At 44.2% G+C, this 57,671-nt stretch carries 37 protein-coding genes and 1 pseudogene (2 of these 38 only partly in view); 22 read left to right on the top strand and 16 right to left on the bottom strand.

Translation table 11 applies throughout. The features are described from left to right. The 19 genes from AB5443_RS11195 to AB5443_RS11105 all read left to right on the top strand — a co-directional run. Positions 1 to 1,239: the 3' portion of a RagB/SusD family nutrient uptake outer membrane protein gene (locus AB5443_RS11195; RefSeq protein WP_368113414.1), read on the top strand. The gene continues 534 nt to the left of window position 1, outside the view; 1,239 of the gene's 1,773 nt are visible here — the last part of the coding sequence; the start codon falls outside the window, past its left edge; the stop codon is at positions 1,237 to 1,239. Positions 1,240 to 1,258: 19 nt separating this feature from the next. Next, positions 1,259 to 2,689: a discoidin domain-containing protein gene (locus tag AB5443_RS11190; RefSeq protein ID WP_195661786.1), complete on the top strand. Its 1,431-nt coding sequence runs from the start codon at positions 1,259 to 1,261 to the stop codon at positions 2,687 to 2,689. Positions 2,690 to 2,880: 191 nt separating this feature from the next. Then, positions 2,881 to 6,759, top strand: coding sequence for a TIM-barrel domain-containing protein (locus AB5443_RS11185; RefSeq protein ID WP_368113415.1), 3,879 nt, complete (start codon positions 2,881 to 2,883; stop codon positions 6,757 to 6,759). Between the two features lie 138 nt (positions 6,760 to 6,897). Then, positions 6,898 to 9,846, top strand: a complete 2,949-nt coding sequence (locus AB5443_RS11180) for a glycoside hydrolase family 88 protein (protein WP_368113416.1) — start codon at positions 6,898 to 6,900, stop codon at positions 9,844 to 9,846. Positions 9,847 to 9,905: 59 nt separating this feature from the next. Further along, entirely contained in the window at positions 9,906 to 10,298 is a 393-nt protein-coding gene (locus AB5443_RS11175; RefSeq protein WP_022138441.1) for a hypothetical protein, read from the top strand. Positions 10,299 to 11,332: 1,034 nt separating this feature from the next. Next, positions 11,333 to 13,645, top strand: coding sequence for a TonB-dependent receptor (locus AB5443_RS11170; protein ID WP_307995559.1), 2,313 nt, complete (start codon positions 11,333 to 11,335; stop codon positions 13,643 to 13,645). A gap of 366 nt (positions 13,646 to 14,011) precedes the next feature. Then, entirely contained in the window at positions 14,012 to 15,184 is a 1,173-nt protein-coding gene (locus AB5443_RS11165; protein WP_307995560.1) for a DUF2264 domain-containing protein, read from the top strand. A 21-nt stretch (positions 15,185 to 15,205) separates the two neighbouring features. Next, on the top strand, positions 15,206 to 16,123 hold the full coding sequence (locus tag AB5443_RS11160; RefSeq protein WP_289621407.1) for a glycosyltransferase family 2 protein: 918 nt from the start codon (positions 15,206 to 15,208) through the stop codon (positions 16,121 to 16,123). A 195-nt stretch (positions 16,124 to 16,318) separates the two neighbouring features. Continuing rightward, a complete protein-coding gene (locus AB5443_RS11155; RefSeq protein WP_022139485.1) occupies positions 16,319 to 17,221 on the top strand; it encodes a glycosyltransferase family 10 in 903 nt (300 codons plus the stop codon). Positions 17,222 to 17,327: 106 nt separating this feature from the next. Next, on the top strand, positions 17,328 to 17,717 hold the full coding sequence (locus tag AB5443_RS11150; RefSeq protein WP_022139484.1) for a LytTR family DNA-binding domain-containing protein: 390 nt from the start codon (positions 17,328 to 17,330) through the stop codon (positions 17,715 to 17,717). 463 nt (positions 17,718 to 18,180) lie between these two features. Then, a complete protein-coding gene (locus tag AB5443_RS11145) occupies positions 18,181 to 18,381 on the top strand; it encodes a hypothetical protein (protein WP_289621409.1) in 201 nt (66 codons plus the stop codon). A 277-nt stretch (positions 18,382 to 18,658) separates the two neighbouring features. Beyond that, a complete protein-coding gene (locus AB5443_RS11140; RefSeq protein ID WP_368119606.1) occupies positions 18,659 to 19,831 on the top strand; it encodes a S41 family peptidase in 1,173 nt (390 codons plus the stop codon). Then, the gene (locus tag AB5443_RS11135; protein WP_022139481.1) at positions 19,818 to 21,101 is read left to right on the top strand and encodes a radical SAM protein; all 1,284 of its coding nucleotides are present in this window, start codon (positions 19,818 to 19,820) and stop codon (positions 21,099 to 21,101) included. The genes AB5443_RS11140 and AB5443_RS11135 overlap by 14 nt, the downstream gene beginning before the upstream one ends. An 85-nt stretch (positions 21,102 to 21,186) precedes the next feature. After that, a complete protein-coding gene (locus AB5443_RS11130; protein WP_289621410.1) occupies positions 21,187 to 21,780 on the top strand; it encodes a hypothetical protein in 594 nt (197 codons plus the stop codon). Next, entirely contained in the window at positions 21,777 to 23,015 is a 1,239-nt protein-coding gene (locus AB5443_RS11125; RefSeq protein ID WP_307995562.1) for a glycosyltransferase, read from the top strand. The genes AB5443_RS11130 and AB5443_RS11125 overlap by 4 nt, the downstream gene beginning before the upstream one ends. A 27-nt stretch (positions 23,016 to 23,042) precedes the next feature. Continuing rightward, a complete protein-coding gene (locus AB5443_RS11120) occupies positions 23,043 to 25,277 on the top strand; it encodes a peptidase domain-containing ABC transporter (protein ID WP_368113417.1) in 2,235 nt (744 codons plus the stop codon). A 3-nt stretch (positions 25,278 to 25,280) separates the two neighbouring features. Beyond that, positions 25,281 to 26,600 carry an HlyD family efflux transporter periplasmic adaptor subunit gene (locus AB5443_RS11115; RefSeq protein WP_307995564.1) on the top strand — a complete coding sequence of 440 codons (1,320 nt, stop codon included), beginning with the start codon at positions 25,281 to 25,283 and terminating at the stop codon, positions 26,598 to 26,600. Between the two features lie 82 nt (positions 26,601 to 26,682). Continuing rightward, positions 26,683 to 27,540 carry an SGNH/GDSL hydrolase family protein gene (locus AB5443_RS11110; protein WP_307995565.1) on the top strand — a complete coding sequence of 286 codons (858 nt, stop codon included), beginning with the start codon at positions 26,683 to 26,685 and terminating at the stop codon, positions 27,538 to 27,540. A gap of 93 nt (positions 27,541 to 27,633) precedes the next feature. Further along, positions 27,634 to 29,997: a glycosyl hydrolase 115 family protein gene (locus AB5443_RS11105; RefSeq protein WP_307995566.1), complete on the top strand. Its 2,364-nt coding sequence runs from the start codon at positions 27,634 to 27,636 to the stop codon at positions 29,995 to 29,997. Between the two features lie 8 nt (positions 29,998 to 30,005). Here AB5443_RS11105 and AB5443_RS11100 read toward each other — a convergent pair whose 3' ends face one another. The 16 genes from AB5443_RS11100 to metG all read right to left on the bottom strand — a co-directional run bounded on the left by AB5443_RS11100 (position 30,006) and on the right by metG (position 51,701). Further along, entirely contained in the window at positions 30,006 to 31,154 is a 1,149-nt protein-coding gene (locus AB5443_RS11100; protein ID WP_307995567.1) for a TlpA disulfide reductase family protein, read from the bottom strand. Between the two features lie 37 nt (positions 31,155 to 31,191). Further along, entirely contained in the window at positions 31,192 to 32,133 is a 942-nt protein-coding gene (locus AB5443_RS11095) for a hypothetical protein (protein WP_307995569.1), read from the bottom strand. 24 nt (positions 32,134 to 32,157) lie between these two features. Next, positions 32,158 to 33,771, bottom strand: a complete 1,614-nt coding sequence (locus AB5443_RS11090; protein WP_307995570.1) for a RagB/SusD family nutrient uptake outer membrane protein — start codon at positions 33,769 to 33,771, stop codon at positions 32,158 to 32,160. Positions 33,772 to 33,790: 19 nt separating this feature from the next. Then, positions 33,791 to 37,360, bottom strand: coding sequence for a SusC/RagA family TonB-linked outer membrane protein (locus AB5443_RS11085; RefSeq protein ID WP_307995571.1), 3,570 nt, complete (start codon positions 37,358 to 37,360; stop codon positions 33,791 to 33,793). Between the two features lie 337 nt (positions 37,361 to 37,697). Then, positions 37,698 to 38,834: a thioredoxin-like domain-containing protein gene (locus AB5443_RS11080; RefSeq protein WP_368113418.1), complete on the bottom strand. Its 1,137-nt coding sequence runs from the start codon at positions 38,832 to 38,834 to the stop codon at positions 37,698 to 37,700. 13 nt (positions 38,835 to 38,847) lie between these two features. Next, a complete protein-coding gene (locus tag AB5443_RS11075; protein WP_307995573.1) occupies positions 38,848 to 40,011 on the bottom strand; it encodes a FecR domain-containing protein in 1,164 nt (387 codons plus the stop codon). Between the two features lie 76 nt (positions 40,012 to 40,087). Continuing rightward, positions 40,088 to 40,597 carry an RNA polymerase sigma-70 factor gene (locus AB5443_RS11070; RefSeq protein WP_044654886.1) on the bottom strand — a complete coding sequence of 170 codons (510 nt, stop codon included), beginning with the start codon at positions 40,595 to 40,597 and terminating at the stop codon, positions 40,088 to 40,090. A gap of 2 nt (positions 40,598 to 40,599) precedes the next feature. Beyond that, a complete protein-coding gene (locus tag AB5443_RS11065; RefSeq protein WP_307995574.1) occupies positions 40,600 to 41,349 on the bottom strand; it encodes a glycosyltransferase family 2 protein in 750 nt (249 codons plus the stop codon). Next, complete coding sequence (locus AB5443_RS11060) at positions 41,342 to 42,607, bottom strand: glycosyltransferase family 4 protein (protein WP_195661775.1); 1,266 nt, start codon at positions 42,605 to 42,607, stop codon at positions 41,342 to 41,344. The genes AB5443_RS11065 and AB5443_RS11060 overlap by 8 nt, the downstream gene beginning before the upstream one ends. A gap of 48 nt (positions 42,608 to 42,655) precedes the next feature. Further along, positions 42,656 to 43,726: a glycosyltransferase family 4 protein gene (locus tag AB5443_RS11055; protein WP_307995575.1), complete on the bottom strand. Its 1,071-nt coding sequence runs from the start codon at positions 43,724 to 43,726 to the stop codon at positions 42,656 to 42,658. Continuing rightward, the gene (locus AB5443_RS11050; protein ID WP_368113419.1) at positions 43,723 to 44,640 is read right to left on the bottom strand and encodes a glycosyltransferase family 2 protein; all 918 of its coding nucleotides are present in this window, start codon (positions 44,638 to 44,640) and stop codon (positions 43,723 to 43,725) included. The genes AB5443_RS11055 and AB5443_RS11050 overlap by 4 nt, the downstream gene beginning before the upstream one ends. A gap of 4 nt (positions 44,641 to 44,644) precedes the next feature. After that, positions 44,645 to 45,670 carry an exopolysaccharide biosynthesis protein gene (locus AB5443_RS11045; RefSeq protein ID WP_307995576.1) on the bottom strand — a complete coding sequence of 342 codons (1,026 nt, stop codon included), beginning with the start codon at positions 45,668 to 45,670 and terminating at the stop codon, positions 44,645 to 44,647. A 10-nt stretch (positions 45,671 to 45,680) separates the two neighbouring features. Next, positions 45,681 to 46,643, bottom strand: coding sequence for a glycosyltransferase (locus AB5443_RS11040; RefSeq protein ID WP_195661771.1), 963 nt, complete (start codon positions 46,641 to 46,643; stop codon positions 45,681 to 45,683). Between the two features lie 31 nt (positions 46,644 to 46,674). Beyond that, a complete protein-coding gene (locus AB5443_RS11035) occupies positions 46,675 to 48,132 on the bottom strand; it encodes a lipopolysaccharide biosynthesis protein (RefSeq protein ID WP_368113420.1) in 1,458 nt (485 codons plus the stop codon). Then, complete coding sequence (locus tag AB5443_RS11030; protein WP_195406158.1) at positions 48,129 to 49,571, bottom strand: Fic family protein; 1,443 nt, start codon at positions 49,569 to 49,571, stop codon at positions 48,129 to 48,131. The genes AB5443_RS11035 and AB5443_RS11030 overlap by 4 nt, the downstream gene beginning before the upstream one ends. Positions 49,572 to 49,661: 90 nt before the next feature. Next, complete coding sequence (metG, locus tag AB5443_RS11025; RefSeq protein WP_288359928.1) at positions 49,662 to 51,701, bottom strand: methionine--tRNA ligase; 2,040 nt, start codon at positions 51,699 to 51,701, stop codon at positions 49,662 to 49,664. Positions 51,702 to 52,601: 900 nt separating this feature from the next. Between metG and AB5443_RS11020 the strand changes: the two are divergent. The 3 genes and pseudogenes from AB5443_RS11020 to AB5443_RS11010 form a co-directional block, all read left to right on the top strand. Further along, positions 52,602 to 52,784: pseudogene (locus tag AB5443_RS11020) on the top strand (DNA-binding protein); the annotation flags it as partial. A 214-nt stretch (positions 52,785 to 52,998) separates the two neighbouring features. Continuing rightward, complete coding sequence (locus AB5443_RS11015; RefSeq protein ID WP_368113421.1) at positions 52,999 to 55,059, top strand: acetate--CoA ligase family protein; 2,061 nt, start codon at positions 52,999 to 53,001, stop codon at positions 55,057 to 55,059. A gap of 96 nt (positions 55,060 to 55,155) precedes the next feature. Next, a protein-coding gene (locus AB5443_RS11010) for a two-component regulator propeller domain-containing protein (protein ID WP_368113422.1) crosses the window boundary here: on the top strand, positions 55,156 to 57,671 show its 5' portion. The gene runs 1,510 nt beyond the window's last position; the window shows 2,516 of its 4,026 coding nt (coding positions 1-2,516); it begins with the start codon at positions 55,156 to 55,158; its stop codon lies off the right edge, out of view.

The raw sequence follows: 57,671 nt of genomic DNA, 5'->3' as shown, positions 1-57,671 counted from the left end.
GTAATCGATCCATTTGAACCGACTCTTTTACCTCGTTCTACATTTGAAGAATGTGTCAACTATGTAGCACAGGAGTTGAGGACCGTAGCGGATGCATTACCTTTGGAACAGTCAGGCGCTGACTATGGCCGTCCTACCAAGGCTGCCGCTTTGGGTGTATTGACCGAATTGTATACATTGGCTGCCAGCCCATTATACAATGGCGGCAATATCGGAAGCGGAGATAATCGTTTGCTGGTAGGCTATGATGACTATGACAAGAACAGATGGCAGAATGTGGTGACTGCGGCCAGAGATCTGATGAACTTGGGAACTCATGAGTTGATGGTGGATAATACGACTCGCCCCGGATACGGTTTTTATCAAGCTACAACGAAGCGTGTGAACAGTGAACGGGTATGGTTTTGGTTAACGGTGTATACCACTTGTTATCCCTCTAGTGCGCTTTTGCCGAAAAGTGCCAAAGGAGGAGGACAGATTCAGCCTTATCATGAATTGGTGGAAGCCTTTCCGATGATTGACGGTACGCCGATTGATAAGGAAAGCAAAGCATACAAGGAGAATCCGTATAAAGACCGTGATCCCCGTCTGGATTATACGGTTATCTATAACGGGGCTAAATGGGTGAAGAAAAAACAAGGAGAACCGGAGGTAGTATATACCTACAAAGGAGCCGAACAAGATGGATATGGTGTGAGCGGCGGTACGGCTACCGGTTATTTCTTCAGGAAATGTTGTGATGAATCGAAACTGGGAGGTGATAGTGATTATGGTGACGGTACAGGTTTGTCGTTCATTCGTTATGCTGATATCATGTTACTGTATGCTGAGGCTTTGACTGAGCTGGATGTGGATAGGAATCGGGATGAAATAGAGAAGCAGTTGTTTGAACTCCGCAACCGGGCAGGCATTCAACCGGGAACTAATAAGAGATATGGTGTACCGGAAAATATGGATAAAGACGAAATGATTGATTTCATCATCAACGAAAGACGTATTGAGTTTGCTAATGAGTGTGGCAACCGTTTTTGGGATTTGAAACGTCGTAAATTGTACGAGAAACTAAATGGTGTATGGACCAATGCGGCAGTCTGGGAAAAGATGCCGGACGGTACTTTCACATGGAGCCTGATGCCTATTGAACAACACTTCTTCTCTCAGAAGATGTACTTTAGTGCTATTCCGCAAGATGAAATCAATGCTTCTCACGGAATGATAATTCAAAATCCGGGTTGGTAATCATTTAATAAAGTAATATATGAAATCTATATATAAATATCTGATAGCTCCGTTTGGCCTGATTGCTGCTTTGTGTCTGGCAATCGGTTGTTCGGAAGAATATAAGTATGATACGGATTACTCCTCTTACGACAATGTTAGTTTGAAAATAAATCTGGTGGATGAGAATGGCGTATTATCTGTGAAACTGGCAAATAAGACGCATGCTCTTACTATTGCTGTGACCCCTGAGGATGCATTTATTGATCCTAAGGCTTATATTTATGAACTTGGTGACAATACCGTAGCTTCGGTATCCGTGGATGGTACACTGACATTGTTGAAAGTAGGTGAAACTACTTTAACTGTGAAGTTCCGTGGAAATAAGGAGATTACTACAAGCTGTAAGCTAAAGGTAGAGCCGACATTGGTTAGTGATGTAATCATATCTGCAGGTGATGGAATTAAGGTGGAAGAAGAGAAAACTGTAGACTTGGCTGGTTATGTTGCGGTAATTCCGTCTTCTGCCGATAATCAATTACTTACCTATAGTGTAAAAGAAGGTTACGAAGATATGGTAGAAATAATAGAGGGAAGTGTTGTTAAGGGCTTGCAACAGGGGCCGGCTATTATTATGGTAAACACAACCGATGGTTCAAACATCTCGAAAGAGCTGAATCTGGAAGTAACAGGTAAGATTCCGGTATCGGAAATCAAGATGAACGGTGCGGAAAAGCTGAACGGCAAGAAGGTTGCTGTTGGTCAGGCATTTGATTTGGCTACGGTAATTACGACATATCCTGTCAATGCTTCCAATCCTGACTTGAGATATACACTTGTATCAGGAGCAGATGCGGTGTCTATGGATGAACATGGCTTGATTACGGCATTGGCTGCCGGTGAGGTTGAAATTAAGATTGAAGCGGCTGATGACATGGGAGTTGCTCCGGCTCAAACTATCAAATTCACAGTAGATGCTGCACAAAGTTGGTTTGAACGCGCCTTGTGGAAAATTGATTCGTCTATTAAATTTAGTAATGGTAATAATTATACTACAGATGGTTCTAATGGACCATTGGAACTTGCTTTAGATGGTAAGACCGGTACTTATTTGGCCTTGACTAAACCTGGTAAGGACTACAATGGGCATAAGACACCGAATGGTCATCAGTTGTTTGTGGTAGTAGACTTGACTGCAGAACAAGAATTTAATTATTTCCAGTATGTGCATCGCAATAACAACAAGAACTTCCAGGTATGGAATTTGACGATGTATGGAAGTAATGATAATGAGAATTTTACTCTGATAAAGAAAGATATTCCTGTCGGGCCTAACACCACGTCCCCTTTCAAGTATGAAGGAGCCATCCCCGATGCTAAGTGTAGGTATATTAAACTGGAATTCTCTACATTTGATCCGACTAATGGATATAATTTATGTATTGCTGAATTCAATGTATGCAAGAAGTAATAGGCACTGATTTGATTATTGCCCTTTAGAAATGAGGCTGTCTCATAAGAATGGGACAGCTTTTTTCTTCATAGATATACAAAAAATAGGGATAGAATCATATAAGACTTTGTATTTGTTTACATGAATCCGTGAAACTTATATATAAGATAATGAAATATATAAACTAATTAATAGTGAGCTATAAACGTATGAAGAATCAAACTGTAAACAGCAAACGAAGGAGTTCTCTTTGGCTTACTTTGGGGTTTTCCGCAATGCTTTGTGTTGTACCATTACAGGCATTCACTCCTGTCGAAATAAATATGGTTGAAGTTTCGGTGCCTACTTCTCCTATTGTTGGTGTCAAAAAAATAAACCCCACCACCATCGAAGTGTTATTCTCCGATAACCGGCGAATGACATTGGACTTCTACGGTGCAAATATCTTCCGTGTATTCCAAGACAACTCCGGAAGAATAATCAGAGATCCTCAGGCCAAACCGGAAGCGCAGATATTGGTAGACAATCCTCGAAAAGAACTCTCCCGATTGGAGTTGGAAGAGAATGACGATTTCGTCTTTCTGACTACTGAAAAGATAAAAGTCCGGTTGGATAAAAAGACCTCGTTACTCAAAGTAACTAACCTGGCGACTAACACCGTTGTGGTGGAAGAACTGGAAGCGCCTCTTTTTGAGAAAGGAAAAGTGACTTTGACCTTGAAAGAAACCCCGCAAGAATACTTTTACGGCGGAGGTGTCCAGAACGGACGTTTTTCCCATAAGGGCAAAGTCATCTCCATCGAAAACCAGAATAGCTGGACAGACGGGGGAGTGGCTTCACCCACACCTTACTACTGGTCTACGAATGGGTACGGCGTGATGTGGTACACCTTCAAAAAAGGAAAATACGACTTCGGAGCGTCCGAACAGGGAAAGGTTAAGTTGTATCACGAATCGGATTATCTGGACGTATTCTATATGATTAACGACGGAGCGGTAGCCTTGTTGAATGACTTCTACCAACTGACAGGAAACCCGGTTCTGTTGCCTAAATTCGGCTTCTATCAGGGACACCTGAATGCCTATAATCGCGACTACTGGGTGGAAAACGAGAAAGGCATCCTGTTTGAGGACGGCAAGCGGTATAAAGAAAGCCAGAAAGATAACGGCGGAATCAAAGAATCGCTGAACGGAGAAAAGAACAACTACCAATTTTCCGCACGTGCGGTAATCGACCGCTATAAGAAACATGACATGCCATTGGGCTGGCTGCTCCCGAACGACGGCTATGGAGCCGGATACGGACAGACAGAAACATTGGACGGTAACATACAAAACCTGAAAAGTCTGGGGGATTATGCCCGTCAGAACGGAGTGGAAATCGGACTATGGACACAGTCGGATCTGCATCCGAAAGAAGGAGTGAGCGCCTTGTTGCAAAGGGATATTGTGAAAGAAGTAAGGGATGCCGGAGTGCGTGTGCTGAAAACTGACGTTGCCTGGGTAGGGGCAGGTTATTCTTTCGGGTTGAACGGAGTGGCCGACGTCGGGCATATCATGCCTTACTACGGAAGTGATGCCCGACCGTTTATTATCTCCCTCGACGGTTGGGCGGGAACGCAGCGTTATGCCGGAATCTGGTCGGGCGACCAGACGGGTGGCGTATGGGAGTATATCCGTTTCCACATCCCTACCTATATCGGTTCAGGATTGTCCGGGCAACCGAATATCACTTCCGACATGGACGGTATATTCGGCGGAAAGAATCTGATAGTGAATACCCGTGATTTCCAGTGGAAAACCTTTACTCCCATGGAACTGAACATGGACGGTTGGGGTTCCAATGAAAAATATCCGCATGCCTTGGGAGAACCGGCTACATCTATCAACCGCTGGTATCTGAAGCTGAAATCCGAACTGATGCCTTATGCGTATAGTATCGCCAGAGAAGCCGTAGACGGCATGCCGATGATAAGGGCCATGTTTTTGGAATATCCGAATGCCTATACTCAAGGCACGGCTACACAATATCAATATCTCTACGGCCCTTATTTTCTGATTGCCCCTATTTATCAGGCAACTAAAGCGGATGAGAAAGGAAATGATATTCGCGACGGCATTTATCTGCCTGAAGGCACATGGATTGATTATTTCACAGGAGAAAAATATGAAGGGAACTGCATACTCAACAACTTTGCGTCTCCCCTTTGGAAACTTCCCGTATTCGTGAAGAACGGGGCGATTATTCCGCTTACGAATCCTAATAACAATACAAGTGAAATCAATAAGGGAATTCGTATCTATGAGCTTTACCCGTATGGCAGGAGCACCTTTACCGAGTATGACGACGACGGAGTGTCCGAAGAATATAAACGGGGCAAAGGAGTGACAACAGACATCGAATCCGAAGTTGACGGCAAGAATAATGTCACTGTAACCATCTACCCGGCAAAAGGGAACTTTGCAGGTTTCGTGAAAGAAAAGGCAACAGAGTTCAGAATCAATCTCATCGCCCTGCCGAAGAAAGTAACGGCACAACTGGGAAAGAAAAAAGTGAAACTGACAAAAGCCGCTTCGAAAGACGAATTTGAGAAAGGGGAAAATGTATTCTTCTATGATGAGGCTCCCAACCTGAACCGGTTTGCTACCAAAGGAAGTGAATTTGAGCAAATGATTATCACCAAGAATCCTCAACTACTGGTGAAACTGGCTGCCACTGATATTACGGCAGGCACAACGACATTGCGCGTTGAAGGATTCAGCTTTGCGTCCGAAGACCGCCACCGGATCACTACCGGAACTCTGACTGCTCCCATTGCCCGGATTACTGCCAGCAACACGGAAGCCTATACACTGAAACCGACATGGGACAAAGTAACCAACGCCGATTTCTATGAGATTGATTTCATGGATATGCGCTACACTACGATTAAGGATACGGAACTGCTGTTTAAAGACTTGGCACCCGAAACATCCTATTCATTCAAGATACGTGCTGTCAACAAGGACGGAGCTTCCGATTGGGCTGAGTTCGGTGCTACCACCAAATCCGATCCGTTGGAATTTGCCATCCGTGGTATCAAAGGCGAATGTACAGCCGCTTCGCAAGGAAGAGTGGGCGTGAAACGCTTGTTCGACTTTGTAGAGTCAGGTGACATCTGGCATACGAAATACGGAGCAAAAGCCGTTCCGTTCGAACTGGTTATGGACTTGGTGACTGTCAACCAACTGGATAAGTTCCACTACCTGCCACGCACCAACGCCGGCAACGGAACATTGCTGAAAGGAACCGTTTCTTATAGCATGAATAAAGAACAGTGGACAGAAGCCGGAACATTTGAATGGCAGCGTAACGATGATGTGAAGATATTCAATTTCACCAGTCATCCTACTGCCCGCTATATCAAACTATCCGTTACGGAAGCTGTCGGCAACTACGGTTCCGGCAAAGAAATCTACGTGTTCAAAGTGCCCGGAACGGAAAGCTATCTTCAGGGAGATATCAACCTTGACGGTAAGATTGACGGCAATGACCTGACATCTTATACCAACTATACAGGGTTGAGAAAGGGCGACTCCGACTTTGAAGGATACATCAGCAATGGCGATATCAACAAGAACGGGCTGATTGACGCTTATGATATTTCGGTGGTTGCCACACAGCTTGAAGGCGGTGCTGATAACCGTGGTACGGAGAAAGTGGACGGCACGATTGAAATCAGCACCCCGAAACAAGCATATGACAAAGATGAGATCATTGAAATTCAGGTAAAAGGCATTGACCTGCGTGCAGTCAACGCATTCAGCTTTGCTTTACCTTACAATCAGCAGGATTATGAATTTGTCGGGGTGGAATTGCAGAATATGAATGCAATGGAGAATCTGACTTACGACCGTCTCCATACCGACGGTTCGAAAGCCCTGTATCCGACTTTTGTCAACATAGGAAACAAGAAGACCCTTGAAGGAATCGTTGACTTATGTCTCTTGAAGTTCAAGGCAAAACGTAAAGTGAGATTCGGGCTGAAGATCATTGACGGCTTATTAGTGGATAAGAAATTGAATACTCATAAATCAGGTATTCAGTAATTGGGTTAGTTGATATAGTTGTTCGGAAAGCTGCTTTTTTCTTTCTTTATGGAAGATAAGAGCAGCTTATACGGAAAATATGACTCTATTTAATCCATAATGCCCGTTATCTTTGCCTTGAATAAAAATTATAGTATTATGAAGAAATTACTCTTAACCCTTGCCCTATGCACGGGCTATTTGTGTACTACAGTTGCGCAGACATTTATTAAAACCGAAGTGAAGCAGTCGATGCGGCGGGTGGCCGACTGGCAGATTGCTCATTACAACAAAGCTGTTTATGGCGACCTCAACTGGGTGAATGCCACTTTCTACCTGGGACTTGTCCACTGGGCTGCGATAGCCGAGCAGACGGACAAGGACGATTCCTATTATAAATGGCTGTTACGTTTGGGAAACCGTAACTATTGGCAGGTAGACCAGCGGATGTATCATGCGGATGATATCTGTATTTCGCAGATGTATCTGTATATGTACGAAAAGTACAAGAGGAAAAGCATGCTCATTCCGACACAGGCACGTGCCGGATGGGTGATTGACAACCCGCCTTCCGGCTCGTTCAAATTGAACTATGGCGACGCAAGCACATTGGAACATTGGACTTGGTGCGACGCCCTGTTCATGGCTCCGCCTGTCTACATGAAACTCTACAATATCACAGGTGACAAGAAATTCATCCGTTTCATGGACAAGGAATACAAAGCCACTTATGACTTCCTGTTCGACAAGGAAGAGAACCTCTTCTACCGTGACCACCGTTATTTTACAATGAAAGAAGCCAATGGTGCAAAAGTATTCTGGGGACGCGGTAATGGCTGGGTGCTCGGCGGACTTGTAGAGATGCTGCGTGAACTTCCTGCCAAAAGCAAATACCGTCCGTTCTATCAGGATTTGTTTCAGAAGTTATGCCGGCGGATTGCCCCTCTCCAGAATAAGGACGGTTTCTGGCACGCAAGCCTGCTCGACCCTGCTTCCTATCCGTCGCCCGAGACGAGTTGCAGCGGTTTCTTTGTTTACGCCCTTGCCTATGGAATCAACGAGGGACTTCTGCCGAAGGACGAATTTCTGCCTGTGGTGGAGAAAGGATGGCAGGCCTTGGTATCGGCTGTGAGAGAAGACGGGAAACTGGGATACGTGCAGCCTATCGGTGCCGATCCCAAAAAGGTGACTCCCGATATGACCGAAGTATACGGCCCGGGTGCTTTCCTGCTGGCAGGGACGGAAGTTTACCGTATGGCACAGGATACCCCGAAACAAAATACGAATATCTCCCAAAACCGTATCCGTGAAATCGCCGCCATGCTGCCCGATAAACCGGAAGGAATGGGTGTTTCCTACAAAGACCGTACTTTCTGGAACAAAGTAAAAGAGAGCGGCAAAGCAGAAAAACTGCTGACAGAAGAAGCCCCCGCATTACTGAAAAAGGGGATGCCGCCTTTTGTCGATTCATTGTATCTGCACCTGAACAAGACGAATATCCGCCTGCCGGGTGAAAACATGATGAATGCGCGTTATCATTATCTCTTCCGGTTGACATTGGCCGAATGCCTTGAAAACAAAAGACGATATATTCCCGCCATTGAGAAAGCTCTGGTTGCTCTCTGCAATCAGAACTCGTGGTCGATTCCCGCTCACGACCGCAATCTGAAGAATTATCACGGTACGGACTATTATGTCGACCTGGTAGTTGCCACGGCCGGAAACGGAATCGCGCAGTGTGTAGCCATGCTCGACGACCGTTTGTCGCCGGAAGTAAAGGCTCGTGTGCAGTGTGCTTTCCGTGAGAAAGTGTTTCGTCCCGTATACCGTTGTCTGGAAGAGACAAAACCTTTTTGGTGGTTCACGGCGACAAATAACTGGAACTCGGTTTGTCTGGCAGGCGTTACAGGGGCTGCCCTCACTCTGCTGGCGGATAAGGAAGAACGTGCTTATTTCGTAGCCGCGGCCGAAAAATATAACGTGTACGGTATGAAAGGCTATGCCGACGACGGTTATTGCAGTGAAGGCGTCGGTTATTACAATTACGGTTTTCGTGCCTACATCCTGCTGCGTGAGGAAGTATGCCGTGCCACACAAGGCAGGATAGACTTTTTCCGTGACCCTAAATTTGTGCGTATCGCCCGATATGGTAAGAAGATACAGATGAATGAGGGTGTATGTCCGGCTTATTCCGATTGCCGTATCGGTCTGTCGACAGATAAATTCATTACGGATTATTGTGACCGTGCGCTTGGCGTTACTTCACCGGCAGAAAAGTACATTCTTCCGGCAGGAAATAACTTCTCTCTGTATCTCATAGAACTGTTCCCCCGACAAGTATGGAAGATGGAAATGACGGATGCTGTCCGTCAGGCGTTAAAGGAAGACTCTGACTCTCTGCGTGCTTACTACGAAAAAGCGGGAATCCTCGTTGCGCGTCCTGCCGCGGGCAGTCCGTGTCTGCTGGCTATCTCGGCCAAAGGCGGTAATAACGCCGAAAACCATAACCATAATGATGTCGGTTCTTATGCCATCGCTTTGGGAAAGAGTACGATGGTTGGCGACCAGGGCGGCCCTTTCTCTTATCCCGGTGATTATTTCAGCGCGGAAGCTCCTGCGAAATATAAGATCAAAGGTTCCTACGGGCATCCTGTTCCGGTGGTAGACGGGAAAACGCAATCTGCCGGTTCTGAAGCGAAAGCCATTGTGCTCAGGAAAGAATTTACAGAAGAAAAAGACTTGTTCAGTATTGACTATACGTCAGCTTATTCTACCCCCAATCTGGATAAGTTGATCCGTACTTTCGTCTATGACCGCCAGGGTGAAGGCAGTTTCACTGTCAGTGACGAATTTACGGCCGATACACCCATCCGGTTCGAAACAGCCGTAACAACACAAGCCGATTGGAAAGTTCTGGACGATACACGTCTTTTGCTCACTAGCGGCACAGAACAGATGATTGTCAACATCGAAGCATCCGGCAAGGTCGCATTTACTTCTGAAACCATCGAAGTGAATGCTCCGGCCTATACCCGCATCGGGATTGCGCTGAAGGAGCAGGCGGCGAAAGGATATATTCGGCTGAAGATGCAGGCGAAACAATTGTAACAATGAAGATACTGTGAAAAACACTATTTATATTTTATGATTTGGCAAGGAGGCGGCATATGAATACAAATTTTGCTTGTGGCTTGACAGCCATTTGCCCGGATGATGAGACTTTCTCCGGGTATCAGAAATATATTGATATATTGATGCATACGATTCTGTCTCCTGCCACTCTTTGCCACATATTGGTAGCTGAGGAATGGAAGCGGCTGTTTGCCCTTATGGATATCCTTTATGGAGATGCGTTGAAAACCTGGTTGGCTAAATATGATTGTCTGTCCGAAGAGGAGATTGCTCTCTGTTATTTTTGTTACATAGGAGTAAAGCATAGAAACCAGGCTGTTTTCTTTGGTATTTCATCGCACAGCCTGAGTAAACGTAAGCAGCGTTTGAAGGACAAACTGATGATTCCGCAGGGGATGTCTTTCAAAGATGCTGTTGGCGCGATGTAAATATCATAAAATAAGAAGTCGTGATGACGGGACAGCCCTCATTGTCCTCTATGCGAAAAAAGCAAAATCATTTCTCATATTCTCATGAAGAATGGTATTTGATTGATAATTAGAGGTGTAGACTATGAGAATTAAAATGTTTACATGCATTTCTCATAGTTTATGGCTCTAAAATGCCTTCAAAGAAGGTATTTCTCATACTTTATTTTGCATTTCTCATGCTGTATATTATACTTGTCCTTGTTTCAGGATACTAATATGTATAGGATAATATAACCGTAGTTTGTGTGTTGAGTCGGTAGACAACATATCTTTCACAACAGACATTGTTGTGTTTTCCTGCCTTCATCCGTATTATTCCACTCCAGTGGACAGACCGTTGCACTCGAGTGGATATACCTGTGCACTCTAGTGCACGAATCTGTTCACTGGAGTGCAACGATAGAGATGTCTTATTGAAAATCTATTGATTGCAATAGCATAATCTTTGGATATCAGCTAGTTATGATGAAGATGAGCGGTAGTTTTGCTACAGTTCATTAAGTGTTGATGATCAAACTATAAGAATACTATTTTTGATGGATGAGAAATGCCGGTAACAGGATGAGAAATGCATTGTTTTAAGCGTGTTTTCTTGATAAAACAATGAGAAATGCATGTAAATAATTTTATTCTCATTCTTTATGTGATTAGTAATCAGATGAATATGTTTTGCTATGAGAATATGAGAAATGATTTTGTTTTTTTATTCTAGTACGACGCTGATCCGAAACTATGATGAAACAGATATTTGGCTCGTTTTTGCGTAGGATATAAATAAAATTTGGCGTGGTTACCCTAATTTTCTGACAGAAAAGCACAGACGCTATTTGTCGTTGTCCATCAGATTTTGATTTTATTTTGTAAGTCGCTGTGTATTAGTGCTGTAAAAAATAAAAATGTCCATCGTGTTTTTTGGATATCGTTTTTTGATTCGTTATCTTTACAAACAGAAAACACAAATTTTTAATCATTAAATCATAAGTAGTATATTTATGAATAAAACACGATTCCTTCTTTTGAATTTCTTATTGTCGGGCATCTTCGCCCATGCGCAGACGTCTTATGTGAAAGGTATAGTGATGGATGCCAGGAAAGTTCCTATTGAGTATGCGAACGTAGTTTTGTATGATGCGGCGGATAGTACTGAAATAGTAAAAGCTGTCACGACTGACAGGAAAGGCCGGTTCGAATTGCTGAAGATATCTCATGGCAACTACCGGTTGCAAGCTTCTTGTGTGGGGTATGTGGCTGCCCGCATTCGGATTGATAATTTGGTGGAAAATATTCAAGACCTGCAATTAGTGATGCAGGAGAAGGCGGTTACCCTTGATGAGACTACGGTGACGGCGCAGCGTGTTGTGATGGAATTCGACCGGCAGATAATCTATCCCGGCAAGTTTGAAAAAGAAAATGCAATGGACGGAGTGGAGCTTGTCGACAAGATGCGGTTGCATGGCATTGTTGTGGATATGGCTACTAATAGTATAAAAACTCTGAGGGATGGTGCTGTGCAGTTGCGGATTAATGGAGGCCCTGCCGACCTGAACGATGTTCGCGGGCTCGACCCCAAACAGGTGACGCGTGTGGAATATCATGATATGCCCTCTATGCGTTATGACGGGGCGGGCGCTGTGATTGACTTTTATGTAAAGCGTAAAGAATCAGGCGGAACCGCCAAGTTGTTCACTTACAATGCTGTTGATTGTGCCACCGGAACGGAATCGGGGAGTATCAAGGTGAATCACCGCAAATCCGAGTTTTTCTTTTCCGGAGGAAATTCCTATGCTCATTTTAATGAAAGGTATAGTAACAAGACTACCACATACAATTTTGAGGGAGACCGGACATTGGTGCGGGAAGAAGCGGGACTTCCTTCCAAATATCATGAAGACATTTATAACGGTGCAGTCAGTTACAGTTATTTTGACCCTAAAAATGTATTGTTTACCACTAAGCTGAACTATTCTTTCTATGGTACTCCCAACAAGGGAACCGGAAACGGGGCTATTTACGAAGGGCAACAGCCTGCGATAAGCAAACAAACTGCCACATATTATCGTGACAAGAAAGCGAGGTATAGTCTCTATTATCAGAAGGAGATGAAGCACAAACAATTACTGGCTCTTGAAGTGATGGGTTCGTATGTATACACCGGTTCTCATCGTTCCTATCGGGAGACGCAGGAAGGCAATACACTTACGGATATTCTTTCGGACGCGGATGGTGATACTTATCTGATTACCGCCGAAGGGCTTTATGAGAGGCGGTTTGGGAAACGTTCCAAACTTACTGCCGGAGTGACACAGCATCTGAACCTTGCCGATATTTCTTATTCGGGGACTACGGGTCATCAAAGTGAAATGGATCGTTTTTCCACTAGTGGCTATGCAGAGTGGATGTCAAGTTCCGGTCGTTTCAACTATTCGGGCGGCGTGAGAGGACGGTTTGAACGCATACTTCAGAAGGCGGGCAATAACTCCAGTTTCAGTGTGGCCCCTTCCTTGCGGATGGGGTATCGGTTCGGTCGTAATGTCCAACTTCGTTATAGCGGAACTTTATCCGTATCAGTCCCTTCATTAAGAAACCTGAATGATGTGGAAGTGGTCGAAGACGGCTATCAGGCTCGTAGAGGTAATCCACGATTGGGAACTATCACGAATTATTTAAATTCTTTGCTCTTCACCTGGTATAGCGGTGACCTGATGACTACCTTGAATGTGAGCGACTCCTATACCGTTCATCCGGTTTTGGGGAGCATCTTTCGGGAGAACGACCGTTTTATTACTCAGTACGGAAACGGAAAATATGACCATACGGTCAACGTGGAGGCAGGCGGCGACTGGTCAGCCTTTGACAGGCGACTGAATATATATGGTCGCATAGGTTATTCTTTTCGTGAGAATGCGGCGGAAGATTACTCGCATTCTTTGAATAGCTGGTATTATAATGTGGGGATAAATTGGACTTACAGAAACCTTACATTGTCCGGCAGTGCGAATAGAGGTGCAAATTCGCTTTCTAATGAGGTGGTTCGTTATAGTGGCAAAGGCGGTATTGGCTTAGGATTGGATTACAAATGGAAAAATCTGAAACTTGGCGGAGGGGTTAATTTTGCGGTCGGTCATTCATATCTTTATCAAACGAAGTCTTTGAATCGTTTTGTTTGGAGTGACGAGCGCATGTATAACCCGGAGGGAAATACGATGTTTAGAATCAGAATGTCCTGGAATATAAAATTCGGTCGCCAGCGTGAAAGTAATTATCAGCGTATTGAGAATAGTGGAGGGGAGAGTGCGGTGTTTTAGCATTTAGATGTATGTGACGGAAAAGTTTTTTGATCCTTTGATTGCCGGTTCTGTTTCCGTGTATTTGGGAGTGCCTGATGTGGATAAACTGGCTCCCGGATTGCATGCTTATAATCGATGTACGGAATTATGATTCTCCTGAATCATTGGCGAAGGAACTCAACGGTATTGTTGCAACCGTAGTTTATATGACAAATTGCTTGAATGGAAAAAGCGACCGTTGAATGGGACTTTAGCTGATTTGATTGAAGAGCAGCATATTCATCCTTTTTATTAGAATGGCGATGTTGGCGAAAGAAAAAATGCAGAAAGTATTATGATGTGTGAAACAATAGTGGTATTGATTAATTGAATTGTTAAAGTCATATGGGAAATACGGTAAACATATTATGCAAAACTGACCGTGACTTCTGGTGCCATACCTTTTATCGAATGGCAGCTCCGGTGTTAAGCAATATGAGTAAAGGTATGTTGAAGAAACACATGCCAATAGAGTACAGCCGTACTTGGGACGGACGGAACAGGCAAGTCGCTTATCTGGAATGTTTCGGCAGACTGATGGCGGGTTTGGCTCCGTGGGTGTCATTGCCGGAGGATGAAACACCGGAAGGCGGTCGGCGCAAACAACTCCGCGAGTGGGCTCTTCAAAGCTATGCGAATGCTGTAGACCCTGATAGCCCCGACCTGTTGTTTTGGGAAGGAGAATTGCAACCATTGGTAGATGCAGCTTATCTTGCACATAGTTTCTTGCGTGGATATGAGCAATTGTGGGTTCCTTTGTCTCTCCAGACTAAGCAGCGCTATATTGAGCGGTTTAAAAGACTACGCCGGATAACTCCACCTTACAACAACTGGTTGATGTTTCCCGCTATTATAGAAACATTTTTGCTGGTAGCAGGTGAAGCTTATGACTTATACCGGATAACTCTTGCTGTTAACAAAATGGAAGAGTGGTACGTAGGAGACGGATGGTATTCGGACGGCGTTCATTTCGCGTTTGATTATTATAGCAGTTATGTGATTCATCCCATGTATGTGGAGTGTCTGGAAACGTTGGCGGAGTTTTTGAACCCGTCTTATCTTTCCTTGTATGAAAAAGCACTGAAAAGAATGCAACGTTATGGATGTATTCTTGAACGTCTCATCTCTCCCGAAGGTTATTTCCCTGTTGTGGGACGTTCGGCTACTTATCGCACGGCTGTATTTCAACCATTGGCAATGTTGGCCTTAAACGAAGAACTTCCACAATCATTGTCCTGTGGACAAGTACGGACAGCACTTACTGCTGTATTCAAAAAAATGTTTGAGGGAGAGCAGAACTATACTTCCAATGGGTATTTGACATTGGGCGTAAATGGTTATCAGCCACATGTTGTTGACTATTATACGAATACGGGCAGTCTTTATATGGCCAGTCTTGGTTTTTTGCCGTTAGGACTTCCTGCTTCTCATTCGTTCTGGACGTCTCAGGCAGAGCTATGGACTTCGCAGAAAATATGGTCGGGAGCGGATATCGGAGTTGACCGGAAATTTATTTAATAGTTAAAAAATTGAATTCTGATGGAAAATGCAATAATTCTTGATGATACTCCGCTAGTATCGGTCGTTATTCCCTGCTATAATTCAGTCGAGCTCCGAAGAACGCTTGAAAGTGTATGCAAACAGAGTCATACACGTTGGGAAGCAATCTGTGTGGATGACGGTTCGGATATGGAACTTCTCCCAATAATTGAGGCGCTAGGTGATTCTCGTATATTTTATTACCGTCTGACGGAACATACCAATGCCAATGTAGCTCGTAATTATGGTATCCTTCACAGTCGGGGAGCATATGTTGCCATGCTTGATTCTGATGACGAATGGTTGGAGAGCCATTTGGAGGATTCTCTTCGTATTCTGTCGGAGGGACACACCGACTGTGTGTATAGCAGCTTGATTCTTAGGAGGAAAACGGATTCTGTGTTTACCACCCGTGCGGTAAAGGAAAGTGAAACAATGATTGATTTTTTGCTTTCCACAGGATATGGAGCGCAGACTTCTACGCTTGTAATGACTTCTTCAAGTGCAAAAGAGATTCTTTGGGATGAGAAACTTCATCGGCATCAGGATTACGACTTCGTAGTCAGGTATAGCCGGAAGTACAGGATGTTTCCGAAAATTACTCCTACAGTGATTTATCATTGCTCCAACACTTCCCGTACAATTGACTTTGATTCGTGTATCCGTTTTATACGTTCAGTAGAGGATGAGATAACAGACCGGATTTATATGAATTATCATAAGCATATGTTGAGGCTTGCTGTTACCTGCAATGCACAGGAGAAAATCGTTAGCCATTATCGTAAAGCGGTTACACATTATGAATATTTGCTACCATTCTATGATTATCTGTTGGTATTGAAACCTCGAAATAAGTTTCAGGCATGGGTATTGAAAATGAAATACATTTTAAGAATACTTATGGTGAAAATCGGATAAAAGGTTGAATTGTCTCCTTGTTTTTGACTGCTGCTTTTTCAGTGTGTCCATCGAGAGTTTGAATTTATTGTCTAATGTGTTGATTATTAGTGAGAAAAATATTTAAAAATGTCCAACGCGATTTTTGGATGTTAATTGCCGTTTTCGTAACTTTGAAACATGGACTAAGTACAATATTATGAAACACAAAATGGTATGCTGGTTTTATTTTGGACAAAGATACGCCGCACAAAATTCTCTATTTATGACCAACTGAGAATGGATGAACTATTGCAGATTTTACCTTGCGATATACATATCACGTATGATCGAGACAAAATGTCGGTTGCTGATGTTGTGGCGTTCAATCTTCCTTTTTTATATCGTGAACTGGAGGGTGATCTTGAGAAACCGGAACATCAGATTTGGGTAGCGTGGAGCTATGAAAGTGAAGTTAATTATCCTTGGATGTTTTCCGATGAGTTGAAAGATATATTTGATCTTTGGATGACTTATCATTTGGATTCGGATATTGTGTTGCCATATTATGACTATACTTTTAAGGAAAAGCTGTTTACTCCACCTTGTGAAAAGACTAAAGATGTGTGTATGTTTATATCCAGTCCTGTGAATAAAAGTCATCGGTTGGAGTATATTTCAGAATTAATAGAATACTTACCTATTGATTCTTATGGCAATTGGAGAAGGAACTGCGTATTGGATGAAGATAAAGGATATATTACCAAATTGGATATAATAAAACAATATAAGTTTACTATTGCATTTGAAAATGCGGTAAGTCAGGATTATGTGACGGAAAAATTCTTTGAACCGTTGACTGTCGGTTCTGTGCCGATTTATCTGGGTGCTCCGAATATAGAGACGTTTTCTCCCGGAGAACATGCCTTTATAGATGTGAGGGATTATACTTCTCCTAAAGATTTGGCGGATGATATAATGAGATATTGCCGGGATATATCAAGGTATGATTCACTTTTAGAGTGGAAGAGGAAAACTTTGTCTGATGAATTGGCCGGGTTGATTGAAGAACAGCGGGAGCATGCTTTCATAAGGATGGTGAGACTGGCGAAAGGTAGAATCGAAGCAAGGCTAATGTAAGTAATAGATAGAAAACGGAAATACGATGAAAGATGATTATAAATACATTTTAAGAATGATGGAATGATGAAAGTATCAAAATGCACATTGTTGATAAAATAGAAAAATGAACACAATTATGAAACACCATGATTTATTTTTTACAGACGAAGGGGTTTTATTATCAGATAGTACTAAAGTACGTATGATTGCTTATAAAGATATAGTCTTTTTTGTGACCGACCGACCTTATGTTATTATAGGAACTGAAAAGAAGGAACGTATCTATGTTCAGACTTCAATGTCACGGATTGCAAAGTGTCTCCCTTCTTGTTTTTGTATGTGTAGCCAATCGGTCATCATAAATTTGTCTTATGTCAATGCGTACGAAAATGATCAACATACATTTCGGATTTACCTTAGAAATGGCTGTATAATCAATGCGTCCAGACGATATCATAATATCCTTAAAACTCAAATCGTATCATTTAAGAAGATGATGATGAATCGTACATAAAATACGAATTTAACAAATTACTGCCGGATTGTATATCAATTACTACCGAATTGTATATTTTGTTGTATTTGATAGCTTTTGTTTGATTTGTTCTTTTATATTTGCGGTTGTTGCTTGTAAATAGTAATGATTTGATAAGTAGAAATAGATGCTTATCTGTAGAGTTATTTGGAATTACTAGTTTATCATAGCTTTGTCTTGCTTTTTATTATGGATATAAGACTCGCCATCTTATATCGTTGTATAATAAAAATGAGAGGTTTTAGCTATAAATGTAATAGAAGGCGAATGAAATTTATGTTGTATAGATGTTTATGTATATTTATACGTAATTGAACATAAGAGTATTAAGAGTTGATGCTCTTATAAAGTAATTTTTTTAGTCTATTAATGAATTTGAAATACATAAGTTATGAAAGTTCTGAAAAGAATAGTATTAGGGAAAAATCTAACTGATGGAGAGATGAGAACCCTGACTGGCGGTGCCATGTCTAATATAAACGAAGGAAATCCTTGTAGTTGCTCAGGTAGTACACAAGGCTGGTGGTGGTGTGATGATAATACTAATGAGGCTAGTGGCTGCGTGTGCGCTGGAAATGATGATAATACGAACAAAATAGAGAATTGTTCATGTGGAACTTCCGGAACAACATCTGGCTGTTGATTTATACTGCCGGCTTTTAAAACCAAAGTGGAGATAATGATTGGTAAATTTGAAATCTCCACTTTTTTAATTTGTAGAAATGCATATGAGGTACTATTTACTCTTTTTTATAATTCTCGTTTTTAGAGGTAATTTGACAGCTCAGAGTTATACGGTAAACCAGCGTATATATTGGCTGTCGAAAATATGGAAGGATGTTTCCCACAATTATTGTGATCCGAATCGTTTATTGGAAATTAATTGGGATAGTTGCTTTGTTGGTAGTGTTTCTGCGGTTATGAACCCAATGACAGATAGGGAGTATTATAAGTTATTGGAGAAACTGATCGCAACGATACAGGATGGACACACACAATTGGATTATAGGCAATATTGGACATCCGATAAAGAGATTGATTATTTGCCTATTGATATTGAGTATAATGTTGACGAATTCTATATAAATGGCGTGTCTGATAAGATAAAGAACGCTGTGCCTTTAGGCAGCTTACTTCTGAAAATAAATGATATTCCTACTGAACAGTATTTGGAAAAATATACATTTCCTTATACGGCTGGTAGTACATTGCAAAATAGAAAAAGGCAAGCCATAGCTTCTATTGCTTGTGGTAATAAGAATGATTCTATATTGTTGTGTATAAAGACGCCGTCAGGAGATATTAATAATGTCTATATCAAATACAATGTTATAGAGGAACGTGTTGCTAAAAAAGATATGTTGGCATTGTTTAATTCAAATATAATAAATAATTATAAAAGAACAGACGCATATTTAAAGAAAGACTCATTTGATAATTCCTATTTTTATTTCCGTTTTGATCGTTTAGTTAGATTCTCTATGACGAATTTGTTGAATAGTGTGGTAAAGCAGGTGGGCAAAGCCGACTATTTAGTTCTTGATTTACGGTATTGTTCGGGCGGGAATGAACTAATGGGTGATACTCTGTTGATGAGTTTTTTGGATGTTGAAAAGATGGAAACTTATCCTTCTGTGACTCGTGTTAATAATGCTTTTTATGCATCACGTGGATTTGGATATAAGCAATATGTGGACTACTATGAGAATATGAAAGTTGATACATTAAGTAGTGAGACATTATACAAGACAAATCTTCCCTTATTTAAACAGCCGTTGTTTATATTAATAGGAGATCGTACATTGTCTGCTGCAGAAGATCTGCTTATAGCGCTAAAGTTGCATTTTCCTCAGAGAGCAATTTTAGTAGGTACACCCTCTGGGGGAAGTACTGGGGCTCCTTTAGTATATAAATTACCATTCCATAATTCTTATTATCGTATTTGTGTTCGTAAACCTTTGCTTCCTTTGGGCATGTTTGAGGATGGAATTCAACCTGATTATTTCTATAAACCAAGCATACAATCTGTATTGGAAGGTAAGGATGAAATTTTTAATTGTGTACAAAAAATATATGAAAATGAAATCAAGTAAATATAATATATATACCACAAGTGATGATAGGTACTATGTTTATAATCAGTTGACAGGGGCGTTTAGTGAGGTTGATGACGAACTTTTTCGATGTTTGAAGCAGAATTCTTGTTTAGAGGGATTCCCTCAAGAACTTATAGATGAGTTAAAAAATAGTCATTTTATTTGTGATGAGCATTTGGTTGAAGAAAATGTGATTTTACGTATAAATCGTGAAATGAGGTATGGTAACCATAATGCAAGAATAACGATATTACCAACAGTGGATTGTAATTTTAAGTGTTGGTATTGTTATGAGAATCATATTGAAAGCGCTATGAATCAGCATACCGTGGATTCTATAATTTTATTTATAGAGAATTTGTTTAAAGAAAATAGATTAGATTCTTTTCATTTGGATTGGTTTGGAGGTGAACCTTTGCTGCTTTTTAATGAGGTCATATATCCAATAAGTAAATCTGTTTTGCAATTATGCTTGGAGAATAATGTGCTTTTTTTACATTCTATTACTACAAATGGGTATCTGATAACAGATGCTATGATTGATAAGATGAATGAAATAAAGTTGAATTCTTTTCAGATAACTTTAGATGGTAATTCATTTTATCATAATAAAACTCGTTTTTGCAAAACGGATTCAAATACATATGTTCGCATAATTGGCAATATGATTTCTTTGTGCCGTAATATAGAGGAGGTACGAATGGTTCTTCGCATTAATTATACTCCTAAAAATATTTCAACAATAGATGAGATTGCTTTGGATTTTCCAGAAGATGTAAGAGGAAAAATTCGTATTAGTCCTCAAATTGTATGGCAGTTTAAGAAAGATATAAATGGAATAGGTGATGTAATAAAAAGCAAATTGAAGGTTTTTGCAGACAAAGGTTATAAAATAAGCGAAGGTAGTTGTTCTTTTTATAAAGGGGGATGTTACGTGGAGAATATGCTTCAGTATGTTGTAAATTATGATTCGAATGTATATAAATGTACAGCGAGAGATTTTTTAGATTTAAATAATTCTATTGGATATTTGGAGCAAGATGGTAGACTTATTGTAAATTCTCATTATTATGATTATTATCAAAGTTCGTCATTCGAAAATTCTAAATGTTTAGAGTGTAATCTGTTACCTTCGTGTTCAGGTACATGTATTCAAAAGAAAGTAGAACGGCATTATTTTTCTTGTCCGCATGATGCTGTTTATTCTTCTTTATTGAATAGACTTGAATTAGTAATAAAAGCTAATAAAAATGAATATGGAGAGTAATTCCTTTGATTTTACCCAACGAGTTATTCATGTGTTATTTTTGCAATCAAAATTTGTTTCGGATTTGGGGCTCTTTAATGGACAAATGGGGATAATATTAACGTTTGCTCATATTTATAGAAATACTCAATCAGAAGTATATGAGTTGCTATTGGATGATTTATTGGAAAACCAGATTGGACGTCTGAATGATGAATTGCCATTAAATTTCGAAAAAGGATTCACCGGTATAGGCTGGGGACTCGAATACTTGCTTCAAAGTGGTTTTGTGGAAGGCGATGGTGTTGAGGTTTGTGAAGAGATAGACAAGAAAATCATGGCATTCGATGTCCGAAGAATGACCGATACGTCTTTGGAAAACGGGCTGGAAGGTTTGTTGCACTATGTACTGATACATATCCGTGGCAACAAGGAACAGCTTCCTTTCGATGAGCTTTATTTCTCGGATTTGTATGCGAAGGTAAAAACGTTGGTGGATGCCGGACAACGGGAAGATTCTTTCCTGCGGTTAGGTAGCATGTATATGCATTGGTATGAAACGCGTTCGATGCCTGATTATCCGTTGGATGTGTTGCAATTTGTAGGTTCTCCGGTTGTGGAGCAAGAGCAAATAGGCGTTTCTCCGTTGGGGTTGAGGGATGGATTGGCAGGTTTGTTGTTAAGGCAATTGTTGATATGAAGAGGCAGGTTTTTGTGTTTGATGAATATGTCAGTTCTCAGAAGAACGGCATAGGCTCTTTCCTGAAGGAGTTTTGCAACTGTATGAAGCAGTTGGATGCAGCGGTCTGTATGTTGGTTTTCAATGCGGATGTAAAGGAACTTACCATTGAGCGGGACGGAGAGGGGAGAATGGAAAGAATGTTGTTCCCGTTTTTCCCCGCAGGTCAGTTTACGCATCATGCCGGAATTGTGGTTCGGTTGCTTAGGTTGTATATCGTTGATTCTCCCGACAACCTGTTTTTTGTCAATCATTCGCCTTGCGAGAGATTGGCGGAGATGCTGAAGAGTGACTTTCCGCTGTCTAAAGTGGTTTTTATCATCCATGATTTGGGATGGACTTCCGGTTGTATGGGTGATGAACGTAGGTTCAGGCAAATCATAGAAGCGGCAAACGATGAACAGGAGAATGCACGGCATATACAAGATTTCTATGCGAGGGAAGTAAAAACGTATGGTTTCGTAGACCGTGTGGTGTGTTTGTCCGAGGATACCCGCCATTTATTGCAGACAGTGTATGCACTTCCTTCGGAAAAGCTATTCTTGATACCTAACGGGCTGAAAGAATGTGATGGAAATGATGTGCAGTGCGCCACCCGTGAAGAGTTGAAGAGAGAACTGTTTATTCCCGCAGATGAAAAGATAATTCTTTATGTAGGAAGGCCTACCAGACAAAAAGGTGTGTATGCCCTGTTGAATGCCTTTCATTTCCTATTGAAAAAGAAGCCTAGTGTCCGTTTGGTCATTATCGGTTCCGACAATGGCAATCGGATTGAAAACCTGCTAACTATTTCTTCAGGTTTTGCTACGCGTGTGTCATTTTTAGGGCTAATAAGTAAAGAGGAACTGGAGAAGTGGTATGCTGTTGCTGATGTCGGTGTGATTCCTTCCTATTATGAGCAGTGCCCGTATGTTGGAATCGAGATGATGATGCATGGTCTTCCTGTTGTTGCATCTGATGGTTTTGGTCTACGGAATATGTTTCAAGATGGTGTAAATGCATTGATAGCTCCAATTGGGAACAGGGAGGATACGGAAGAGTTCTCTTGTAACTTGGCAAAAGCTATTGATGAGCTGTTGTCTTCAGAAGAGTTAAGAAAGACTTTGGGAAGGAATGCGCGGGAAATATACCATAGTTATTATAGTGAAAAGCAAATGCTAAAGGGATATAAAGATTTGTTGGCTTCACTGGATTGAGAATATGTTTGATAAATTATTAAATCAATGATTAAATCTTTTCCTCACTACCAGCAACTTGACTCAATGGACTGTGGTCCCTCATGCCTGCGCATGATTGCCAAATACTACGGTCGTTGCTATTCTCTTCAAAATCTGCGGGAAAGAAGTTTCATTACCCGTCAGGGGGTATCCATGTTAGGTATTAGTGATGCCGCCGAAAGCATAGGCATGAGAACGCAGGGAGTACGTATCAACCTTCAACAACTGATTGAGGATGTCCCGCTGCCTTGTATTCTTCATTGGAATCAGAATCATTTTGTAGTACTGTATGATATCAGGAAGAAAAAAAATCTATTGTGGAAACGTAAGATAGCGAAAGATTACACATTCTGTATATCCGACCCGGCGAAAGGAAAGTATCCTATTGACAAAGCCGGATTTGAGAAATGCTGGATAAGCACCAAAGATGAAGGAAAGGAAGCCGGATTCGCCCTATTGCTGACTCCCACTCCCGAATTTCACGAACGTATAGACGACCATGAGCAACAAAAGAAAAACCTTTCTTTCTATCTGCGCTATCTGTTTCCATACAAGTCGCAATTATTCCAACTGATGATTGGGATGCTGTTGGGAAGTGTTTTCTCGCTTATCCTTCCTTTCCTGACACAAGCTATGGTCGACCAGGGTATTGGAAATAGTAACTTGAATTTTATTACTCTGATACTGGTATCCCAACTCGTGTTGTCAGTCACCCAGACGGGAGTCGGTTTCATTCAGAGCTGGATAAGTCTGCATATGAATACCCGGATTAGCATCACTTTGATTTCCGACTTTATTGCCAAACTGATGAGATTGCCCATCCGTTTTTTCGACGCGAAAAACATAGGTGATATCCTGCAACGGATTGGCGACCATGGGCGTATTCAATCATTCATGACTGGAACAGCACTTTCCACTCTCTTTTCTTTTTTTAATTTCTTTATCTTCGCCGGTATCATGGCTTATTATAACCTGTCTATCTTGATAGTCTTTCTGGTGGGGAATGCCTTGTATGTCGTGTGGATTCTCTCTTTCATGCGTTACCGTCGCAAACTGGATAATGCACGTTTTTCCCAAGCTTCTGCCAATCAGAGCAACATGGTGCAACTCATCACAGGCATGCAGGAAATTAAGCTTAATAATTGCGAGAAACAACAACGCTGGAAATGGGAATCCATACAGGTGAAACTGTTTAAAATAAGTATCAAAGGTACTGCACTGGGACAGACCCAGCAGGTAGGCTCTATATTCTTCAGCCAGACGACATCACTTCTCATTTCCTTCTTGTCAGCAAAAGCGGTAGTGGACGGGGAGATAACTTTGGGTATGATGATGTCCATCAGTTATATCATCGGACAATTGTCGGGGCCTATCGGTCAGGTGATAAGTTTCAGCCAATCATTACAGGATGCGAAAATAAGCCTTGAACGGCTCAATGAGATTAATAACAAAGAGGAAGAAATCACCGACATGAATGACAAAATCAATGTGTTGCCGGAGAACAGGGACATAACGATGGAAAATGTATGTTTCAGCTATGACGGTGCGGAAAGGGATTATGTGCTGGATAATCTGAATCTCACCATTCCGCACAACAAGGTGACTGCCATTGTAGGTGCCAGCGGTAGCGGCAAGACGACTGTTGTCAAACTGCTGCTGGGCTTTTATAATCCGGTAAAAGGGGACATTAAAGTGGGGAATTATTCGCTGAAAGACATTAACCCTCATTTGTGGCGGCAAAATACCGGCGCCGTGATGCAGGAAGGATTTCTTTTCTCGGATTCTATTGCGAAAAACATTGCTGTCAGCGATGAGTCGGTAGATACGAAGAAACTGTTGAATGCGGTGGAGATGGCCAATATCAAGGAATTTATCGAATCACTCCCGCAAAAGTATAACAGTAAGATTGGCATGGAAGGAAACGGCGTAAGTCAGGGGCAGAAGCAACGGTTGCTCATTGCGAGGGCTGTCTATAAGAACCCGGCGTTTCTCTTCTTTGACGAAGCTACGAATGCACTGGATGCCAACAATGAGAAAAAGATATTGGATAATCTGATGCACTTTTATGAAGGAAAGACGGTGGTAGTGGTGGCGCATCGGCTCAGCACGGTGCAGAATGCGGATAATATCGTGGTGATGGAAGCCGGAAAGGTGATTGAGTCGGGCACTCATAAGGAATTGACGGCGAAGAAAGGAGCTTACTACACATTGGTGAAGAATCAATTGGAACTGGGAGTATAGCGTATGGAAAACAGGAAACCGGAAATAGAATTAAGAAGCGAAGAATTCAATGAAGTGCTGAGTGCCGTCCCCGCATGGATTGTCCGTTGGGGAATCACGATGATAGCCTGTGTCGTTCTGATGCTGCTTGTAGGCAGTGCCGTATTCAAATATCCGGATGTTATCAGTTCCACAGTGACCTTGACCGGAACCACGCCTGTGTCGGCGGTCGTGGCGAGGACTTCGGGGAAGTTGCAGGAATTGTATGTCGGGAACAATCAGCAGGTGAAAGCGAATGCGTTACTTGCGGTGATAGAGAATCCGGCCGGTACGAATGATATACTCCGTCTCAAGGAATTGTTACGACAGGCGGAGAATAGTCTGGATACTATTGCCTTGGTGCCCTCGCAGCAACTCCGGCTTGGCAGTTTGCAATCCCTTTATTCGTCTTTTTACCTGTCTATGTCCGAATACAGGCAATTCAAAGAACTGGCATATCATTTGAAAAAGATAGAGCTGGTGAAAGCGCGTATTGTGAAGAATGAAGTTTATTATAGGAATATGCTGAAACAGAAAGATTTGTCGGAAGTTCAGGCGAAGATTGCGCATCAACAATATGCCAGGGATTCGCTGCTGGGAGTCAAGGGGCTTGTTTCTAAAGAGGCGGTCGAAGAGGCTTATAGCAGGTATCTGCAATCATCCCTCTCGGCAGAGAATATGGAACGTTCTTTGGAGAATCTTCAGATTCAACTGGCGCAGATGAATGAATCCTTGTATGATACGGAATATCAATATCTGGATCAAAAGAATACGTTGGAAACGCAGTTGCGTTCACTTGTCAACCAACTAAGGGCGGAAATAGATGCCTGGGAGATAAACTATGCACTGATTACTCCGATAGACGGTGAGATTACCTTGACACAGTATTGGACAAACAACCAGAATGTGACGGCCGGAAATGTCGTTTTTAATATTGTACCTTCCAATCAGGGGAAGATTGTCGGGAAAGCGATGTTGCCTACGGAAAGGTCGGGCAAGGTGAAAAAAGGTCAGAAGGTGAATATACGTTTCAGTAATTATCCGGATAAAGAATTTGGTATTGTGAAAGGGATAGTGGAGAATATTTCCCTGATACCGGTATTGGATGTACAGAATGCCAAAAGTTATATGGTAGACATTGAACTTCCGAACGGGTTACGAACCAGTTACAACAAAGATTTGCCGTTCTTGCCGGAGATGGAAGGGCAGGCGGATATCATCACTGAAGATATATCCTTGTTGGAAAGGTTCCTGATGCCGATAAGGAAAGTTATAACGGAAGGATTAAAGAGTGAAGATATGTAATAAAATTGCTTGAAACTATATTTTTTTGAGTTACATTTGCCGGATATTGAATACAAATGTCTCATTTAATAGATAAATACCAATGAAAAGCAAGCTATTACTCACATGTACAGTTCTATTTTTCTGTTCTTGTTTTGTACTTGGACAAAGTCAGTCTTCTAAAGTCGTAAACTCTGGTGAAAATAATAACGGATGGGTTCAGCATCCGTGGCAGGGGAAGAGAGTAGGATATATAGGAGATTCTATCACAGACCCGAATTGCTATGGCGATAAGATTAAGAAATACTGGGATTTCTTGCAGGAATGGTTGGGGATTACTCCTTATGTATATGGCATAAGCGGCAGGCAATGGAATGACGTGCCTCGTCAGGCGGAACAGTTGAAGAAAGAACATGGCGGGGAAGTGGATGCAATCATTGTTTTCATGGGTACGAATGATTTTAATGCGGGTGTTCCTATCGGAGAATGGTTTACGGAAACGGAAGAACAGGTGATGGCGGCTCGTGGCGAAACTAAAAAGATGGAAACACGTAAGAAGCGCACTCCTGTAATGGATGGAAATACGTATAAGGGACGCATCAATATCGGAATGAAACGGTTAAAACAGCTTTTTCCGGATAAGCAGATTGTGCTGTTGACTCCGTTGCATCGCTCGTTGGCGGATTTTGGAGAAACGAATGTGCAGCCGGATGAAAACTATCAGAATAGCTGTGGTGAATATGTGGATGCTTATGTGCAAGCGGTTAAGGAAGCCGGGAATGTATGGGGAGTATCTGTGATAGACTTTAATGCGGTGACAGGACTGAATCCGATGGTGGAAGAACAGTTGGTTTACTTTTATGATGCGGGGTATGACCGTTTGCACCCCAATACGAAGGGACAGATACGGATGGCACGTACATTAATGTACCAGTTACTTATGCTACCGGTAGGATTCTAAAAGAAACCGGACAAAATTCTATGGGATTGTACGCAGATACATAGTGTTTCTCTATCAAATCCTTAATTTTGCATTCTATAAATAATAGAACCAATGAGACATATTTTCCTGTTTTCCTTTGTTATTTTCTGGGTAGCTGCCTTGCCAATCCAAGGCAAGCAGAAGGATTTTATTTTAACTTCCGGCCAAAAGGTTGAGATAGCTTGCAGTCCCTCGGAAGAGTTGGTAGTGCGTACCGCATTAGAAATGCTGGGGCGTGACATTCAGAATGTCTTATCGGCGACAACTCAGGTAAATGAGAAAACGGGAACGATTATAGCAGGAACACTGGGACAGAGCGAACTTATCGGACGGGCCGGTATAGATATTTCTGTATTAAAAGGTAAGAAACAGGCTTTTCTGCTCGCAGTCTCTCCGGAAGGGAAACTGATAGTGGCAGGCAGCGACAAGCACGGTACGGCCTATGGCATACTCGAAATCTCCCGTTTGTTGGGAGTATCCCCTTGGGAATGGTGGGCGGATGTAACTCCGGAGAAGAAGAAGCTCCTCAAGCTTTCCCGAAAGTTCCGTGATTTCCAGTCGCCTTCAGTAGAATATCGCGGTATTTTTATCAATGACGAAGATTGGGGACTGATGCCATGGAGCAGCCGGACTTACGAACCTTCGGATGTAAAAGGTGAAATCGGGCCGCGTACAAACGAACGTATCTTTGAACTGCTGCTTCGCTTGCGTGCCAACACCTATTGGCCGGCTATGCACGAATGTACGCTTCCTTTCTTTCTGACCAAAGGCAATCGGGAAGCAGCGAAGAAATACGGAATATTTATAGGAGCTTCCCACTGCGAACCGATGGCCTGTAATGCCGCCGGTGAGTGGAAACGGAGAGGAGAGGGTGCATACGACTATGTAAACAACAGTGCCGCCGTTTATAAATTTTGGGAAGACCGTGTGAAAGAGGTCGCAGGTCAGGAGATACTCTATACGTTGGGAATGCGCGGAGTGCATGACGGCAAGATGCAGGGAGCCAAAACGGTGGAAGAGCAGAAGGCGGTGATAGACCGCGTATTTGTTGACCAGCGCGGGTTGATTGAGAAATATGTCGATAAAGACGTGACCAAAGTTCCGCAAGTCTTTATTCCCTATAAAGAAGTGCTCGATATTTATCATGCCGGATTACAGGTGCCCGATGACGTTACATTGATGTGGTGTGATGATAATTACGGTTATATCCGCCATTTCCCTACAACAGAAGAACGCGCGCGTAAAGGGGGCAACGGAGTTTATTATCATGTTTCCTATTGGGGACGCCCGCACGATCATCTTTGGCTGGGCACAATGAGTCCTTCACTGATTTATCAGCAGATGAAACTGGTTTATGATGAAGGCATACAGAAGATGTGGATACTGAATGTGGGAGACATCAAGCCTGCCGAATATCAGATCGAACTATTTATGGATATGGCGTGGAACCTGAATGCGGTTGCTGCGGAAGGTGTGACTAACCACCTGAAACACTGGCTGACACGGGAATTTGGCACTTCATGCGCAAAGGCCGTATTGCCCGCAATGCAGGAACATTATCGACTGGCTCACATCCGCAAACCGGAATTTATGGGGAATACGCGGGAAGAAGAAAAAGATCCCGCCTATCGTATTGTCAAGGATTTGCCGTGGAACGAGAAAGAGATAAACGGGCGTTTACGCTCCTATAATGAATTGTTGGAAACAGTGGAACGGGCGGCAACGAAAGTGCCGGCCAATAGACAAAGTGCCTATTTCGAACTGGTGAAATATCCGGTACAGGCTGCCGCGCAGATGAACCGGAAACTATTGTATGCCCAACTTGCCCGTCACGGAAAGACGGATTGGGAAAAGAGTGATGCGGCTTATGACAGCATTGCCGTGTTGACACAGCATTATAATTCTTTGGAAGATGGTAAATGGAACCGGATGATGGATTTCAAACCCCGCAAACTTCCTGTATTCAACCGGGTGGAGAGAGCAACAGCTACTTCTCCGATGGTGGAAGAACGAACCGCTATCCATAAGTGGAACGGACTGGACGGCAAGAATAAGCCGGATAAAAACTCGGACTATGAAGGTCTGGGTTATGAAGGCCGTGCGACAGGTATCCGTATGAACGATGCGCTGACTTTCTCCTTTGATAACTGGAAAGCGGATTCGGTAGAAGTCGATATTCGTTTGCTACCGAATCATCCTGTGCGCGGAGAACAATTACGTTTCTCCATATCATTGGACAATGCGGCGCCTCAGGTGGTTTCTTATGAAACGAAAGGGCGCAGTGAAGAATGGAAGGAGAATGTATTACGTAATCAGGCTATCCGGAAGATAACGCTTCCTGTGTCCGGGAAGAAATCCCACCAACTTGTGATTAAGGCATTGGATGAAGGAGTAGTACTGGATCAGGTGATGCTTTATGTGCCGGATGGACATTGACCCCGCTTCTACTGACGGGCGAAAAGCCCGTCCACCTTTTTCTTCAAATCCTCTCCACGCAAGTCTTTGTCTACGATTTTTCCTTCCTTGTCTATGATATATAATTTAGGAATGGCATACACCTGATAAAGTTCCGCGACCGGACATCTTTTCATACCTTTGAGGGATGAAACATGAAGCCACGGTATCTGTATTTTATCAATGGATTTCATCCATGCCGCTTTCGAGTTATCCATAGAGATGCCTACTACCTTTAACCCTTTATCTTTGTATTTCGCATAGATTTCCTTGACGGTAGGCATTTCTGCAATACAAGGCGCACACCATGAAGCCCAGAAATCAAGGATGACGATATGCCCTTGCAGGCTTGCAAGCGAAAATTCCTCTCCTGTCACAGTCGGCAACGTAAAATCCGGCGCTTTCGCTCCCGGCGCCAAAGCCTTCATCTTTGCAATGCTTTCCTTCAGTTCGATTCCCTTCGGCGTCTTTTTCGCCTTTTCTCCCATACCGTTGTAGAATGCTTCCGTCTCATCTACGGGAATACCTTTCAGCAGATTCATCACAATGAAGTAAGGTGCGGCGAGACAATTCCCATACCGGCTTAGAAAATCATTCTTTTCGTTCTCCCTCTCCTGTAGAACGGCCTTGAGCTTCTCCTCACATTCAGCTTTCTTCGACAGGTTGTTCTCTTTGGCACTCTTCTCTATACCGGCGGCAAACATACCTTCGCTCATCTTGCGTATAAAATCATGCCCCCAGTATGCCAGGATAGCTTCAGAAGCCTTATGCTCTATTGAATCCCCTATTATTTCATAAGCGGCTGCCGGTTTTTTATAAGAGTACTCCATATCCCTTATGAGGATATTCGCGGGTTTTCCGTCACCCATCAGCGGTCGGAAGCCTTTGCTACCCTCATGGGTGAGGGACAAGAGTTGCATCTTGTCCAGTTTCCCCGACAACTTGTAACTACCGTCCGGGGCTACGATGGTCGAATCAATCGTTACCGCTTCGGGAGTATCCGCAGGGAAGTTACTCAAATAGACCTTTTTCCCTATTCCGGTAGCCCATTTCCCTTCGATTTGATAGGGAACCTGGGCAAATCCTATTCCCGTTGCCAGGCAGATGGCGATTATGGTATTTATAATCCAACTTTTCATATACATATTTTATTGGGTTTATCATTGATGTCTATACTTATCTGGAGAAATAATCGAGCGGAAGCGGGTCATCCGGACAAGTGCTCCTCTGAAATTCTATCAGGTCGGTTCCGGCTCTTTCCAACATGAACTTATACGCTAACGAAGCCCGGTTCTTGACTTTCGGAAAACGCTCGAATACCCTGTCTATTTTAGTCTTGGGTGTTTTCATGATGAAAGATACATAATAGCCGAAATCCTCGTTATTACTAGGCTTCATGATGTAGTACAGTTCATCCTCAAAATAGACAGGATTGGCATTGATAACTGTCGCCGAATAGCATGAATACTCCAAATCCGTAAATTCTCTTAGCGGATCCTCAAGAACATCTATCATAAAATAAGCTTCACTGGAAGCATTAAAATCTGTCGGCTCCACGCCTACGGCGGTATAAATGGAATTTAATAATGCCGTGTTGATGGAAGACTTCATTCCCTGCCAGTCATCCTCGTCCAGGTCATCCATGTCTTTGCTTACATGGGCGATAACTATGCCGTGTGTCTTCAACTCCAGTACATCCACCAGTTTGCTTTTCAGATATTCCTTATTGTCACATACGGAGTCTACCAGGAAGATTCTGTATGGAAGAAACTTCTTTGCAAATGCAGGCGGATATTCATTTAACGCATCGTTCTCCAGAAAGGAAACCATGCGTTTGATATACGTTTCGCTTCCTTCCTGCTTCACGGGGACATACCACTTGATATCGCTGTTGCCCCATCCGAAATACAAGTCGCTTGCCGGAAAATCATACAATATTTTGCTGCCGTATTTCTTGTAGAACGCATTAATCTGGTTATCAATCGCTTCATTTCCCGTGTTTTCCGGATCATAGATCGTGCTGTTGAGCTCGTCGACAGGAGTCAGCGAATCTTCGGAGCAGGCGGTTATAGCTACCGCCATGACGATGCACCATGCATATAGTATATTCTTTATCATAATAGTACTTTTTTAATGGTTGTATTATTCAAGTGTTCCCTGCGAAGAAGAAGCGATAACTTCCCGCCGGTTGTTCTCAATAGCATTGTTATAACTAGTCTCATCTTCGGGAATGGGAAGCACATAGTTCGGACTTCCCGCTTTCAGACGATATGCCGAGTACTCTTTGGGCGAACTGAAAAGCCGATGCTCCACAGACGGCATCCCTTGACGGCGCATATCCCAAAAACGCATGATTTCTTCAAAACATAACTCCCTGCGGCGTTCCTGCCAGATGAATTGAATCAAATCGTCTTTTGTCGCGAAGTCCGAGACTTGCTTTTCGGCATCCGGGCTTCCCGATTTGTATTTCTTTACCCGCAGTTGGTTGAGCAACCCGATGGCATCATTGCTGACACCGCTTGCTTTCTGTGCGTATGCTTCTGCCAGATTCAGGTAAAGTTCGGGAGTTCTCCAGGCTTGACTGGAATAGTTTGTACCTGATCTCTGGTCATATTTGTGCGGGTGGTATTGTCCCGCATAATAAGTAGGGTTGCGCGTGCTGCCGGATTTGTTATATCTTCTCTGGAAATAAGCCTGAAGCCGCAAGTCGTCCTCGTCATACAGCCCGATTAAAGAATTTTCCCCTGTCCACGAAGTGTGGAAACCATATTCGTAGTACATGAGTACAGGGCTGTTAGGCGCGAGGTAATCATAACCACCGTCACTCCGCCCGAATCCGAATACCACCTCGTCCAGTTCCTGGTTGTTGACGCAGAAGCTGGCCTTTTCAAAAGACGAGACGTAGCCGAATAATGTTGCGTCTTCAGTATTCAAGTCGTGGATAGAAGAATTCTTGGCCAGAAACTTCTCCGCTGCCGAGATTACCCCGTCCCAGTCCTGTTGGAACAAGGCGATTCGTGCTGCCAGGAAGTAAATGGCTGCAGAAGTGATTTCCGGTTTCCGGCCGTTGTACTTTTCGCACTGGAATACCGCTCCCGCCATATATTCCTGGGCTTTCTTTATGTCGTCATTGATTAATGCATACACTTCCCTGATAGTAGCTCTCGGTTGCGGAGCAATTTGTATTTCGGGGCTGGTCTTTATCACGACACCCGGTTTGTCAAGGTTGGCTGTCGAATAGGGAAGGGCATATGTGTTTATCAGGCAGAAGTAATGGTAAGCGCGCAGTGCGTACGCCTGTGCCGCCAAAGCCCGGTAAAGTCCTTCTTCCGTTTCCGCATAAGTCATCTCAGGCAAGGCATTGATGATAGTGTTGCATCCCAGGATATTGCTGTAACGTCCGCTCCAGAACCCGTCTCTGATATTCTCCGAGAAATCACTCTGCCATACAAAAGCGGCTTCACCATATCCTGCCTTGGCATCTATGCCTTCGCGCCAGGTGGTACAATACCTGTCGTTTTTTTGTTCGGCGTCATAGTAGAGAGGCCCCATTTCCACATCATCCGTCATTAAGTTGACGAAAGAGATTTGCGAACCGAATTTGTCGGGGTATCCTTCTCCCAGGAGCAGCGGGGTGAAGTCGGTTACGGATTCGGGTATCAGCAAGTCTGCCGAGTCCTCTTTCAGATAGTCGTCGCATGAAAAGAGCGACAGGATAGCCATGAAAGATGCTATGTGTATAAGTTTCTTGTTCATGATTTCTAGCTGTTTGATGTTAAAATGATACATTTACTCCTAAACTGAACGTCGGTAAAGCGGGGATATTGGCTCCGTTTGTCTCCGGATCCAGTCCATTCCACTTCTTGTCCGCGATAGTGAATAAGTTGGTTGCTTGGAAACGCAGCATCAGGCTGTTGACATTCAACGGTTGCAACATCTTCTTGGGGAAATTATAACTGAGCGAAACGAGTTTCAGTTTCAGGAAATCAGCCTTTGCCACCCTGATATTGCTGTAATTATACATTTCGTATGGATAAATCGTTTTTCCTTTTATTGTCGCGTCATAAGTATCGTAGGCGGCTCCCGCTTCCGTCCCGAAGTAGTTGGTCAATGCGGTGCTGTTATACGGTGCCGGGTAGATGGTCTGGTCGCCGGGGTTGTTCCAACACTTCAGCCAGTCGGTGGAAAGGTTGCTCAACGGATCTATATAATGTGTATTATCTGCGTAATAATTGGGAATCCGTGCCACACTGCCGATGCTATACGTGAAATTCATGGATAAAGAGAAATCCTTATAACGAAGTTGCGTGTCGAATCCGCCGGTCAGTTTGGGGAAGATGGAGCCGCAGCGCACCAGTCTCATATCCGTCTTTGAGCCCCGGATCGACTCTCTTCCATCCCTTGTATAGAACATGGCATAGCCGTTGTCCTGATTGATGCCGGCAAACTCATAAGCATAAAGCGAACCGATAGGGGCTCCTTCTATTGCCAGACTGCCGCTCAACATCTTTTCGACAATTTCAACGTCGCTTAAATCTTCAGGGTTGGCATAAGTGATTTTGTTGATGTTGCGGCTGAAGTTCATGCCGACTCTCCACTCCCAGTCTTTCCTCTTTAAAAGTCCGACGTTGACAAAGCCTTCCACACCCTTGTTGGTCATTTCTCCCGCGTTATAATATAGCAGCGTCCTTCCGTTGGATGAGGCTACCGTTTTACTCATAATCAAGTCGGATGTTTTCTTGCCGTAGACATCGACTCCACCTCTTATCCGTCCTTCGAGCAAGGAGAAGTCAATGGCGGCGTTCCACGAACGTGTTTTCTCCCATCTCAAGTCGGGGTTGGGCAATAGGCGGATACTTGAAGTCGGAATATTCTCCACCCTGTCTCCGGTCGTGATTATCAGATAGGGCGATGAATCTTCGTGTATATTTCCCTGAATACCGTAAGACCCCCTGAGAGCCAGATTATCTACTAGGGAAACATCTTTCAGGAATGCTTCGTTCATCAAGTTCCATTTCACCGCAAACGAGTAGGTAGGCAACCAGCGGTATTTGGGGTTACTGCCGAATTTGTTGGAACCGTCCGACCGGATATTGGTGTTCAGGATATAGCGGTTGTCATAAGAGTAGGAAGCCACTCCGTAGAAAGAGGCAACCTGTGTGAAGGAGTTGGTATTGACAGGAAGTGTCTTTCCCGTCTGTATATACTGCCTGGTGAATAGCTCAGTTATCACCGGATTGAACTTCTCGCCGAATTCCGGCGTCCAGCCGTACCCTGTGATGCCTACGCCTTTGTAAGCGTTCCGCCGCGCTTCCGTACCTGCCATGATGTTGATATGATGGTATCCGCCGAATATTCCGGTGTAACTTACCTGATTCCTAATGGTATAACCCGTCTTACGTAGATTGGACTGATACAGCATACCACCGTAGGGAAGTGCGGATGCATTGTAGATATCCGTATCATAGGGAGTGTACATGCCATAATCCCATCCTCTGATATCGCTTATGTTGTAAGACTGTTCGGTAGCCCAGTCCCTTTGTGCCGTATTGGTATTGTGGTAAGAGAAAGTGCCTGTATATTTCAGTCCGCTGATGATATTCACATCCAGTTGGAGCAAGGCGTTGAAATCATCCAGTTGCGATGATTTCCCGGTATTGTCCAGTTCTTTGAGGATATTGTAGCCGATAGACTTTGTGCCGGTACTTCCGGCTTTCTCATAAGTCATATAGTATGAACCGTCATTGTTGAAAGCAGGAATGGTTCTTGACTTGCTATATGCATAGTTGAAAGGATTGACAGAAGAACTGTATCCGTTATTGGCCGTGTTGGTAAAGTCGACTTTGGCGGTAAAGCTGATGTGCTTGTTAATATCCATTGTCATCTTGGCCAGCGTACTGATCTTTTCAGTATCCGAACCTTTCGCCGCGCCTTCGATATTCTGATAACCGGCAGAGATGTAATAAGTCATTTTCTCCGTACCGCCGGACACACTGACGTTGTGCGTATGCGTGATGCTGTTGCGGAACAGATGCTTGAACCAGTCCGTATTCCTTGTCTGCATGGCGCCGACTTCCGATTTGAACTCGTCCAAAGTCATGTCTTTGTTCATCAATGCTTCATAAGCGCCCTCGTACGTCGGGCCATATGGCGTGCGTCCGAAGTTGTATCCGGCATCGACCAGTTGTTTGGAGAAAGCGATACGCTCCTGCGAATTCATCTGATGATAGTTGGAGTAGGAAGGACGGGTATTCAGCGTGACATTACCATTATAGGTAATGACCGGACGTCCTGCCTTTCCTTTCTTGGTAGTCACCACAATCACCCCATTGGCGGCTTTCACACCGTAAATGGCAGTTGCCGACGCATCTTTCAATACGGTGATACTTTCAATATCCTGCGGATTTACCCCGGAAATGGCATTACCTATCAGGTATTCGGCATCTTCACTATTGATATCCGAAGCGGTGAAAGGCACGTCCTGTTCCAAGATCACTCCGTCCACCACCCATACCGGCGATTTATTACCGTTGATGGTAGCATTACCACGAATACGGATTTTAGGAGTGGCACTAGGCTCACCCGAAGTATTCATTACCGCCATGCCCGGTATAGTGCCCTGAAGCATCTGGTCGATGGAACTGACTCCCTGCACCATGATGTCCGCGGCTTTTATGGATGAGACGGCACTGGCAGACTCCCGGCGATCCATCACCTGATAACCTGTGATGACAACCTCATTCAAGGCGGCATCGCTCTCTTTCAGGATGACAGGAGATATTTTCTTATTGGCAAGCCCCTTTTCGACAGATACTTTGACCTGCCTTGTCTGCATTCCCAGATAAGAAAACCGGAGTGTGTAGGTTGTGTTGTTCTCAATTAAAAAGTTGTACGCTCCGTTTATATCCGTGGTTGTCACCCATTTCGTCCCCTCTATGATGACATGGGCTCCGGGAAGCGGCTGCCTGTTCTCGTCTATGACGATGCCGTCCAACTGGCATAGCCTGGCTTTTGCTTCGGCTTCCGGACTGCCGGGTTTCAGGGCAATCGTAATAAAATTGCCGTCTATCTTATATACCAACGGCTTTTTGCCGATTACTTCATCCAGCGTTTCGCTGATTGTCTTGTTCCTGATACTTCCCGTGACGCCATAGGCAAAGATATCTTCATGGTTAAAGATAAACTTATATCCGCTTGCCTCTTCAATTTTCTTGAAAGCATTGGCAAGCCGCTCATTCTTGAACTCAAGTGAGATTCTCTTTTCACTTTGTTGTCCTCGGATATTGGCGCTGAACATTGTTAAGGCTAAGAATAGCCAGAACATTTTAACCGCAAAGTGATTCATTCTGCTCCTTTTGAAGGAATTAGTCCAAATATTCACCATGATTATGCATTTAGTGTTTGACAAACTTTGTTCTTTTACTCCTGTTTAAACCCTCTCGTAAGCTTTTTTAAGCCTTCTATATGTTTATTACGTTTTATCTTTGGGGATGGGTGACAGAAAAGAAACTTTTTTTGAGAAAATGCGGGCAATTGGTTTTAATTTATACTTTCCGAATAATTATGCAACAGGTAAACACTTGAATTGTGTAGCAAAATGAAAGGTGTTAATAGAATAAAACTGCCATACAGCCATGTTTGTGTGGCTATATGACAGTCTACAGTATCACAGAGTTAAAAAACTATTTTGTGAAAAGCTCATCCATCTTTTGGGAAAGTTTTTCTCCGCGCAGGTCTTGCGCTATGATTTTTCCTTGTGCGTCAATGATGTACATGCGGGGGATGCCCGTCACCTTGAACATTTGCGCTATGGGGCATTTCCATCCTTTCAGTGAGGATACGTGCTTCCAGGTCAGTCCTTTTCTCTCGATGGCACCTTTCCAGGCAGCTTCTTTCTCGTCCAGCGACACGCCGAGAATCTCCAGCCCTTTGCCGTGATATTTCTCGTAGATTGCTTTCAAGTTGGGCACTTCCGCCAGGCAGGGGCCGCACCAGGAAGCCCAGAAGTCCAACAATACAATGTGCCCGCGGAGCTCATGCAGGGAAAGTTTCTTTCCTTCGGGAGTGGTCAGTTCAAAATTGGGTGCGATACCACCTATGTTGACCTGTTGCATATCTTCTATCTTTTGCTTCAAGACCAGACCCGGAGCCGATTTCTTTACCCGGTCTGTCAGCTTGTCGTAGAAAGAAAGCACCTCGTCCAGTGTTTGGTTCGTCATTAGATAACGCTCGAAGAAATAAGTGGAAGCAACGTCATTGCGGGTGGTATCCATATAGTTCTGCACCGACCTTGCAATCAGGCTGTCTATCATGGCTACTTTGTATTTGGCCGAGTCAATGGCCGTCGTATCTTTTGAGTTCAATGCTTGTGACAGTGTTATCATCTTCCCCAGTTGGAAGAAAGAAGCGGTGGTGGAGAGCGTCTGCCCCGATTTCAGGACTTCCTGTTCGCGGTCACCTTTGACTTCTATATGAGTGGTGTTGCGTGTTTTCCCTTTCTTGTCGGTGGTTGTTTTCTCCTCGATAGTAACTTGAAGAGGGGTTGTGCTGACAAAGATTTCGGCTTTATTCTTGGGGCTGCAACTGATAGCCATCCGTTGTTCCTCTTTTACCTTTCCTTTCAGTGAGAAAGAAAAATCGGGGGCAACTTTTACCGAGTCGACTGCTTGCAGGCTGTCGGCCGTGATGTATTTCTGCAGATAAACCGTTTTTCCGGCTCCGTTCTCCCAGGTTCCTTCAATCTGGTAGGGCACTTGCGCCACAGCCATAGAAACAACTGGCAAGAAAAAACAAAGTCCATAAAATCTTTTCATTTTCATCGTTCTCTTTTTTTTATAGTTTACTTATCGTAATCCGGTTACCCTCGAGGGTAGCCTTCACTTTTCCTACCTGATTGAGAAGCTTGAGAACTTGTTCCGGCCGGTCTGTACGTTCCGCCCAGAAATTGAAATGATAGTGCATGGATGCTTCGTCCGTGAAAACGATGGACAGGTTGTACCAACGTCCGATAGCTTTCATGATTTCAACGAGCTGCGCTTCCCTGAAACAGAATAAATCTTCTTTCCACGATACGTACTCGTTGATGTCTACCTTGCGCGGGATGAGCATCAAGTCGTTCTCATCCAGGGGAGCATCCTCGCCGGGATGAAGCTGCAATTCATTCTCCTTTTGGGTGTCGGATACGATGACGCTGCCCGATACCAGTGTGACATGCCTGCTTTCATGCGGGTAAGATCGGAAGTTGAATTCAGTTCCCAGTACACGTGTTTCCGCAGTTCCGCTTTTTACGATGAAAGGACGGGCGGCGTCTTTGGTCACATGGAAAAATGCTTCCCCTTCCAGTTCCACTCTCCGTTCCTTGCCGGCAAACCGGTTGGGATAGTGCAGCTTGCTTTCCGCGTTCAGCCAGACTTCCGTTCCGTCTTCCAGTACGATTTTGAAGTTCTTACCTCTCGGCGTGCTTAATATATGTGTAGTCACCGGCTCTTCCGCTTGGGTGGCGTGTTGGTATCTTAGGGACTCATTTTCCAGTTGAGCCCCTGTCTTCGCTAATAAATGTTTGTTTGCTTCACTGGTGATAGGCACAATCTGTCCGTCACCGGTTTGTAGTTCTATGCTCTGCACTCTTTCAGAAGCGGGGAAAACAACCGCCACTTCTGTATACGGATTTTCTTCTGTGGTAGAGAAGAGTGAATAACCTATGGCGAGCAAGGCGATAGCTGCCGCACTTGCCGCCCATAAATAATACTTTCTGAATGAGGACGTCTGGTGATGCGGGTCTACCCGTTTCCAGGCTTTCTCCACATCCGGCGCCATCTGCGGGCTCAGGTTCATCAAGGCTTCCCGGCTGTCCATCATTTCACGGAACAGGGTGTGGTGGGATTCCTCTTCGAGCCAGGCAATGAACTCTTCCGACCGGCGGAATTTCCGGTCGTCCAATGCCCGTAAGGCATATTCGTAATCTTGCTCCTGCATGTGTTGCTCTTCAGTTTTCATATTCTATATATTATTACGTTGTGCTATAAGAAATGGGTGACAATAAAAACTCTTTTTTTGTCTCCGTGTGCAATTACTATTTCCCGGTTTTGTTTCTGACGAAAGATAAGGCTCTGGATATGAGTGTTTTTACAGTGTTGACCGTGATGCCCATTTCTTCCGCCACTTCTTTATATTTCTTTCCGTGGAGAAAGCAGGCTTCAAAGACCTTGCGGGTCTGCGGCGGGAGCTGGTTGATGGCGGACATCACTTGGGAGATACGTTCCTGATGTTCTTCGTCGTCACTGTTTTCTTCCCACTGTTCGGCGTTTTGCGAGATATTGGAAGCATATCTGCTCTTCACGTCGCAGTGGCGCAGGTGGTCGATGCAACTGTTGCGGACGAGGGAATATAATAAAGGCAGTGGCGAAACGTCTCCCACTACCGTATCATAGTTTTCCCATAAATAGCTGAAGGTGTCGCCCACTATATCCTCTGCACATTCCTGGTCGCCGACCAGGTTGAACGCATAGAAATACAGCCGGGTATAATTCGCCCGGAACAATGCTTCAAAGTCTTTGTACTTCTTCTCTTTTGAATAGGTCATAATCAGTGTCGGGTTACTAACCGCAGGACAAACCAGGCATGACGTACCACAGTGCCAATCAGCCCGTAGTGTGCAGCCATGATACGGAATCTTTCTTTGAGAGACGCTTTCCGGTTGCGGGTAGTCATTCCTTCGTCCAGATAGTCGATAATCGTCAAGTGGGTATTATGGAGCGTACGCGCTTTCTTCATGATGCGGATGCACCAGTCGAAGTCGGCGGAAAAGCGATAGTTCAGATTGTAGGGTTCCACCAGTGTGTGGCGGGGGAAGAAAGCCTGATGGCAGACCAGCATTCCCTGCTTGAAACTTTTCCAGGTCAGTGTTTCCGGGGCGGCCAGCCGGCGCATGCGCAGGAAGTGCCTGTCCTTGTCTACAATGGCGGTTTCTCCGTAGAGTACGTCGGGAAGTTCGTTGCCATTGATGCTGTGCACCATCTGTTGTAACGTATCGTCTTCGTGAAAGCAGTCGCCTGCATTCAGGAAGCAAAGGTAGTCACCGCCGGCAAGGGCGATTCCTTTGTTCATGGCGTCATATAATCCTTTGTCCGGCTCGCTCACTACGGTGTGTATCCGCTCACGGTAGCGGTCGATAACGGCTAAAGTCCCATCCTTGGAAGCTCCGTCCACGATGATATATTCCACGTGATGGTACGTTTGCGAGATGACACTTTGAATCGTGTCTTCCAGTACCTTTTCAGCGTTGTATGTCACCGTGATAATCGAGAACTTGGGAGTAGGGTGGACGCTATGCATATTTTCCCGTTATTTTGTTGTAGACATCTGTATATTTCTTGGCGATGATGCTTTCCGAGTAGTTGGCCACTACCTTGCGGCGGGCTTGTGCGGAAAGTTCGTCATATTCCGGCTCTGTCAAAATCCAGTATATGCCGTTGGCTAAATCTTCAGAAGATTTATATTGCGCTACGTAGCCGTTGTGCAGATGGTCAATCATTTCGGGAATACCGCCTACGTTGAATCCTACGCAGGGCACTCCGCAAGCCATCGCTTCCATAATCATGTTTGGAAGATTCTCTTCCAGGGATGGGATGGCGAAGAGGTCTACGGCATTGTAGATATCTACTATCTCGTGCTCATTCTTCATATAAGGGAGCGGATAGACGCGGAAAGGAAGCATTTCTTGCAGTTGCTGCGACTGGTTGCCGAATACGACGACTCCCAGTGAATCTTTCCATTCGGGATGCTTCTCTGCCAGTAGCTTGCAGGCTGCAATCAAATAGTCAACTCCCTTTCGTTTGTCGGTAATCTTCAGCGAGCCGAATAGAATCAGCTTCTTGTCTTCCGGCAACATGAACTTGGCCCGTGCTTTCTGCTTGTCCATTGGCTTGAACAGATTGGTATTGATGGCATTCGGGATGTTAGTGACACTTTTTCCTTCAAACAGCGCACTGGATTTGGCCTGTTCTTTCAGCCAGCGGCTGCAAGTGACGAAATGAATGGGAGCCTGGCTGTATAGCTTTTGTTTCTTGTGGAAAGTGCGGTAAGACAAGTCCTTCTGCCACCCGTTTTTATAGATGTACGGGCAGTTGTGGCATTCCTGCTGATAGTTGGTGCATTCCCGTGCGTAATGGCAGATGCCTGTACACGGCCACATATCATGCATCGTCCACACTACGGGTTTGCCGGATACAAGTATCTTCCGTATGTCACTCAATGAGAGCATTCCCTGGTTAATCCAGTGCAAGTGGATAACGTCGGCCTGGCGAAATTCAGGGAGTGATGTAATATCCGTCCCCGTATTGGCAATGTCCACGTCAAACAGGTGGTAACGGCGGAAACGGTTGGCACTCCAGATAACGATGCGTTCCCACATGAATTTCCATACTTGCAGCCAGTTCCCTTTCAGGCTGACCACACTGATTTGGTCAGTCTGCTTGTCGCGTACCAGCATTTTGGCCTTGATACCGTTGTTTTTCAGTGATTCCATCAGCCGGCTCGCCGCGATGGCTGCTCCGCCGATTCGCTCGGATGTATTTATAATCAGGACTCTCATGGGCATAAAAGTTTATGCAAAGTTACGGTTTTCGTTGTAAATCTATGGTTATTTGCGGTAAGTTTTTACCGTATCTGCCAGTATTTCGGACAATTCGCGGCTGTAATGTTCCAAATTAAACTCCCGTTCCGCCAGTTTGCGACCGTTGGCTCCCATCCGCTGTGCCTCTTCGGGATGGGTGGAAAGGTAGTGGATGGCTCGTTTCCATCCTTCGATGTCGTTATAGTCTACGTAGATGCCGGCTTCTTCTTTTTCGATGTCCATCTCGAACTTGGGATTGCGGCTGCAAATCACCGGAAGTCCCAGTGCGAATGCTTCTACCAGGGTGGTCAGCCCGACGGTGTAGGGGTAGTTGAGGCAGCAGATTACCACCACTTTCGAACGGCAGACTTCCACAGCCAGTTTGTGCGGGATGATACCGCCGGTGAGGTGTGCCCGTATATTGGTGTACGGTGCGTATTGTTTGAGCAAAAGTTCATAGTCTTTGTCCGGCGTCGTGAAAATGTCGACGGGGAGTCCCGTTTCGGCAAATGCTTTTAACAGGGTGGCAAAGTCGCGGTTCTCTTTTCCGGTGCTGACAAAGGCTTTCTCTTGTTGCCCGTTATCGGCGGCGGGGAGATGTTGTTTCAGATAATCATAGAAAGGAAGGTCAGCTCCCCAGTGTATCAGGTGCAGTTGGGCGGCGGTGACTTTGCCCGATTTTAGCGAATCGTCTATCAATGCCTGGCTGAAAAAGAACATTTGGTCGATACCTTTATAGTAAAAGCGTGAAATCAGGTTTTTCAGTTTGCCGGAGTTGCGAATCACCGCCTGATGATGCCAGATGGCGATAGGTTTGCGGTACAGTCCCAACGCATGGAAAAAGATGACGAGTTCCAATCCGTAGAAAGAAGTGCCGTACAGCAGGTCATACGGTTCTTTGCAGCGCATGATTTCAAAGAAATTGTAGAGCGAGAACCGTAGCCGGGATGAGAAGCGGCGGTAGCGATGGAGTATCGGGGTGATGCCATGCTTCTCGAAATGCGTGAGCCCGTATAAGATGTGGCCGGGGTGCAGGTGGTTTTTCCATTCTTCCAGTGCTTCCTGTATGGGACGTGTGTGATAATAATAGATTTTCATGCTCCGAAATCTCCTTTCAGTGTACGTTTTATTCTCCGGATAGCTTTTGCCATAAAACAATTTGTGCGGTGATAGTAGCGCACAAATGCTTCTCTGGCACTTTCATTCTCTTCTATCGGCGACAGCTTTTCTACTGGAAGCGGTTTCAGCCATAACGTAGAATTGTATAATCCCCCGCCGCCGCAGTTGGTCCCGCTTCCGTCGAAGCCGTTGTTTTGGATAAGTGAACGTCCAGCGTTCAGCGAAAGTATATCTGCCAGAAACAGGCTGGCGTTCCAGCGGATAGCCCATGAGTTATTTTTTCCTTCAATTTGTCTGCGCAGCATCCGTGTATAACCGTAAGTGCTGTTGAAGTCGAACCGGCGGGTGAGATTGCGCTCTTCCAATTGCCGGAGAAGCTCCTTGCCGTTCGGATTGAACAGTTTCCAAGCCCTGTCCCAAGTGGCCCATCCCCAACTGCCTGTCCATTTGATGAGAAAGGTATCGGGCAGGGAAGTGTCTTGCGTGAAATCGCAGCCCTGGATATGTCCTACACGTGGCTCGTCCTTGTACGCCTCAAGTGCGTCATTCATGAATTGCAGGAAATAGGGGGCGGCGATGAGGTCATCTTCCATTACAATCACTCTTCCGAAGCGGTTTACCTGAGTGGTCACTCCGTCAATGATGCTTCGCGCCAGTCCCCAATTTTCTGTTCGCTTGATAAGGGTAACTGTTTTAAATCCTTTGATTGTCCGGATATATTCGCGCACTTCGGCTACGTTCTTTCCGTCTGTTTCGCTTTTGGGGGCATCTGAATAAATAAAGATATCGCTCTCAGCCGCCAAGGCATTCTGCAATAGTGATTGTACAACATTACAGACGTGCTGCGGACGGTTATAGACGAATAACAGGATGGGAGCATAAATGGTTGTCATAATGCTACAATATTTCTTTTACTAGTTTAATAACTTTATCTCCGAAGTTCTGCCAGTTATTCTCTTCGAGGAATAGCCGGTAGTCCTCCAATGAAACCGGTTCTTCTTTATGCCGGGATACAATGCCGGCAATATCTTCTAATTGGCGGAACGTATAGACTCTTAATCGTGGCTCATGGGCGTAATCCTTGAATGAGCCGACTTCCGGACCTATAACTCTGGCCCCGAATGAAAGTGAATCCATCAAAATGCCGGAACTTAATATGGATTCGGGGCAGTAGGGAGCCAGAACGAAGCGGGAACGGGTGATATATTTCCCCAGTTCTTCGAACGAGAGTCCATCGGGTATGATACTTACGCCGGATGGGGCCGTTTGTTTCAGTTCGTCCAGCAGGGCAGGAGATGAACATCGCCCGACAATGCAAACCTTTAAATTGTCTTCCGGATGTTTTCGTAAAAAAGAGACATACTCCAGTACTCCTTTGTAGCGGGATATGCTTCCCCAAATCAGCAGGTCGTACATGATTGTGCTGTCAGCGGGAGGTGCTACAGGCAACCGGTTCACTGTGGGATGGTGCAGAAAGTGCGTTTTGCAAGCTGCGGACGGATATTGGCCCCGAATCATTTCCACTCCTTCTGTGGCATGCGTAAGGATGAGGTCGGCTTTCCGGGCAATGAAGGAGATTAGAAACTTCTTCATCTTTGTATGTCCGTTGGCGTGCGGCTTCTTGTTATGCAATACCCAGACAATCTTTTTCCCCGAAAACTTCAGGACAAGGATAAAACAGACGGCAACTGTAGCTTGCAATATCCCGTATTTGACGTCAGGTATGTTTTCCGGCCAATTGAAGATAAATGCGTCTCCCCACCGGCGGACAGGCAATATGCTGAGCAATGGATTTTTGTGTGGTGGATTGATTACCGCAGCCTCTCCCTTACGGTTCAGGGATGAGATAAAATTCTGTATATAGGGATTCGCCCTTTCATCGGGATTCTGTCTCAGATGGGGAAATACGGTAAACTTTATCATTCTTATGGCATTAATGGATTACAAACTTACTACAATCCCGGATAAAATACAAGGGGGTGAAGAAAGACTTGACGGATGATTGCAGGAAATTGGCGTATGGATATAATTGCTTGCGCCGGTTGCAGCAAATGAAACAAGTCTTCAAGATGCCTGCAAGAGTACCTTTGCTCATGTTTTCAGCCACTTGGACGGTTTGTCTGTCGTTGAATGGAAATGAGCGGACAGCCTGAAAGTATCTCCGGGTCATATCACGTCCGGACGTGTCTCCCAAACTTTTTATAGCGGTAAACAGCCCGTCCACGAGATTGTATTTTCCGCTTGTATTGTAAGAAGTTGCCTGCGGGTGCCTGCGCCAGTACACCAATCCTTCATTGACGAACTTTACGTGCCCGGAGGTGACGGCGGCAAGCAGCAACAAAGAATCGTAAGAGATATTTTTCTCCTGTTCTACAGCTTGAGTGAACAAGGGGAGAATGCGGCGGTGGAAAAAACATTCGTGCCCGGGGACATAGGGCTTCATCAGCAGATAAAGCTCATTATATAATACGTTGCCGGGGTTTTTCATTCCCGAAGTCTGTGTGATGCTTGTGGTAAACAGGAGGGAGTTATGAAATAACAAGGAGTTGTTGTCAATGTGCCCTACCAGTACTTCTATCTTGTCCGGCCGCCATATGTCATCCTGGTCGGAAGACGCGATGTATTCGCCGGTAGCCTTGGTGAAAGCAGATGAAAAGTTATAGTTGAATCCGGCAGGTACATCATTGATATACAATTTCACGCGTTTGTCCTGTTGCTGGCAGGCTTTGACAATATCTACGGTACGGTCGGTAGACCGGTCATCCTGGATAATCAGTTCATGGATGGGGTAGGTTTGATTTAAGATGGAATCAATCTGCTCTTTGAGATATTTCTCTCCGTTGTAAGTGCACATCACTACTGAAACTGTCACTTGTGGCATCTGATTTGTTCTCATATCTTGTCTTATGTAAATTTCATTTGCAGCATCATTCGTGTCCATCTGTCTTCTTTTTGATGAAATATGCAATGCTCTCTTTGAAGGTGGCCGAGCGGCTGGCCCACATGGCTGCTATATAAAGTGCTGCTGCCAGCATAATCTTGCTTGGCAGGCGGATATAAATGTTTTCGACAAAGCGGGTGGAGTAATAACTGACCGCCATGACCGTGGCTGCTATGATGGCATAAGGCAGTATGTCTGCCAGAGCCTGACGCAGTTGCAGGCCGATTTCCCGCTGCACGAAGTAATGCCACGTCAACAGCCATAAAATATTTATGGACACATAAATGGCAAGCATGGCATATATCCCATAGGAATGAACCAGGAGAACGCCCGCCATCAGGATGATGCCGAGTGTTATGGTATTCCACATATAGATGCGTGATTTCCCTTTGCTGATGATAAGTTGTTGGTAGAGGTTCGAGACAGGGATAAAGGCGCCGCTGATGCACAGGATTTGCATGATGGATACGCTGGAATACCATTTGTCGGTGATGGTTATGGTAATCAGTTCTTCCGATATGATTCCCAGTCCCAACATGGCAGGAAATGAAATAAAGGCTGTGAAACGGAGCATTTTGCGGAATACCCGTCTTTGCCGTTCAAGGTCGTCCGAGACTTTGGTGAGTACCGGTTGTGCTACTCCGTTTATCATGCCTGATATAAATTGTTGTCCCATGCTGCACCATTTGTTAGCCTGGCTGTAGTATCCCACTTCCTGCTCGCTATAGAATTTGCCTAATATTACAGAAAACAGATTATTGTTAATGTGGTTGAATACATTGGTCACCAGTAGTTTCCCGCTGAACCCGAACATCTCTTTTATAGGGGCGAAGTTGATTTGTAGCGTCGGTCGCCAACGGGTGAAATGCCAGTAACAGGCGGTAGTGACAAATACATAAACTATGCTTTGTGTGGCGAGTCCCCAGTAAGAGAATCCGAAATAGGCTAATGCGACTCCGGTGACTCCCGAAAGAACGAGTCCGGTGACGGATGATATAGCCCGCTGCTTGACCATTAGGTTACGTTGCAGGTAGGCGCTGTGGGATATGCCCAGGCTGGCAATGAAAAATCCTATGAAAGAATAGCGTGCCAGTGGCGTCAGTTCGGGAGTGTTGTAAAAATCGGCAATGAGCGGTGCACATAAGAATAGCAGCAGGTACATAAACAGGCTGATTGCGGCATTGAACCAGAATACGGCATTGTAATCACTGTGCGTCACTTCTTTCTTGTTGACAAGAGCTGCCGTGAAGCCACTTTCCTGTATCGAACTGGCAATGAGTGAGAAGATTGCCAGCATTCCCACCATCCCATAATCTGCCGGGTCGAGCAGGCGGGTGATGAATATCCCGAAAGCCAGATTCAGCAACTGCTGTATGCCGTTACTGAACCCGCCCCAGAATAATCCTCTGGCCGTTTTCTCTTTTAGTGATTGTCCCTCGCTCATATCATCTTCTTTCCTTTATCAGTTAAACGGTATTTTTGTGTTGGACTTTTGGGAGAATCAGGCTGCGTCTGTTCTACAAAACCAAGTTGCATGGCAGGCTGAATATAGTCGTACAATAGGGTAGGACGATGTTTCAAGCTCAATGCCTCCAGAATTTCCTTAATACTCATCTCTTTATCAGACAATGCTTTTATTAAGGACATTACTTGTTCGGTTACTTGTTCGGTTACTTGTTCGGTTACTTGTTCGGTTACTTGTTCTTTCAGGTAAAAAGTAACGACTACTTCTCCCTGATTATCCGATAGAGTTGGTATTGGCAGTCCTACTCGTTTACATTCACTATACATTAAATCAAGGCCGCGTCCCCAACTCTCCAACATCTTTCTGCGATAAAGCACATTGGCTATTAGCGGGTTGTTGGGAATTGATTTGTGGGGAGACTTTAAGTTGTTGATATCAATGCCTTTAGGTAGTTTGCCGGGGTTGATAATCTCTACTTTATCATCGTAAATAGCTATGCCGGTTGAACCGCCGGGATTTGAGTAGTCTCTGTGGCAAAAAGCATTAATTACTGCCTCGCGCAATGCTTTATAAGGAATGGCTAATTCTTCTTCCCGTTCTGCTTTTATGATTTTTCCGGATAGCGATAAGTGCTTAAAAAAGAAAGACATTGCTTCATCGAACAAAACGAAAATATTTCCTTCCATTTGGGCATTATCTATAAATTCCATCCGATTGTTGCCTTTAAATCTGGCTAACCTCAACTTGCATTGGGGAAAATGACTGCTTGTCTTCCTGGCAAACAGGACAGCGGCCGCATTCTTAAAAGAACCGTTATCCGCTAAATCTAATTTATCCAAGAGTACAGGGATAGATGTATTTTCAATAATGGACTCTGGCAGGCGGCCATTTTCAATTCCTAAACGTATTGTCCCTATAATTTTTTCTTTATCGAACGCTTCGATAGAGAGTTGCTCATTAAGAAATGCTTCCCATCTGAATTGCTCTTTATGTCTGTTGATTAGTAATTCATTGTACGTTTCCTGGGGCATGACAGAAGTGGTGCTTTCTATTTTGATATAAGCTCTTCCATCAAATAAGTAAGGCTTTCTGCTGAATATGTCTTCAAAATGAATAGCTATGATATATTTGCCTTCATGGGTGGGGATAGGAATATATTGTATATCTGCAAAGATTCCGGGTTCAAACTTTTTAAGAGCTCCGGCTATTTCCTTTTTCGTTTTATCCGAAACCTCCTGCCCTATGATTTTTCCTTTATCGCTGACTCCAAATAACAGGTAACCGCCATTTGTGGAATTCATAAATGCACAACCGGATTCCATACCTCGTGTCAGTTGACCTGTTGTCTCTTTGAACTCTAAAGTATTGGATTCTTTTGAAGTGACTAAAGATATTATTTCTTCAAATGTTAAGAGCATGGAATATACACCTGTTTAGGAAAATATGAGAAAGAATACACAAAGGGCTAAATTATAATTAGACCTTTATGTATTCTTTTTCTGAATTTATTATTTTACTTCGCTACCCGGCTTCACTTCACGTCCCGGCATGATGACTGCCAGGCTGCCGTCGTTATTCTCGGCACTTAGAATCATACCTTCGCTGACGATGCCTTTCAGCTTGCGCGGAGCAAGGTTGGCGATAAAGCACACCTGTTTGCCTACCAGTTCTTCCGGTTGGTAATGCTTGGCAATGCCCGACACGATGGTACGTGTTTCCAGTCCGTCGTCAATCTTGAATTGCAGCAGTTTATCAGCTTTCGGAACTTTCTGACATTCGAGGATAGTGCCTACGCGGATATCCAGTTTCGTGAAATCATCGAATTCGATGTTCGGGCGAATCGGATTGGCTTTGTAGTTGGCTTCTTCGTTGGCCTTCTTCGTATCGAGCAACTTCTGTACCTGTGCTTCGATAGTGGCATCTTCGATTTTCTCGAACAGCAGTTCCGGCTTGTTCAATTGGTGACCTACCGGAAGCAGGTTGTCTCTTCCGAGTTCAGACCATTCGAACGTATCCATGTTCAGCATCTTACGGAGTTTTTCCGAACTGAACGGCAGGAACGGGTCGAAAGCAATGGCAAGGTTGGCAACCAGTTGCAAGGAGATGTTCAGGATGGTTCCCACACGTTCCATGTCTGTTTTTGCCAGTTTCCACGGTTCGGTGTCGGCAAGGTATTTATTACCGATACGTGCCAGGTTCATCGCTTCTTTCTGTGCGTCACGGAATTTGAATACGTCGAGCAGCTTTTCCACTTCCGCTTTTACGTCGGCAAATTCTTTCAGTGTTTCCTTGTCATAGTCGGTCAACTCGCCCTGTGCGGGTACGCAGCCGTCGAAGTACTTCTGAGTCAGTACCATAGCGCGGTTCACGAAGTTACCGTATACGGCAACCAGTTCATTGTTATTGCGAGCCTGAAAATCCTTCCAGGTGAAGTCGTTATCTTTTGTTTCCGGTGCATTGGCGGTCAGCACATAGCGGAGCACATCTTGTTTGCCCGGGAAATCCACCAGATATTCGTGCAACCATACAGCCCAGTTGCGTGAAGTGGAGATTTTGTCTCCTTCCAGGTTCAGGAACTCGTTGCTCGGCACATTGTCCGGCAGGATATAGCTGCCTTCCGCCTTCAGCATGGCGGGGAACACGATACAATGGAACACGATATTGTCTTTTCCGATAAAGTGGAGCAGACGGGTTTCAGGGTCTTTCCACCATGTCTCCCAGCTATCGGGAAGAAGTTCTTTCGTGTTGGAGATGTATCCGATAGGAGCGTCAAACCATACGTAAAGCACCTTTCCTTCTGCCCCTTCCACGGGAACAGGGATACCCCAGTCGAGGTCACGGCTTACGGCACGTGGTTGCAGTCCCATGTCGAGCCAGCTCTTGCATTGGCCGTACACGTTCGGACGCCATTCTTTATGGTCTTCGAGAATCCATTTGCGCAGCCAGCCTTCGTGTTTGTCGAGAGGGAGATACCAGTGCTTGGTTTCTTTCATCACCGGCTTGCTGCCACTAATGGCGCTTTTCGGGTTGATAAGGTCTGTCGGCGAGAGTGAAGTTCCGCATTTCTCGCATTGGTCGCCGTAGGCTCCTTCCGAGTGGCAGTGAGGACATTCGCCGGTGATATAACGGTCGGCAAGGAATGTCTTTGCTTCCTCGTCGTAATATTGTTCGGAAGTTTTTTCGATAAATTCTCCCTTGTCATACAATGTCTTGAAGAAATCCGAAGCCAAGTCGTGATGCGTCTGTGAAGTGGTGCGGCTGTATACGTCGAATGAGATGCCGAACTCTTTGAATGATTCCTTTATCAGCGTATGGTAACGGTCTACTACATCTTGCGGAGTGATTCCTTCTTTTTTTGCGCGGATAGTGATGGGCACCCCGTGTTCGTCCGAACCGCCGATGAATAATACATCTTCTTTCTTCAACCGCAGATAACGCACATAGATATCTGCCGGTACATATACACCGGCCAAGTGACCGATGTGGACAGGCCCGTTTGCATACGGCAATGCCGATGTGACGGTGGTTCTCTTGAATTTCTTTTCCATTGTATAGTGTGATTTTATTGTTTTCAGCTTTGCTGATTTTGTTGCTCTCAGCTTTGCAATGTGCAAAGATATTGATTTTTCACCACAGATTATACGGATTTACACAGATTATTTCATGACGAAGTGGTTGCGGAATGAAACAGAAACGTTCGGAATAAAAAACAGGTAAAAAGAAATCAATGTGACTTAATGCTTTTTTGTAGTGAAAGTTTACATTATTGTACGTTCTCAAATGCTTGCCGGATGCGGAGAGAAACTTGCCGGATAGCCATGAGGAGTTATTGCCCGATTTGTAGCAGTTATATAGGCCGTTTTCAGCATCTATATGCCCTGCTTACAGCAACTATATGCCCTACTTTCAGCAACTATATAGGCTATTTCCAGCATCTATATATCCAATCTTCAGCAACTATATAGGCTGTTTCCAACATCTATACATCCAACTTGCCGGCGATATTTCCATATTTTTCATAACAAGAACACGGAAGTTGATGTACTTTGGATTCGGTAGTCAAAAACCGGGATATTGTTAACAAAACTGCGTATGATGTTACATGAAGTGCCGATTCTGTAACAATACAGCTCAAAATTGTAACATTGAGTACACAAAACAAAGTAAAACAAACAAAAACAAAATAAACCACCTCCCTAACCCTCCTCAAGGAGGGGACGAAGGAGGAGAGAATTTTGAAAAGAAGGAAAGCCTTGATGCAGGAAGATATTACGAACCTGCAACTATCGAACAATGGGCTACAACACCTTCTGTGGTGATTAATTAATTTATGAACGCACTTTGAAAAAATAATTGGGTCAGTCTGAATAAAGCCCTTATCTTTGCAGTGTCATTAAGCTTGAGGACAAAACTAAACTAATTTATCAACACGAAAAACTATTACAATTATGCCAGTATTGTACAAACCCTTCCAGTCGGTTCTGGAAGACAAGAACAAAAAGAAACTATTTCATCCCTGTGTGATATACACGGCCAACGTGACAACCACCCAACTCGCCAAAGAGATCGCCGCTTACTCGTCTCTCTCCATAGGTGATGTGAAGAACACGCTTGATAACTTGGTGACAGTGGCTGTACTGTATTACCCTGATTAAAGTTGACTAATCACCAATTTATATTAGAGTAGTTCTTTAATTAATCAATAAGTCAGCATAATTAATCAGATTTTCTGATCTTTCTTTCTCTTATCCTATATTTTCGCATATATTTCTCTCCTTTTTCTTTCTTTTTTCTCATAAGAAAGAATATATTTGTACCTGAGTTAAACGAAAACAAGAGCATGATATGATAACAACCCAGTTGCTTCGTCCCGAAAGCATTGTTGTAGTAGGGGCATCGAATAATGTACATAAGCCGGGTGGCGCAATATTGAAGAATTTGATAAACGGAGGTTATCAGGGAGAACTTCGGGCAGTAAACCCGAAAGAGAAGGAAGTACAGGGAGTGCCTGCCTTTGCGGACGTGAAAGAACTGCCTGATACGGACTTGGCAGTATTGGCTGTGCCTGCCGTGATGTGTCCCGATATTGTGGAAACATTGGCAGGTACAAAACAAACTCGTGCATTTATCATACTATCTGCCGGATTTGGCGAGGAAACTCATGAGGGAGCATTACTGGAAGAACGGATTCTGGAAACAGTCAATAAATATGGAGCTTCATTGATTGGCCCTAATTGTATCGGCCTAATGAACACATGGCATCACAGCGTATTCAGCCAGCCGATTCCCAATTTGAATCCGAAAGGCGTAGATTTGGTATCCAGTTCCGGGGCTACGGCGGTATTCATCCTGGAAAGTGCCGTAACGAAAGGTTTGCAGTTCAATTCCGTCTGGTCGGTGGGAAATGCCAAGCAAATTGGTGTGGAAGATGTACTGCAATTCATGGATGAAAACTTCAATCCGGAAAAAGACTCCCATATCAAACTACTCTATATTGAAAGTATCCAGAATCCTGACAGGCTATTGTTTCATGCTTCTTCGCTGATAAGGAAAGGATGTAAAATTGCAGCGATAAAGGCGGGAAGTTCTGAAAGCGGAAGTCGGGCGGCTTCGTCACATACGGGAGCTATTGCCAGTTCGGATTCAGCAGTTGAGGCTTTGTTCCGTAAAGCGGGGATTGTACGCTGTTTCTCCCGTGAGGAATTGACTACGGTTGGCTGTGTATTTACTTTGCCTGAACTGAAAGGAAAGAATTTTGCCATTATCACGCATGCCGGAGGCCCGGGAGTGATGTTGACGGATGCACTAAGCAAAGGCGGGTTGAACGTTCCGAAACTGGAAGGCGAGTTGGCAGAAGAATTGAAAGCACAACTCTTTCCGGGTGCTGCCGTTGGAAATCCGATTGATATTCTCGCTACGGGAACTCCCGAACATCTGCGTCTCTGCATTGATTACTGCGAAGAGAAATTAGAAAATATAGATGCCATGATGGCTATCTTCGGAACACCGGGGTTGGTCACCATGTTTGAGATGTACGACGTACTCCATGAGAAGATGCAAGTGTGCAGCAAACCGATTTTCCCGATTCTTCCTTCCATCAATACAGCCGGAGCCGAAGTTGCGGCATTTTTGGCGAAAGGACACGTGAATTTTGCGGATGAAGTAACATTGGGAACAGCTCTTTCGCGTATCGTTAATGCCCCTAAACCTGCCGCTCCTGAGATTGAACTGTTCGGAGTCGATGTTCCGAGGATTCGTCGGGTTATTGATTCTATTCCGGAAGATGGGTATATCGAACCTCACCATGTACAGGCCTTGCTTCGTGCAGCCGGCATTCCGATTGTAGACGAGTTCGTCTCGGATAACAAGGAAGAAGTAGTGGCTTTCGGACGCCGATGCGGATTCCCGGTAGTGGCTAAAGTTGTCGGCCCCGTGCATAAATCGGATGTTGGCGGAGTGGTATTGAATATCAAAAGCGAGCAACATCTGGCTTTGGAATTTGAACGTATGATGCAGATTGCTGACGCGAAGGCAATCATGGTACAACCGATGCTGCGGGGAACGGAACTCTTTATCGGCGCTAAGTACGAAGAGAAGTTCGGGCATGTGGTACTTTGTGGCTTGGGCGGTATCTTTGTGGAAGTATTGAAAGACGTTTCTTCCGGTTTGGCTCCGCTTTCTTACGAAGAAGCTTATTCGATGATTCATTCGCTGCGCGCCTATAAAATCATACAGGGGACACGTGGACAGAAAGGAGTGAATGAGGATAAATTCGCGGAAATTATAGTCCGTCTTTCTACCTTGCTCCGCTTTGCGACAGAAATCAAAGAAATGGATATAAACCCGCTTCTGGCTACTGAAAAGGCTGTTGTAGCTGTCGATGCCCGTATCAGAATAGAGAAATAAGACGATTTTTTCATTCATTGAGACGTATTTTCTATCTTTCCGTTGTAATTTTGCCTACATTTGGTAACTCAAACGGAAAGCTAGAAAACACGTATTATGAAGAAAGTCCTGATACTTTTAATCTGTCTCATTTTTTATCCGATACTCTGCTGCGCGCAAGTAGCAGATGATCATTATTATTTCAAGAACTTAAGCGTACAGAACGGATTATCCCAGAATACCGTCAATGCAATCTTGCAGGACAAGCAAGGTTTTATGTGGTTCGGTACGAAAGACGGACTGAACCGCTATGACGGATTATCATTTCGCAAATTCAAACACGACGACCGTAGCCAACGGAGTATCGGAAATAACTTCATCACTGCGCTTTATGAAGATGCGAAAGGAAATATCTGGGTAGGTACGGACGTAGGGCTCTATATCTACGACCCGGAGAAAGACTTTTTCCGGCATTTTACGGAACTGAGTGCAGAGAGTACAAGGATAGAACATACTGTAACCGCAATATCAGGAGACAATCAAGGATGCGTTTGGGTAGCGGTTGAATCTCAAGGACTCTTCTGCTATGATTTGGAGAAAAGGCAACTTCAGAATTATACCTTAAAAGATTTCTCTTTCCTCACCACCAATGTGCAGACGTTCGTTTTCGACAATAGCGGAACCCTTTGGATAGGTTGTTATGGTGACGGACTTTTCTATTCGAAAGACCGGCTGAAGACACTCCATCCTTATCTTTCCCCTACTGAGAATAAAGAAACTTATGCGAACGACGTAGTGATAAGCCTTGTGAAAGGAGCATATAACTGCCTGTATGTGGGTTCCTTGAAAGGTGGAGTAAAGGAACTGAATCTGACTTCAAACAAATTGCACGATTTGCTCCTGGCAGATGAACATGGGGAGTCGGTCTTTTGTCGGGAACTGCTTGTTGCCTCTGACAATGAATTGTGGATCGCTTCCGAATCAGGGCTTTATATTTATAATCTCAGGTTGGGAAAATATGTTCACTTGCGTAGCTCGATCAATGACCCCTATTCCTTGTCTGATAATGCCATCTATTCGTTGTGTAAAGACCGTGAAGGTGGTATCTGGATTGGTTCTTATTTCGGCGGTGTAAACTATTACCCCCGTTTCTATACGAATTTTGAGAAATATTATCCGAAAGGGACAGAAAACGGGCTGCATGGAAAGCGGGTACGTGAGTTCTGCCAGGATAATCAGGGAGTCTTGTGGATTGGTACGGAAGACGGCGGATTGAACCGCTTTAATCCGAAAACCAAGACTTTCTCTTTTTTCACCCCGAGCAATGCTTTCACCAATGTGCACGGGCTATGTCTGGTCAATGACTACCTTTGGGTGGGCACCTTCTCGAAAGGGGTGAAAGTGGTAGACACACGCACGGGAGCGATTGTGAAAACCTATCAGAAAACAGATTCGCCCCGTTCATTGATAGACAACAGTGTCTTCTCCATTTGCCGGACAACGACGGGAGATATTTATTTAGGCACATTATTCGGCCTGTTGCGTTACAACAAACAGACTGATGATTTCGACCGCATACCAGAGTTGAACGGTAAATTTGTATATGATATAAAGGAGGATTCCGGCGGGAATCTTTGGCTGGCAACTTATGCAAACGGTGCTTACTGTTATAATGTAAGTGAGAAAAGATGGAAGAATTATCTGCATGATGACAATAATCCGAAGAGCCTTCCTTATGATAAAGTGGTAAGTATCTTCGAAGATTCCCATCGACAGGTCTGGCTGACAACGCAGGGTGGTGGCTTCTGCCGGTTCCATCCGGAAACGGAAACCTTCACTAGCTATAATCTGGCTGACGGATTGCCGAATGATGTCGTTTACCAAATTGTAGAAGACAAGGACGGACTTTTCTGGCTGACAACCAATAATGGTCTGGTATGTTTCCAACCCACTACCGGAGCGATAAAAGTATATACCACTTCCAACGGTCTGCTGGGCGACCAGTTTAATTATCGTTCAAGCTTCGAGACGGAAGACGGTACGATTTATCTGGGAAGTATCGACGGCTTTGTAGCTTTCAATCCCAAGAATTTTTCAGAGAACAAGTCGCTTCCGTCTATCGTAATTACGGATTTTCTGCTCTTTGGTAAAGATGTATATGTAGGCGAACCGGGTTCTCCGTTGGAGAAGAGCATCACCTTTTCCGACGAACTTGTGCTTCAGTCCAATCAGAACTCATTCTCTTTCCGTTTGGCTGCATTGGATTTTCAAGCTCCCAAGATGAGCAAGATTATGTATAAGCTGGACGGCTTTGATGCCGACTGGCTGACGGTTGGCGAAAGTCCTATCGTCACTTACTCGAATCTGCGATATGGCAACTACACTTTTCAGGTGAAAGTATCCAACAGTGATGGAGTGTGGAATGAAGATGGAGTGTCACTGAAAGTACATATTCTTCCCCCTTTCTATCTTTCTATTTGGGCGTATTGTGTGTATTCTTTGCTGATTATAGGCTGTTCTTTGTACACGGTTATGTACTTCAAGAGACGTAGCAACCATAAACATCGCCGGCAGATGGAAAAATTCGAGCAGGAGAAAGAACGGGAAGTATATCATGCCAAAATCGACTTCTT

The organism is Bacteroides sp. RTP21281st1_H5_RTP21281_210402 (genome assembly GCF_040918965.1).
Taxonomy (GTDB): Bacteria; Bacteroidota; Bacteroidia; order Bacteroidales; family Bacteroidaceae; genus Bacteroides; species Bacteroides congonensis.
Note: the sequence above shows the minus strand (reverse complement) of the source record. Positions and strands in the feature narration are given on the sequence as shown.

Coding starts and splice junctions, on each gene's coding strand:
- AB5443_RS11190 (WP_195661786.1), top strand. CDS start 1,259: ATGAAATCTATATATAAATATCTGATAGCTCCGTTTGGCCTGATTGCT.
- AB5443_RS11185 (WP_368113415.1), top strand. CDS start 2,881: ATGAAGAATCAAACTGTAAACAGCAAACGAAGGAGTTCTCTTTGGCTT.
- AB5443_RS11180 (WP_368113416.1), top strand. CDS start 6,898: ATGAAGAAATTACTCTTAACCCTTGCCCTATGCACGGGCTATTTGTGT.
- AB5443_RS11175 (WP_022138441.1), top strand. CDS start 9,906: ATGAATACAAATTTTGCTTGTGGCTTGACAGCCATTTGCCCGGATGAT.
- AB5443_RS11170 (WP_307995559.1), top strand. CDS start 11,333: ATGAATAAAACACGATTCCTTCTTTTGAATTTCTTATTGTCGGGCATC.
- AB5443_RS11165 (WP_307995560.1), top strand. CDS start 14,012: ATGGGAAATACGGTAAACATATTATGCAAAACTGACCGTGACTTCTGG.
- AB5443_RS11160 (WP_289621407.1), top strand. CDS start 15,206: ATGGAAAATGCAATAATTCTTGATGATACTCCGCTAGTATCGGTCGTT.
- AB5443_RS11155 (WP_022139485.1), top strand. CDS start 16,319: ATGCTGGTTTTATTTTGGACAAAGATACGCCGCACAAAATTCTCTATT.
- AB5443_RS11150 (WP_022139484.1), top strand. CDS start 17,328: ATGAACACAATTATGAAACACCATGATTTATTTTTTACAGACGAAGGG.
- AB5443_RS11145 (WP_289621409.1), top strand. CDS start 18,181: ATGAGAACCCTGACTGGCGGTGCCATGTCTAATATAAACGAAGGAAAT.
- AB5443_RS11140 (WP_368119606.1), top strand. CDS start 18,659: ATGAACCCAATGACAGATAGGGAGTATTATAAGTTATTGGAGAAACTG.
- AB5443_RS11135 (WP_022139481.1), top strand. CDS start 19,818: ATGAAATCAAGTAAATATAATATATATACCACAAGTGATGATAGGTAC.
- AB5443_RS11130 (WP_289621410.1), top strand. CDS start 21,187: ATGGGGATAATATTAACGTTTGCTCATATTTATAGAAATACTCAATCA.
- AB5443_RS11125 (WP_307995562.1), top strand. CDS start 21,777: ATGAAGAGGCAGGTTTTTGTGTTTGATGAATATGTCAGTTCTCAGAAG.
- AB5443_RS11120 (WP_368113417.1), top strand. CDS start 23,043: ATGATTAAATCTTTTCCTCACTACCAGCAACTTGACTCAATGGACTGT.
- AB5443_RS11115 (WP_307995564.1), top strand. CDS start 25,281: ATGGAAAACAGGAAACCGGAAATAGAATTAAGAAGCGAAGAATTCAAT.
- AB5443_RS11110 (WP_307995565.1), top strand. CDS start 26,683: ATGAAAAGCAAGCTATTACTCACATGTACAGTTCTATTTTTCTGTTCT.
- AB5443_RS11105 (WP_307995566.1), top strand. CDS start 27,634: ATGAGACATATTTTCCTGTTTTCCTTTGTTATTTTCTGGGTAGCTGCC.
- AB5443_RS11100 (WP_307995567.1), bottom strand. CDS start 31,154: ATGAAAAGTTGGATTATAAATACCATAATCGCCATCTGCCTGGCAACG.
- AB5443_RS11095 (WP_307995569.1), bottom strand. CDS start 32,133: ATGATAAAGAATATACTATATGCATGGTGCATCGTCATGGCGGTAGCT.
- AB5443_RS11090 (WP_307995570.1), bottom strand. CDS start 33,771: ATGAACAAGAAACTTATACACATAGCATCTTTCATGGCTATCCTGTCG.
- AB5443_RS11085 (WP_307995571.1), bottom strand. CDS start 37,360: ATGAATCACTTTGCGGTTAAAATGTTCTGGCTATTCTTAGCCTTAACA.
- AB5443_RS11080 (WP_368113418.1), bottom strand. CDS start 38,834: ATGAAAATGAAAAGATTTTATGGACTTTGTTTTTTCTTGCCAGTTGTT.
- AB5443_RS11075 (WP_307995573.1), bottom strand. CDS start 40,011: ATGAAAACTGAAGAGCAACACATGCAGGAGCAAGATTACGAATATGCC.
- AB5443_RS11070 (WP_044654886.1), bottom strand. CDS start 40,597: ATGACCTATTCAAAAGAGAAGAAGTACAAAGACTTTGAAGCATTGTTC.
- AB5443_RS11065 (WP_307995574.1), bottom strand. CDS start 41,349: ATGCATAGCGTCCACCCTACTCCCAAGTTCTCGATTATCACGGTGACA.
- AB5443_RS11060 (WP_195661775.1), bottom strand. CDS start 42,607: ATGAGAGTCCTGATTATAAATACATCCGAGCGAATCGGCGGAGCAGCC.
- AB5443_RS11055 (WP_307995575.1), bottom strand. CDS start 43,726: ATGAAAATCTATTATTATCACACACGTCCCATACAGGAAGCACTGGAA.
- AB5443_RS11050 (WP_368113419.1), bottom strand. CDS start 44,640: ATGACAACCATTTATGCTCCCATCCTGTTATTCGTCTATAACCGTCCG.
- AB5443_RS11045 (WP_307995576.1), bottom strand. CDS start 45,670: ATGATAAAGTTTACCGTATTTCCCCATCTGAGACAGAATCCCGATGAA.
- AB5443_RS11040 (WP_195661771.1), bottom strand. CDS start 46,643: ATGAGAACAAATCAGATGCCACAAGTGACAGTTTCAGTAGTGATGTGC.
- AB5443_RS11035 (WP_368113420.1), bottom strand. CDS start 48,132: ATGAGCGAGGGACAATCACTAAAAGAGAAAACGGCCAGAGGATTATTC.
- AB5443_RS11030 (WP_195406158.1), bottom strand. CDS start 49,571: ATGCTCTTAACATTTGAAGAAATAATATCTTTAGTCACTTCAAAAGAA.
- metG (WP_288359928.1), bottom strand. CDS start 51,701: ATGGAAAAGAAATTCAAGAGAACCACCGTCACATCGGCATTGCCGTAT.
- AB5443_RS11015 (WP_368113421.1), top strand. CDS start 52,999: ATGATAACAACCCAGTTGCTTCGTCCCGAAAGCATTGTTGTAGTAGGG.